We start from the raw sequence: 57,070 nt of genomic DNA, 5'->3' as shown, positions 1-57,070 counted from the left end.
GTCCGCAAGCACGCGGGCATCGCTCCGGACGGTGCCACCAGCACGCGTGCCTTCGTCATCTCCGACGCCATCGACGACCCGGCCCAACCGCTGCCCTGCGCACGGCGCATCAGCGTCCTCCTCACGCCGGCACACTCGGCACCCGCTGCTCGCCTCGCCGGCCTTGCGGGGTGGAGGCAGTCGCGGGACCATGCACCCACCGGCCGCCGCGCGCGCCCTCTCATCTCGTCACAGAAGACGGCGCAGGCCTCCCAGCCCGGTGAGCCGAGTGAGGACTCGGCCCATGAACCGCGCCGACAAGGGGAGAAGCATGGCGCCTTACGTTCTTCTGAAGTCCATCAAGTGCCACGAGACGACCTCCGGAACAGGTGCGGACGACGTCATTGTCTGGTTCGAAGGCGAGCAGATGTTCCGCTCGGAGATGAAGGGCGGGCGCCATCGGAACATCAACCAGCTCAGGAACTTCACCAGCCCGGCGAAGGTCTGGGTGAACGAAGTCGACGCGGACACGGATGACCTCATCGGCTCCTTCCATGTCACCAGTGCTCAGATCGGCCATGGCGAGCAGGTGGAGACGATGACGGGCGACGGTTCGCACTACGACCTCTGGTACGAGGTCGGAGGAAGCCCCTGAGCCGGGATCCACGCCCTCGTCGGATCACCCGGCGAGGGCTTCGCACCGCCCGCGGCCGTTGTCGAGCGCGTCTTCTCGCCAGTCCGCTGCGGACGGAACGGTGCGGTGACGTGCGGTGATGCCGGGATGGTCCGTCGGGTCGCGAGCACTGTCAGTGGTGGGTGGCAGCATCGGACGTATGACGGACACCACAGCATTCGACTGGCGGTCCTTCCTGCTCCGATGGAGTGGGGAGTGGGCAGATTCCCTGTCGGATGGTGAGGCGCGGAGCGAGGGCGACGAGGCCGCCCGGCGGGCGCGGTGGCTGGGGTTCCCGCCCGCGTCCGAGGAGCGGATCGCAGCCATGGAGGAGCGTCTGGGCCGACGGATGCCCCCGTCGTACCGGGAGTTCCTCAGGGTCAGCGACGGGTGGCGGCACGCGGGTGAGTTCGTATGGCTGCTGGCGGGGACCGAGAACGCGCACTGGCACAACAACGAGTCGGGACTCGCGGACGTGTTCGAGGAGTACCTGGACGAGGACGCCGGGCCCGAGGAGCGGCGGGAGGCGGACATCTGGCGGCGCGGGCTGCAGGTCGACGTCGAGTCCGACATCACCCACGTCCTCCTGGATCCCGAGGACGTGGACGAGGACGGTGAGTGGGCCGTGTACACGTGGGCGAGCTGGCGCGCCGCGCCTCCCGAACGGCACGCGAACTTTCTTGAGTTCATGCGGGACATGCACCGGGAGTTCCACAGCCTGCGGGCGCACCGGAGCGACGGAGAGCCGGTGTTCGCCAACGACACGACGCGAAAGCTGGACGCCCTGGTGGAAGAGGCGCGGCTGGAGGCGCTGCGCGGCGGCTGGGAGCGGGCCGTCAAGGCGCTGGACGAGGCCAAGGAGTACGGCAGACCGCGGGCCGCCGGGCTGGGCGACCAGATACGCCGCCTGCTCGGACAGACCTACATGGTGTACTTCGACGGACTGGTGACGGACCCGCGGTACGCCCCCGAGCTGCTGCCACCGCTGGTCGCCGAACACGCGGAGCACTCGCACCGGGACGACTCCACGCTGACGTTCCATCTGCGGGGCGCCGACGACGACCTGGTGTCACTGGCTTACGCGACGCTGGACGAGGTGAGGAACGGCCGGTACCGGTACACCGCGTCAGGACCGTTCGGGGAGGCGGTCGAGCGGGCGCGGGAGCTGGCGCGGTGGGGAGACACCGACGAGGCGTGGCGGACGCTGAAGGACGCTGTGCCCCTGTGGGACCCGTTGGGACCGGACCACCTGGTGCCGCTGGGGTGGGTGGCCGACCCCGTGCTCGGGCCGCTGCTGACACCGGAGCGGGGCCGCGAGCTGCTGTCCACTCCAAGGGGCGGGCAGGCGAGTGAGACGCCGAGGCCGGCGGCCGGGCTCGATCCGGGCGGCTTGGCATGGCTTGCGGAGCCGGACCCGGGCAACAATCGAACGTCCTACCGTTTCGTCCTGGTGGAGGGAGTGGAGCCGAAGGAGCTGCCCGGACGTCTGGCGGACGGGGACAGGGACGGGGACGGGGACGGCACCGTGCTGAACGAACCCATGACCTTCTGGGAGGCGCGCCACAGATCGCTGCGCAACCGAAGAGAGTTCTCGTCCTACGACGACAAGGCCCTCATGGCGGTCGGCCGGGCCGGCACCGGTTGGAGCTTCGCCTTCGACGGCGATCCGGCCCCGTTCGACCAGCGGCGGTTCGTCTCCCCGGCCGCGGCCGCCAGCGAACGTACTCGCGCGGTGGTGGTGTGGAGCGGTCTGAGGGCAGGGCACGGCGAACAGTTCTTCCACCTGTCGGTGGCGGAGGGCGGTGTCGAGCAGTTCGCATTCACGTACGCGGGCGGAGAGGTCCGGTCAAGCGGGGAGATACCACGGGTGCTGGATCCGAGCCGGTTCTTCGGTGACCTGACGGACGACGTCGCGACGGAACGGTCGCTGCTGGAAGCGGTGGCCGGGGAGTTCGGTGCCTGTCTGCCGCGTCATGCCATCGTGAACGGGCGGCTGCACACGTTCGCCACCCGCTCGTGGACGCGGCCGCCCGGGGACGGAGAGACGTACACGGTGATCCGGATCCATTGAGGAACCGCGCCACGCCTGGCGAACGGCAAGCGGCGAACGGCGAACGGGCGGGGCAACGGCGGGCCGGGAAGCATGCAGAGACCGGCCAGGCCACGCAGCATTCTGACGCGACAGCCACCGACGGCACGATCGTGGGGAAGGGCTGCCCGTGTCCGCGTGAAGGTCCTGGGCGAGGCCGTCGGCACCCGGAACGCGGTCAACGGCGAGGCGGCCCGCGAGGGCCGCCGTACCGGGTCCGCAACGGGGCTGAGGGGAGGTACCGGGCGTGCGAGGCAGGCCCGTCGGGCGAGCAGGTGACGCACAGGCGGCGGCCCGGTGTGACGGCGACGCTGCAGTCACTGTCCGAGACTTCACCGGCCAAGCCGCCCGCACGCCCGCACGCACGCCCGCCCGCACGCCCGCCCTGCCGTCATCCCAAGCGGACCCTGGCCGTCTCCGGCAGATCCAGATGCTCGCCCCGGAACCGCGTCCGCAGCGCGCGGTCATGCGTGACCAGGACGAGGGCGCCCGGGTAGTCGGCCAGCGCCGCCTCCAGTTCCTCGACCAGCGCCGGGGACAGGTGGTTCGTCGGCTCGTCGAGCAGCAGGAGGTCGACGGGCTGCGACACCAGCCGGGCCAGGTCCACGCGGCGGCGCTGACCGTACGACAGGTCGCCGATGCGCAGCCGGAGCTCCGCCGGGCGGAAGAGGCCGAGAGCCAGCAGAGCGTCCGCGTGCTCGTCGGCGGTGCCCACGCGGCCCAGCGCGAACGCCTCGGTCACCGTCAGGCCCGGCGGCCACGGCGTCTCGTCCTGGCACAGGTGGCCCACTCGGCCCGGCACCCGCACCGAGCCTTCGTCGGGCCGCAACTCACCTGCGAGCAGCTTCAACAGCGTGGTCTTGCCCGCGCCGTTGGGGCCGGTGACCAGCAGCCGTCCGGAGGTGCCGAGGGTGAGGGATTCCAGACGGAGGCGGTCTCCTACGCGTACGTCCGACAGCTGTACCGCGGGGAGCTCGGCCGCTGACGCGTCTGCGCCATCGCCCGCCGTCCCGATGCGCGCGGTGAAGGCCACCGGCTGCGGTGGCGGCGCCACCGGGTTCGCCGTCAGCCGGTCGGCCCGCTCCCGGGCGTTGCGGATACGGGCCATCGTGCCGTGTGCCCGGCCTCGGGCCCGGAAGCCGCCGTGGCCGAAGTTGGCGAGCGGGGCCTTGCGCGGGATGCTGCCGAGGCGGACGGCATGGCGGGCGGCCAGCCGCTCGTTGCGGGCCAGTTCGGCCCGCCACTCCTCGTACTCCTGGAGCCGGCGGCAGTGTTCCGCGGCCTTGGCGGTGCGGTAGCCGGCGTAGCCGTCTCCGTACCGGGTGACCTTTCCCGCCTCGGCCTCCAGGACCGTGGAGGTCAGGCGCTCCAGGAAGACGCGGTCGTGGGTGACCGCGAGCACCGTGCCGCGGTGGTCCCGCAACTGTGCCTCCAGCCACTCCACGGCCTGGTCGTCCAGGTCGTTCGTCGGCTCGTCCAGGAGCAGCAGCTCCGGGCGGCCGGCGAGGACGGCGGCCAGGGCCAGCCGGGAGCGCTCGCCGCCGGAGAGGGTGCCGAGTCGTCGCTCGCGGGGGAGGTCGGGCAGGCCCAGATGGTGCAGGGCGAGGTCGATACGGTGGTCGGCGTCGTAGCCACCGCGCACCTCGTAGCGTACGAGGAGGGCGGCGTACGCGGTGAGTGCGGCCGGGTCCGCGCTGTCGCCGAGGGCCTGCTCGGCCCGGCGCAGCTCCGCTTCCAGTACGCGCAGGTCCGCGAGGGCCAGGTCAACGGCGTCCTGGACGGTGGCGGTCGGGGGCAGGGGGATGGTCTGCGGCAGGTAACCGATGCCGTCGGTGGCTGTGACGGTCAACTCGCCGCTGTCCGGGCGTTCCTGACCCGCGATGAGCCGCAGGAGGGTGGACTTGCCAGAGCCGTTGTCACCGATGAGCCCGGCCTTCTCTCCCGGCTTGAGAGTGAACGAGACCTGGTCGAGGACGGTGCGGCCGAGATAGCCCTTGGTGACCTGGTGAAGGGTGAGTTGTGAGGTGCGCATGAGCGGGTCCCTCCTGGCCGCGGGCTTCGGCCCGGGCCGGATCGGGTGGATGAGAGGGCACGACGGGGTGCGGCGACGGCGGAGCGGTGCTCCACGCCGTCGGCACCGGCTTTCTCAGAGGGAACCCATGCGGAGAACGGTACGACATGACGGACGGCTTGGCAAGACGATACGTCTCGTTGCGGAACGGTTTGATGGTCCGTTGGGGCCTTGAGGCAGTTGGGGCCGAGCGGCATGGGAAGCCCAACGGCCTCCAGCCTCCGGTGACACCGCGCAGACCTTGCACTGAAGCGGGGCGGCTACCGCGCCCAGCCGGCGGTGTCATGAGAGCGGGCGGGGGCTGCCGCACTCCCGGCGGGGCGCGGACACGATGGCGGCGGCCTTCGCCGAGTTTCGAACGGCGACCGCGCGGTTGCCTGCGGACGTCAGCACTGTCGGCCAACCCGATGTCGGTGGGTACAGCCAGTACGGCTCGAAGCGCCCGCCGCCTGTTGTCGCCGCCGCCACCGCCACCGCAGGCGCCGTTACACCGTCGGACATGACTGGCTCACCGTCGTGCCACTCCCCCAGCCTGCGGGCAGCTGCTCGGCCGCATGATCGATCGGCGGGGCCTGTGTACGGTGCTGCTGTTCCGACGGCTGATCACCGCACATGGGTCGCGTCGGTCACCCCGCGAACATGGCGAGTACGGCAATCATGCCGACGCCCAGCCACTCCCGGCGCGAATGCCCGCGAACATCGCGGAGCCGACCCCCACGCCACCGCACCGCACCGCACCGCACCCACGGTCAAAAGGTGATCCGCTGATCGATGCTGTTGAGACCTGGGCAGGGCAGCCCGCTCGACGGAGGCATCCCTTCACCGCTCAGTGCGGTGGCGTCGGCGGGTCGAGGGGTTCCCTGGCACACAGGCTGATGACGTCCTCACCTGACCGGACGAACTGGTCCGCCCCGGCCTCGGCCGTCGCGAATACATCCATCCGCTCAGACCGAACGCGACGCTCGTGATCCCGGCACAGGCCCACCCCACGGCAAGGAATCCGTGGGCGGTGAACAAGGGGGCGAGCGCGGCGGCTCCCACGGCCACGGCGAGGTTGGTGGCCAGGCTGTAGAAGGCGAGGATGGTCCCGCGGTGGTGCTGGGAGCATGCGCTCAGCAATGTGCTGAGCAGTGTGACGACCACGCTCTGCAGGACACCCCACAGGAAGAGGCAGACCGCCAGCGGCGCTGTCCAGTGGATGAGGAGCGGAACACCCACCAGGGCCGGGACCAGGCCCGCCAGCGAGGCGGCAAGCACGCGCTCCTTGCCCAGTTTGTCGGCCCACCTGCCCGTCACGAAACTCGTCGCGAACCCCAGCCCGTAGAGGAGGATCATGACGCCGGTCAGCGAACTCCCGGAACCGTACCGGTACTCCAGAGCGGTGCCGAGGAACGTGTACATCCCGTACCAGCCGAACATGACCAGGAAGGTCGCCAGCACATACACCGGCACCCTCGGTGCCACGAAGGCTTGGGCGGCCGACCGTGTCCAACCCGCCGACAGCTCAGGAGTCCGCTCCGAGACGGAGCGCCCCCGGGCGCCGCTCCGCCCCTCGCCGCGCACCAAGAACATCGCCCCCAGTACGAGGACACCGAGAAGCGACAGCAGAGCGAACACCCAACGCCAGCCCGCCCATTGCCCGACCAGAGACCCCATCGGCACGCCCAGCACGAGCGCGAGCGACCAGCTCGACACGAGGACACCCATGGCCTTGGCACGGTGCTCGTACGTGATCTGATCACCGACGAAGGCGTAGGCAGTGGGTACGAAGGCACCCGCCGCCAGGCCGGCCAACGCTCTCCCCGTGAAGAACACGCCCGTCCCGGTGGCGAACGCGCACAGAACGGTTCCCAGGATGAACACCGCCATCCCGATCTGCAGGCTGAGCCGGCGCGACACCCGGTCCCCGAGGGGCGCGAAAGCCAGCGCGCCGATCGCCGTGGCCCCGCCGTAGACGCTGACCGACAGCGCCATGACGCCCACCGAGGCGTCGAACGACTCGGCCATCCGCACGAGCAGCGGCGAAACGACCAGCTCCTCCGACCCGACCGCGAAGATCCCCGCCATCAGCGCAAGGACCGTCAGTACGGGGAACCCGGCCGAACTCTCCTCACTGCCCAGTTGGTCCGACATTCCGACCAGCCCTTCCTCGACGCAGGTGAATCAGCCGGCCGCAACCGCCGCAGACAGTGAGTGCCGCGCCCACCAGGACGACGGATGCGACCTTTCACCGGATCAGATCTACCCTCCCCAGCATCTCAACTGCCATTCTCCGCCCGCGACTTGCCGCCCGGTGAGGTGACCACAACCGTGATCCGCCGTCCTGATCCGCTGTGCCGCATGGTGACCGCTCGGCCGGTCAGGTCGCCAAGGACTTCGATCTCACCGGGACCGCAGTGCGTCTGCCGGTGAGCCAGTCCGACGTCGACGCGGATGTGCGCCTGGTTTCCCGCCGGCAACGGCGTGCGGGTCGCGAGGGAGCGTCCGGAGCTGCGGAACCGGCCACCGCCGCGGCTGATGTCCCATCCGGTCGCCGCGCGGCTGCGGGCCGTGCGCACGGCGGCGGGGAGCGCCCAGCCGAGTGCCGCACCAAAGCGGATGAAAGGGTCAGGCCCGGGCAGAAGAAGTGGATGGCTGACCTTTCGCAGTTGCTGCAGCAGGGCATGCGCCGTCGTCACCTGAACGCGCAGGCGCTTGCCGAGCGGACCGGTATCCGCACCCCCCGCATTCGCGTGTTCGCCCAGGACGGCGCCCACGGCCCCGTCCATCCCACCCAGGCGGAGCTGGCCGAACTCGCCGCCGCCCTGGCTCTGCCCCTGCCCGACGTCCTCGATGCCGCCCGCACTCCCCGGTAGCCCCGTCGGCCTGACGCCGCCCCGTCGCCGCGAGGGCCCGCTGCCTCTCGGTACGCGCGACAGGTGACTCCGGCGCGGGCGGGGCGCCGGCAGGGCGCCTCCCTGGCACCACGGCACCCCGGCGCTCCCGCCGCTCGTCATGGCGGCGGAGCGGGGGCCCGGGTCGTGATGGGCGCCGGGGCAGGCCGGCTCGTGATGCGCGCCGTGCGCGGGCCTTGAGTGGCCGGCCGTCACCTCAGACGGGAGTGGTGGACGTCACGGCTGGAGGCGTCGGACAGGGTGATGCGGGCCGTGATGCGCTTGCCGGTCGGCTCCCGCCGAACAGAGAGGTCCTCGGTCACCGCTTTGACGATCTCCAGGCCGTGCCGGCCGATCCTGCGGGGATCGGCGGACCAGGCGTGCGGAACGGTGGGATCGCGGTCCCATACGACGGCCTCCACCGCGGTGCCGACGGTCCGCAGTTCCATCTGCACAGGGCCGGGAGCGTACTTGTGGGCGTTGGTGACCAGTTCGCTCACGACGAGCTGGGTCAGATCCATCGCGCGCGCGGACACTTCCAGTCCGTGCTCGACCTGGACGCGAGTGAGAAATGCGGCCGCGTGGTGACGGGCCTGGGCGATACAGCCCTCCTCACCGTCCAGAGCGACCATGTCCGCTGTGTCCACTGAATCCGCCTTTGTTCCCCGTTCACGGACTGACCAGGTACCCGGTGTCATGCTTCGTATCCCGTCGGCGGAAGCATCAGCACACGCTCTCCGCATACCGGGCCCGAGTCCGCGCCAACGAATCCAGCCGGGGACACGGCGACAAACCCGCACGGAGCGCCCAGCCCCGTCGGCTGTCGATCGACTCACCACGTCGATGACATCCCTGTCGTGGCCCTGACCCGATGCGGCGAGACCGACCACAGCGTCCGCGGTCAGCTCCACCAGGCGCTGCCCACACCCGAAGGTGATGTGCCGCCACGGACAGCGATCGACCTCAGCGCCGTGACGTTCGTGGACTCCGTCGGCGTCAACACCGTCACGGCGGGCGTCGCGGGCCGGGCAGAGTCCCATCCAGACGCCGTTCAGCCGGCCGCACCGCAGCGCACCCACACCCGCACTCACACCCACACCCACACCCACACCGATGGCACCACCGGATCCCACGCGCACCCGTACGCAGATCTCCAGTCCGCCGCCACCGCTCGGCAGGCCTCCGGCAGGAGCCGTTTTCGGCCGGATGCCGTCTGTCGCGGATGGGTTACCCCCGGTAGCGTGTGCGGCCTTCACCGCCTTCTGGGGGGTCTCGTGAACGGTCTCCGTGCGGCCATCGTCTGCCTCGTGATCGCTTGTGCCGCGGTGGTGTCGCCGGCCGCGGCTGTGACATCGGGCTGGTCGGCGCTGCCGGTGCCGGCGGCGGCTCCGTCGGTGACCGTGTCCGACCTCGCCGCCCGCGGACCCCGCGAGGCGTGGGCGACCGGGCACGAGAGCACTGCCGATGGGCTACGGCCGATGTTGTACCGGTGGGACGGCACGGCGTGGAGCCGGGACACCACCTTCCCCGGCGCCGGGGAGTCGGGCTCGCTCGGCAAGGTGCAGTTCGTCGGCGAGGAGGTGTGGATCTTCCACCACCGCGGAGAGGCGGGAGAGATCCTGCGCTGGTCGGCGGGAGGGTGGAGTACCGTCCCGATGCCGCAGACCCTGTGGGTCTATCAGGACTTCGCCGCGGTACCAGGGGCCGCGTGGGTCGTCGGCCAGGACGACACCTCACTGAAGGTGTTGCACTACGACGGTTCCGGCTGGACCACACAGTCCACCCCGGACGGCGTGCACTTCGTGATGGGGATCACCGCGCGTACCGCCACCGACGCCTGGGCCTGGGCGGACACCAGCACCGGGGCCACAGTCCTGCGCTGGAACGGCACGGCGTGGCGGGACGCGAAGGTGTCGCTGCCGTCGAACAGCAACGTGCACACGATCATGCTCGAACCGTCCGGCCGGGTCACGATCGGCGGCAGCCAGTACACCGACGGCGGGGGCCGCACCTACCTGATGACCTGGAACGGGCACGCCTGGCGCACCGCCTACCCACCGCTGGGCGACACCTACACCGAGGGCATGGTGCGCGGCCCGGACGGCGCGTTGTGGCTGCCGGTGCGCAGCGACCGCGCGTTCCAGTCGAGGTACGCGCGAGTGGACGGCTCGCGCACCACCTTCTCCTACGGCCCGGAGCGCACGAACGCGATCGACGTCAAAGCGCGTGAACTGGCGAGGGCCGGGTTGTCGCTGATGTCCTTCGGGACCGTCGAGATCTACGGCACGAAACCGAACCTGATGAGCGAGCGGCTGGGAGGCTGACATGGCACGCAGACTTCTCGTCGCAGCGCTCGCTGTCGCCATGACCATCATGACCATCATGACCCCGGCCGCGGCGGACACACTGTCCTGGCACCATGTCGCGGTCCCGGCACAGGTACGCCCTCAGGCCGTGCTGAACGAGGCCGTGGCGTTCGGGCCGGACCGGGCATGGGCGGTGGGTGCCGACGCCGTCGGTCGCGAGGCGCCGGGCTTCCCGCTGCTGCTGCGCTGGGACGGAACCGCGTGGCAGCGCCAGAGTCTGCCCGGGGCCGGCTGGCAGGGGCAGCTGCTGTCCGTCGCCGCGACCTCGCCGACCGCGGCTTGGGCGGTGGGCCGCGACTCGGCGGGCGGCGCCCGCGTGCTCCGCTTCGACGGCATCACCTGGTCCGAGAGCAGGCCGCCGCGCGGTGTCGTGCTGGCGAAAGCCGTCGCAGGCGGCGGTGAGACCTGGCTGATCGGTTCGCGGGGCGGCGCACAGGCATTGCTGCGCTGGGACGGGCGCGGTTGGCAGGACGTCCCGGTGCCGCCGGGATCCGTGCACGGCCTGCACGTCCTGGCGGCCGACGACGTCTGGGCCGCGGGCTCCACCGATTCGACTGCGGCCGTGTCGCACTGGAACGGGCAGACATGGCAGCAGACGATCGTGGACGGGTATCCGCGATCGTCCGTGGGCAGTGTGCTGGCAGTCTCGCCGACGGAGGTGTGGGCGGGTGGCACGTCCGGGTTCGTCGGCGGCCCGGTGGGCAAGCCGATTCCGCCCCTGCTCGCCCGCTGGGACGGGCAGGCGTGGAGCCAGGTGGCCATGCCCGCCGTCTTCGGCTCGGTCACCTCACTGGCACCCACCGAGTCCGGCGCGCTGGCCTGGGTCGCGGTGGCCCGCTCGCTGAAGTGGGGCCCGCCGGGCAGTTATCCGCCGTGGGTCTCCGGGCCGGATCTCCTTGCCTGGAACGGGCAGTCGTTCACCGAGTACAGCGAACCGACGGTGGCCGGGGAGGGTGACTCCTCGATGCTGCGGCTGGCGCCGGTGCCGGGCACGGACACCGTATGGTCGGTCGGCCGCGCCGACGGCCCCGAGGGCACCTTCGCCCCACGCATCCTGCGATTCGGCTGAGAAGACGAACGGGGCTCTGTCCGAAGTGGACAGAGCCCCGTTTCGTGCGTGAAACCGCGGCCCCACAGCGCCTTGTGCAGCGCCTCGCGCAGCGCCGCGTCTCGACGGCCCGTCGGCGGTCGCGCGACCGTCGTGTCAGTAGCCGACGTGGAAGGTGGCGTCGGCCTTCTCCGTGGCGGTGGAGATCGGGTCGATGCGCAGGACGTAGTCAGTGTGCCGGATGTAGCGGGTCGGGAAGTTGTACGAGCGGAAGGACGACCAGGAGGTGTCGGCCAGGCCGGCGGTCTTGTAGAACGTGGCGTCCGCGGCGAACGTCGAGGTTCCGTCGTTCTCTTCCAGCCGCAGGTTGTAGCTGAAGTGCCGCAAGTAGCGGGTGGGGTAGTTCACCGACTGGAAGGACACACCCGCGCTGTCGGCCAGGCCGGGCACGAGCTTCCACTGCGAGTCGGGGTACGGGTCGAACGGGTAGGTGTCGATACGGCCGACGGAGTTGGCGTGGCGGACGTAGCGGGCCGGGTAGTTGTAGGACTTCAGCCGGTTCCAGGCGGGAGAGCCCCACTTCGCCACGAGGTTGTTGTACTCGGTCGTGGTGATCGTCTCGATGGCACAGTGCTTGGAGTTCAGCGGCTGGGTGTAGGCGCGCTGGTCCAGCGCGGTCCAGGTGCCGGCGGCCAGGTCGTTGCTCTGCCAGGCGTAGAAGACGCCGTTGGGAGTGTAGGTGTCGCCCCACAGGTACCAGGTGCTGGACGTCAGGGACTTCACCAGGGTCGGGGCCTCGGTGCCGCCGTGCGAGACCGGCGTGCTGAAGGGCGTGAAGCTGCCCGGGGCGAGGGTGGTGGACCGTGCGCCGACCAGGGTCTGGTCCTTCTTGTAGTAAAGGTAGTTGACGCCGTTCACGCCTACGGCGAGATTGCCGTCGATGATGTCGTAGCCGGGATCGAAGAAGACCTGCGCGGACGTCACCGTCTGGAAGTCGGTGGTGTAGTTCACCATGAGCACGTTGTGGCCGCTGGAGTTGACGGACGAGTAGATGATCCCGTACTGGCCGCGGCCGGCGTCCCAGAACGCCTCCGGTGCCCAGCTGTGGGTGACCATGTCGTGCAGTCTCAGTCGGCGGTAGCCCGTGAAGGTGCGCAGGTCCGCGGAGTCCCAGACGTGGATGTACTGGCTGTTGTAGCTCCAGTCGGTGCCTTTGAGGTCGGTGGCGAGTACGACGAAGGTGCCGTCCTGCTTGCGCATGATGAACGGGTCGCGCAGACCGCCCGCGCCCGCTGTCGGCGTGACGACGGGGTTGTTCTGGTTCAGCGGCATCCAGCGCAGGCCGTCGGTGCTGACAGCCAGGTGCAGGCCGTAGTCGGCCTCCAGCATGGTCGTGGACTCGGTGAAGTAGCCCATGACGTAGGCCGAGTCCGCGGCGTAGGCGGGCAGTGCGCCGACGGTCAGTGTTCCGGTCAGGGCCAGCGGTACGGTCGCGGACATGCCGAGGAACAGCCGGCGCGATGGGTGGGAGCCGGGGCCGGGTGTTGCGCTCATCTGCTCTCCAGGTGCGTGCGGGGGCGGGACAGTGGCCGCGCCGAGCGGGGAGGAACAGGGGGACAGACCTCGACGCACGCTCACTGATGACCGGTATTTCGAACGGAGTTCGGTGAACCGATCAGAAGGTAGAGGTGAGGCGAGTGCGCGTCAACGGTTCTGGCGTTCCTCACCCTGCCGGTTGCCGAACGCGGATGTCATCCGGTGCTCCGGCCTGCGGCAACGCGAGACAGGTGAGATCGGTGAAGTCAGCCCTCGGCGTTTTCTCCAGGACTGGAGGGTGTGCGAGAAGCGGCCCAGTCGGTCCCGGAGGGCGCCGTGCGGGACCTTACCGACGCGCCGGCGCCGTTACGGCCTGGTCGGCCATGATCTCGGCGGCAAGCAGCAGGAGAACGGGCCGGACGACATCGGCTCGGCCCGATCGAACTGTTGCTGTGACCCAAGTCCCGGCTCCCCCGCACGGATCCCCGGACGCGCCCAGGGCAGCCGTTGTGGCGCACGTCGGGCCGGTGCGACCATACAGGTCGCGAGCGAAGGGACACCGACGTGAAGCAGGACGACCAACGGCCGCCCGCCGCAGTGCTGTTCGACGCGCTGGGCCCCGACTACGAGAAGGCGTTCGCCCATGCCCGCGCGCACCGAGCCGCCTTGGAGTGGCTGATCGAGCGGCTGCCGCCCGCCGCGCGGACACTGGACGTGGGCAGTGGCACCGGCAGGCCCACCGCGGCGGCGCTCATCGAGGCGGGGCACTCGGTGCTGGGCGTCGACGTCTCCCCCGTCATGGTCGAACTCGCCGCCCGTCAGGTGCCCGAGGCCCGGTTCCACTGCGGCGACATCCGGGATCTCCCGCTTGAGGCGGACTCGTTCGACGCCGTGTGCGTGTTCTTCTCGCTGCTGCAGATGTCCCGGGCCGAGCAGTCGGCTCTGACGCGGCGCCTGGCACTGGCCCTGAGGCCCGGCGGCCATCTGGTGCTGGCCACCGTGCCCGTGGACGTGGAAGACGCCGACGTGGTCTTCATGGGCCTGCCGGTCCGCGCCACGAGCTTCACCGAGGAGGACGTCATCGGCATGGTGAGGGCGGCGGGACTGACAGTGCTGTCCCGGCACAGCACCGTCTTCACCCCGGACTACCCCGACGCCGGCCCCGAGCCCCACCTCTTCCTGTACTGCCGCCGCGACGAGACCGGCCGCTGACATTCAGGCGCTTTCTCCTGTTTTCCACTGCTGTCCACCAGAAGGTCACTGCCCTCGGCCTGATGGAGGATGCCGGTCTTCATATGGGTCCTTCCAAAGGTTGCACCACCGCCCTGAGAACGGCGCGATGTGATGAATGTGCGGGCGGAGGCTGACCGCAGCCGCGTATATCCGCCGGGCCCCTGGGCGCCCCCGGCAGCCGGCTCGGAGAGGCTGGCCGGCCGGTGGTGGTGGTGATGAGGGTGTCGCAGGAAAGAGTGTGTCGAGCACAAAACGGAGGCCGCCTCCGGGCGTACCGCACCCCCAAACCTGCCGAAGGGCCCCTGGACAGGCTCGCCGCGGCTGCTTCTCGCCGTCGAGCCCGGCGATCCGGCTGTCGCGGCGGAGTCGGTGTTCACCTTCGGCGCCCGCGACGCTGCCGACCGGTGGCGCCACCCCGCACGTTGCACCACGCCCGAACCCGCCTCTCCCCGCCGACACCTGCCACCACCCGACGTGAACACCGCACCGACGCCGGCCCGGCCCGGCGCGGCGGCACCAGCCGACGCGCGACGCCAGGGACCACGCCCCTGCCCCCGGCCGCACCGCCGTTCCGGCGCTCTCTCATTCCCGCAGGGACCTCCGCGTCTCCGCGTCGGCAGATACAGCAGCACGAGGCGCATGCCGACAGCATTGAGGGGTACGCCGTCGAACGTCAGCACCTACCTCCTCATTGGAGGCACCATGTCTTTGCGGTCGTGGATCCGTGAGCACCTGGCAAGCAAGGGAACTGAGTCATCCTCCATGAACGCGGCCACCGCAGAGGTTGCTTCAGGCAGGCCGCAGGACGCGGGCGGTAAGCCGGAGACCGACGCCGCGGACCAGCACAGCACGACAGGCACCACGCCCAACGAGACGTTCGTGGGCCGAGTCGCCGGTGACGACCCCGGTTCCCTGGAAACCGGCGCCGAAAAGCGCGCTGAATAGCGCGGCAGGACGGCGGTTCACCGACCTCGGACGACGGACCACCGAGCAGCTGTACAGGGCGCCTGCGCCCGGAATGAGCATCGAGCAGAACCGGCGCCGGCCGGCCAGGCTGCGCACCGAAGGGCTCATCGAGCGGGTGACGCCGCTCCAGGCCGAGTGACTGCCCGCCTGATGTCCCGCTGGCTACCGGATGCGGGTCCCGACGGCGTGGCCGCAGCTCCTCGGTGCGGGCCTACGCTGCTCACACGGATGAGATGAGCGGTCAGGCGGCGCCGAACTCGTGTGCGGGGCCGCCGCGCCACTCCACCCACTGCGGGTCGTCCAGGACGGCCTCGGGGTCGGTGATGCCGGCGCTTTCGAGGTACACGACCAGGTCATGGTCGCTGTAGGCGGTGCCGAGGATCTCGTCCCGGCCGTGGCTGTGCACGGTGACTCTCCGGCCGCCGGTGTCGGAGGACTGGTGCACGATGATCGGCGCGCTGGTCACGTCTCCCAGCGTGCCCCCGGCCGGGTCGTTCGGCGAGTCGGCGGGGCCCGTCGCCGCATGTCGTTGCGTGTGGGCCGAGCACCAGCAGCGCGTTCTGCGCGTCGGCGGGACGGGTCCGGGCACCCGTGCCACGCCGTGCCTCGAAGCAGGACGCAGGGGCCGTCCAGGACAGAGTGCGGCGCACCAGGGAACCTTCCGGCGTTCATGCTCCACTGGCCGGCCATCGACCGGGACGGCGTCACGGAACATGTGGAGGAGAGCGACGATCTCCTGAGCCAGGAACGCTTCCGGGATCTCGTCACCCGACTGGTCCGCGCCGACGAGGACCAGGCCGTCGCCGTGCGCCGCTGAGCTCCTGCCGGCCTCGGTCGGAGCCGACTCGCACGGATGGTTCGGAGCCGACTCGCACGGATGGCGAGGGTGCCGCCGGGGCCTTCAGGGCAGCCCCGGCGCCCCTGTCCCTCACACTCCCCAGGCCGCCCCGCGCTCCAGGCCACGGATGTCGATCCCGTGCTGTGGGCGCTCCCCCGGGCCGACGGGGACCGTCCCGGCACCGGCTCGTCGCCCGGAGTCCGAGGGCGGCAGGTGTTCTGGTGGGACCGGCAGGGGATGTGATTAAGGTTGGGGATGCTTGGGACGAAGGCACGTCCGCAGTGTGCTGCACGGCCGGCCTCGCATGCGCGAGACGTTTGAGCGTCACACGTGCGGACACGAGTGCGGAGCTGAGTAAGGGAGGCCGTTCCGTGCGCCAGGAGCCGTCGAGCCCGCCCCGGCCCGATACCGTCCGTCCTGTCCGGACGTCGTCTGTGCGCGAGCGTGACATCGAGCTGCGCAATCGCCGGCTGGCGCGCGCGGCTGTCGTGCCCGCGCAGCAGATACTGCTCGGACGCTACCGGCTGGCTTCCGAAGAAGCGGCTTTCGAGCTGCTGCGCCAGGCCTCCCAACGGTTCAATATCAAGCTGCACACGCTGGCGGACGCCGCGGCACGCATCCCCGGCCCCGACGCGGGCGCCAAGCTGTGGTTCCCTGGCCGGGCCCGCTACAGCCCGCCGCCACTGCCGGGCCTGGCCGTGGACGAAGCGAGCCGCACCAGCCAGGGGGCGGTTCTGACTGCCGCTATGCGGCGCATGCTGCACGTCACCGAGGCCGGCATGGGCAACGTACAGCTGGCCGAAGGCGGGATGCTCCGCCTGGAGAAGCACACCGGACTGGACCGGGAGTTCACCGACTTCTTCGCCTTCGTGCAGGATGAGACCACATCCTGTGCGCAGGCCGCCGCGCAGCGCCAGCAGGTCACCGTGAAGGACGTGGCGGTCGCCGACGTCTTCGACGAAGACTCCCGCCGCACGATCCTGCACGCAGGCAGCCGTGCCGCCCACAGCCTCCCGCTGACCAGCCGCGCCGGGACAGTGCTGGGGATGATCTCCTCACACCACGAAAGGCCCCTGACGGACTTCACCCGCGCCCAGCTCGCCGCCCTGGACACCATCGGGACTCAGGTGGGCCAGTGGCTGCTCTGGCACCGGCACACCGTGGTGCTGGACGCCCTCGAACACCTCCACGCCACCGCCACACACTGATTCAGTCACCCGCAGGCAGCGGGCGTGAGGCTCCTGCGGCCAGGTGTCCGAGCCCGGCTACCACCGAGGCTCGGGACAGCAGCGAGAGAGACAGCAGCACAGGGCCATGGGGGTGTCGGCTGCCGGCTGCCGGCACCCGGGTGCTGCGATGCGCCCCGCCGAGCCGGGTCCGCTTTCGGCCCTCGGGCTGAAGTTCAAGTTGGGGTTCTTCACGATCCCGGAGCGCCAGGCCGTTGCGCTGTGTTGGACTCGTACTTTGTGGGCAGACGCCCCGCGTAACGGTCACGGCTCAGGAAGCGGGCGGATCGCATGGATCAGGCTGCCCAAAAAGAGGAGCAGCTGCAGGACGAGGGGCTGATCAAGGTCTCCGAAGCCTATGAGGGCAGCTCCGGCGACATCGCCCAGGCGCGCGAGTTGGCCCGCACCTTTCTGGAGCGTGTGCGGGCCGGCCATGGTCTTCCGGTGTCCGGCCGGGTGAGGGACACGGTCCAGCTGGTGGTCAGCGAGTTGTTGACGAACACCTGCAAATACGCGCCCGGCCCCTGCCTCCTTGAGGTCGAGGTGACCGGCGGCCGGATCGAGATCACGGTCTGGGACAGTGACCCGACGTTGCCGGTGGCCAAAGCCGCTGACCCGGGCCGGGTGGGCCAGCACGGTCTGGAGATCGTGCTGGCCGTGTGCCAGAGCTTCGAGGTGCACCGGGAGCCCGTTGGCAAGCGCGTGACCGCTGCCGTCATGTTCGCGGACGACCTGGGCGGAGACCTCGCGGAATATGACCCATGAACATGATCGCGCCCGCCCCGACCTCTCCCCCGTCTCGACCTCCCCCCGCCTGACCTCGCTCGACCTCGCTGCCGTGCTGACTGCGGCCTGCTGTTACTGCGGCCTGCGGCGCCACCGCCCGCCCGGCGCGTTCACCAGGGCACAGGACCGACCACCACGACATCGGCCTGGGCTGCGTGGATCGATGCCTCGCAGGCGGCTGAACCGCCCCTGGGGAGCGCCTGACAAGGCGCTCCCCGCGCGAACAAGCACCTCACCCGCGGGACTTCATGGCTGCTTCGCCAGTTCCCCCAACCACGCATGCCCTGGGTGCACGCGCTCCAGCCATCCCCTCAACGCGTCTCTGCGTGCCCGGTCCAACAGCGGCAACACGCCCTCGAAATCCGCTTGATCCTTGGGCCGTACCGCTTTCGCTTTGAACAGCAGCACCAACTCCGGCATGAGGTAAGGGATTCCGTCCGGCGTTCGCTCGATGATCGCGTCGTACGGCAGCCTCAGACGCTCGTCCCGTCGGCAGATCCACGTGTCACCCTCGTGCGGCTCGCGGAAGACGTCGAACAGGAACTGGCCGCTTGCGGGGTCCCGGAGCCACGTCTGGTACGTGGCCGCCAGCACCTCGGTGCCCGCCTCCTCCCAGATCCGCCCCTGGCCCACGGCGTCCCACACGTATGCGGGGAAGCGGTCCCGGATCTGCGGGAATCCCGCCGCGGGCACAGCGATCTCCAGATCGCCGTGCGGCCGTGACCGGCCTCGGCGGAACAGGTCCAGCGCCCATCCCGCCGCGACGTACCAGGGCACGGCGACGCCAGCCAGCCGCTGCGCCACCTGCTCCGGCCGCCAGGCGCCCGACCAGCGGGGTTCCACAGTGCCCGCGTCGACCACCACACCACCGGACAGAAGGGAATACGTCATCGTCACAGGTTATCGATCCGCCGTACCCGGCCCGGCCGGGTACGGCACACAGAGCACCGGGCGTTCCCTCACCTTCCCTTCCGCCGGACTCGGCGCCGAGGTCGGGACGCCTACCTCAGGGGGCACCGCTCCAGCAGTGTCGCGGGATCCGCTCCGGCCGGACGCCGAACGGTGTGGCCGGCCGGCGGAAGGGCCTTCCCTGCCAGCCACCGTTCCAGGGCGGTGAAGGCCGAGCGGTGGCACGGGACCATCGGGCGCAGCTTGTCCGGGAAGGCGTCGACGAGCGAGTCCGTGTGCGTGCCGTCCTCGATGCGGTAGTAGCGCAGCAGCGGGCCGCGCCCGGCTTCGCGCACCATACGGGCGTAGACGTCGGAGTCCTGACTGATGGGCAGCAGCACGTCGAGAGTGCCCTGCAAGGTGATCAGTGGCTTGCCGATGTGTCCGGTGAGGGCGATGCGGTCGACAGCACGGTGGACCGAGGGCGGCCGGGTGGCGTGGTCGTAGTCGGCATCACAGCCCGGGGTGCCCGAGGCACAGAACGCTGTACCCGCCTCGGTCGTCCCGTCGAAGTCGGGGTCCAGTTCCTCGCGGTAGACGCGCTGGGTCAGGTCCCAGTAGACGGAGTGGTGGTACGGCCACAGGAACTCGGAGCCCGCAGGGTAGCCGGCCCGGTGCATGGCCTCCAGAGCGTCTTCGGCACCGGGGCCGCCCGCGGCGTACTCGGGATAGTGGCGCAGGGCGGGTGGCAGGAAGGTGAGCGGGTGGGGGCCGCCGGAGCGCCACAGGGTGCCTTCCCAGTCCACTCCGCCGTCGTAGAGCTCAGGGTGGTTCTCCAACTGCCAGCGCACCAGGTAGCCGCCGTTGGACATGCCTGTGGCGATGGTGCGGGCGGGGGGCCGGTGGTAGCGCTCCGCGACGACGGCGCGGGCGGCCCGCGTGAGCTGCGTCAGGCGCGTGTTCCACTCGGCGATGGCGTCTGCGGGTCTGCGGCCGTCGCGGTGGAAGGCGAGACCGGTGTTGCCCTTGTCGGTGGCGGCGAAGGCGTAGCCGCGCGCGAGCACCCAGTCGGAGATCGCACGGTCGTTGGCGTACTGCTCGCGGTTGCCCGGTGTTCCCGACACCACCAGGCCGCCGTTCCAGCGGTCGGGCAGCCGGATGACGAACTGCGCGTCGTGGTGCCAGCCGTGGTTGGTGTTGGTGGCCGACGAGTCGGGGAAGTAGCCGTCGATCTGGATCCCCCGGACACCGCTCGGTGTGGGCAGGTCCTTGGGGCTGAGTCCCGCGAAGTCCGCCGGATCGGTGTGGCCGGAGGCCACCGTTCCGGCGGTGGTCAGCTCGACCAGGCAGTCGGCCTGCTGGTGGACCGCGCCCGGTACGCGCGGCAGGGCGCGTCCGGCGCAGTGACCGCCCGCCGGCTTCCGCGCGCCGGTGGACGGCGCCGCCGCGGCCGACGCGGCGACGAGGGAACAGGCGGCCGCGAGTGACAGCGCGCCGAGGACCGAACGCCTCCGGGGCCGTCTGCGCGAGGGGGTGGTGGCCGTGCCGGGTGGGAACATCCGATGCCTCCAGGTCGTGGCGGACAGGCCGGAGATTAGGGGAACGCTCACCGCACCGGACATGTGTGGGCCCGCCATGATGGCGCCCCTGACAGGGGCGCCGGACACCATGGCGGACCGTTGTAGCCGCGCCGATGCGACGGCTACGAGGTGCGAGGGTGCGGGGTGTGAGGGTGCGGGGTGTGAGGGTGCGGGGTCCCGGGGTGCGGGGTGTGAGGGTGCGGGGTGTGAGGGTGCGGGGTCCCGGGGTGCGGTCAGGGGCAGCCGTTGTCGGCGAGGGTGTAGTAGCCGGTGGGCGACTCCTCGAGGGTGTGAGTGACGAAGGTTGTAGTTCGGCACGCCGGATGCCACGATCTGCCGGCCGCCTGCTCGCCGCCTGCCCGAGCCCGAGCCGCCGGCTCCGCGCCGTCGGGATGCCCACGGGCAACCTGGGGCGGCCGCACCGTCCACGACCAGGGCGTCGGCACGACCGCATGGGCTACGGCCGGGCCTCGGGCCTCCGACGGCAACCCGGAAGACACCACACGATGTCGAGCCGGCCCTCCGCGCGGGTGGTGCACGCAAGGGCCGGCTCGAACGCGTCCGGGCACCGCTCGCCTCCTCGGACGGACGCGGCTGCCCGGGGGCTCGCACTGCGGGTTCGAACTCGTCGGACGGACGCGGCTGCCCGTGGGGTCGCACTGCGGGTTCCCTCAGCAGGCGTCGGTGCCGCGTCCCACGGCGGCGGACCGTCAGACCTGTGCCCGCCGGAACACCCCCGCGCACGAACGCCGAGAAGTGCTCCGACCGGGCCGTCCATCAGAGCGACGATCAGCCGCCGCTCTTACGCCGGAACGTCCGCTGGCTCGCGGCCGGACCGTGCGCGCCTCGGATCTTCGACGCGTCCGCACGCGTGGCACCCTCCACCTGCTGGCTGCGCTTACGCGCCAGAGCCTCACGGAACTTGCGCTTGAGGTCGTTGTCGTCCTCCTCATCGGGCGTGAGGGGAGAGTTCTCGGGCTCGACCGGCTCCGGACCTTCGAGCGGTGAAGACTCGCCAGTCATGATGACCTCCTGGGCTCAGACAGTAAGAAAGCACAGCCTGTCACGCCAACACCCCTAATCCGAACCAGCACCATGATCGCCGGCAACGATGTGCAGTCGCCCCCCGCGCGGCATTCCCTTCCGCGCGCTCAGAACGGTGCAGCATCGCGCCGGCCCGGAACCGCACACCGGCTTCCGCTCCGCCGGTTCGGACGCCGAGCTCAGAGCCCGGCGACCTTCGCACTCGCCGACAACTCGTAGACCAGCGTGACCGTGCGCCTGCCACCGGGTGGAAGGGGGACGTTCCAGCGGACGACGCCTTCCGCGTCGACGACGTCGGGCGGCGGGGAACAGGCCTCCTCGCGGAGCCGTATCCCGACCGCCGCGATCTCGGAGACGGGGATCCGCTCCCGCAGGACGACCATCCGTCGGTCCTGTTCCCCGGGGGCGGAGAACCGGGACACGTGCAGGTGAACCGTGCGGGTGACCACGGTCCGCTGGGTGATTCCGGTGGTGTCGCGGGACTCCTCGGCACGCCGGACGACCCGGTAGTCGTCGCAGCTGCCGAAGGCGAGCTCGACGGGGGCACCGGGTACGGTGAAGTCCAGCGTGCCGCGGCCGCTGAAGCCGCTGCCGCGGACCAGGTCCACGGGACCGGCGAGCAGTGCGTGACCGGACGCGTTGTCGCACCGCACCACCTGCGTGACCAACGGGGACAGCTCGGGTGAACAGGCGTACTCGCTGCTCACGGCCGTACGGAAAACGGAGAGCGGCACCCGGTGAGCGCGGCCGTCCGCCGGCACGGAGACGGGCGCGGACGCGTGCAGCACGCGCGCCTCGCCGCCGTCGTCCACGCCCGGGAGGCCGAGGACCGGGGCCGGGCCGAGCTCCGCGATCTCCTGCTCGCGCACCTCGACGTCGACGCTGCGCCGCTCGGCCGCTGAGCGCTCCGTGAGCGTCAGCCGGTCCTCCCCCAGCCTCGGTGGCTCGGTGGCCATCGCCGACCTGGCCGTCGAGAACGTCAGTCGTACGTCCGACCAGTCCTCGCCGGTGCGCTGCCAGACCATCGCGTCGGTCTCCAGTGTCAGCGAGTCGCCGTCGAGCACGGCCCGGTAGGCGGGCCGCCACAGCGCGCACGGGGTGAGGTGAGTGAGGCGCAGCCCGGCCTGCCCGGCGGTTTCGGCCCGCACGGTCAGCTCGATGTGGCCGACCAGCTCGGCGGGTTCCTCCTCCGAGAGGTCCATGGCTTGCTGAGCGTCGCTGAGTTCGACGGCGAGGGCGGCCAGCCGGGCCTCGACGGTGCGCAGTCGCTCGCCGTAGGAGTCGCGCTGGTCGCCCACGCGGTCCAGTTCGCGCGCCCAGCGGGGGCCGTCCGTCTCGCCGAAGCCGGCGCCTTCGCCGATCTCGCGCAGCAGATCGGCGGCGAGACGGCTCAGCAGGTCGAGGCGGGCCCGCAGACGGTCGCGCCGCTGCTCCAGGGCGAACCGCTCCTCTTCGAGTGCGTGCACGCGCAGGCGCAGGGCGGAGTCGTCGGTGGACGGCAGCGGCCCGCGCGGCGTCCAGCCGCGGACGATCCGCGCGTCGAGCACGGTCGCGGGGTGATCGGCGGCCAGCTCGGCGTGGAGGGTCCGGTCGACGGCCAGCCCACTGACCGGCCCGAGCCGCAGGCGCTGGACTCCGGCTTCCAGGTCCAGCACGGTGGCACGCTCGATGTGAGCGCGGTCCTCCAGGCAGGTGACGGCGGTGACGGGGAGAGGTATCGGCTTCAGGGCCGTGGACATGGTGTGTCAGCTCCTGCGGTTGCCGCCGACGAGGGCCTTGCCGGCCGGGATGCGGATCTCGTAGCCCCCGTGGAGGGCGGCGGTGCCGCCGGCGGACAGGCTCACCCGCCAGACGCGGGTGCCCGGGGCATGGTGATCGTGTTCCGCGTCCTCCCCGGGTGCTGTCCAGTCGGCCCGTTCCTCGATCCTGACGTCCGGATCGGAGGTGACCGGAATCCGCTCGCGGATCTCGACGGTGACGGGCTTCGCGAGCCGGTTGGCCACATCCACGTGGACTTGGTGGTCGAGCACGGTGATGTGGTTGCGCAGGCCGGAGGTCGACTCGGTCAGGTTCGTGCGGCGGGTGACCTGGATGCCCTCGGCGGGCCCGAGGCCCATCCGCCGGACGCCTCCGGGGGCGAGGGTGGGCAGTGCGGCGGTCAGCAGGTGGTCGTCATCGACGGTGACCTCCACCGGGCCGGCCAGCAGCGCCTGGTCGGTGGCGTTGGACAGCAGCAGTGTGGCGTACACGGTCTGCTCCACGGACGGCACACAGAGGTACTCGGTGTGCAGCTCCACCGGGATCTCGGTCACGGTGACGGTGTGCCAGGTACCGTCCGAGGGGATGTCGGCGCGGGCGACGGCATCGAAGCGGTGGTCGAAGGAGCCTGCCGACTCGCGGGGCCGCACGGCGTGCGGGGGCAGGGGCAGTTGGGCCACTGATGCGGCGCGGCGGCGGTGTTCGGCCGCCACCGGGTCGAAGGGTGCCTCCGGGAACAGCCTGCCCCGGCGACCGCCCTGCTCGTCGGGGCCGCTCAAAACGAGAGCGGCGTAGTCGAGTTCGGCGCCGCTCGGCTGTGGTGGGCCGGTCACCGGTGCCGGATGTGGAAACGGTGAAGGCGGTGGAGGCGGTGGAGGCGCACCGGCCGCCGCTGGGGCGGCCACCGGACCGGCCTTCGGTGCCGCAGACGGTGGCGGCACGGCCGCGCCCGGAGCGGCGGGAGCCATGACGGCGGGCGCCGGGAAGGAGCCGCCGCCGGCACGCGGCATACTGCCGGTTCGCGACGGGACCGGCTGGGTGAGGCCGGGCATCGGGCCGTCGAAGGCCTGGGGGGCCTGGGGGGGCTGGAGGGTCTGCTGGGTCCGGGGGGCCTCGGGGAAAGCGCTGCCTGCGACGCCGGAGCCCTCGGCCGCGGCAGGCGGCCCGCCGTAGCTCTGCGGTGTCGGCGGCGGCACGAGGGGACCGGACGGCAGCCCGGCCACGGCGCTTCCGAGAACGGCCGTACCCGCGACGGCCGAGGCGGGGCCTGCCGCGTCGTACCCGGCGAACAGGTCGGCGAGCCCGGCCGGGGGCTCACGCCAGCCGGAGGGCGCGGGGGCGGCCTGACGGCGCCCGATCCGCAGCGAGCGGAGTTTCGGCAGGTCGGTACGGCGCCGCAGATCGGCGGTGGCCAGGGCGATGCGCACACCGGTCCAGTCCTCTCCGGTGCGCTGCGCGACCGAGGCGCGCAGCACCAGGCGGCCGCTGCGTTCGCCCTGCCGGTGGGTGAGACGGTAGGCCGGCACCCAGACGGCGCCCGGCACCATGTACTCGAGCTCCAACTCCGCCTCACCGGTGCCGTCGAGGGTCAGCACCGCGTTGACCGTCGTGCGTACGTGCGCTGAGGGCGCGTCGGTGGAGGCGCGGAGCACCTTGTCCGCCGCGACGGCCAGGTCGTGCTCGACGAGGCGCAGCTCCTCCTCCAGCCCGACCAGACGGGCGTGCAGTGCCGTCAGTCGTTCGTCGACGAAATCAGCGAGTCCGAGCCACGCGTCGACCGGGGTGACGCGGTGCGGATCCTCACGCCTGCGGGTCGGCGGCACCGGGTGCAGCGCCGTGACCTCCCTGATCAGGTTCAGCTGCCGGTCCCGGCGCCCTCGCGCCGCCGCGTGCTGGTCCCGCAGCCGCTCGGCCTCGCGCCGCAATGCGTCGGCCGTGCCGGTGTCGAGCGGCTCGGCGTCGGTCTCCACCCGCACCTCGGTGCTCCGCACGCCGGACGCGCCGATGACGCGGACCCGCAGCGAGCCCGGGTCCATCGCGCGGGGCAGTCCTGTCACCCGTACCCGGCCGTTCGGCGGCACGGTGCCCCGGGCCATGCGGCTGCAGAGCGCACCCTGCGCGTACACCACGACCGCGTCGAGGGTCGATGCCCAACGTGGCGTTGTCCCGGCCTTCATCTGATCCGTCCCCCGTGTCCGTGCGAAGTGAAGCCTACGCCGGGGCCGTTCGGCACAGCACACGACGTCACGTGGGACATCATGACCGACTCCCGCGCCTTCGCGCCGCTGGCAGCGGAGTGCGGGGGTCAGGTGGGGGCGCCCGGGACGGGACTGCCGTCGAGCAGGGACAGTTCGACGCCGTGCCGTGGTCGTTCGTCGCTCGGACTCCTGGCAGGGCGGCTCCCCCGCTCGCCCTGAGCCGGGGCGGGGATGTTTCTTCACCGTGGACCCTCGCGCGGTCCACTCCTCGGTGAAGGTCGGCTGGTCACGGGTGACGCCGTCCGAGCCATCCTCCAGGGCTGTTGTTCGGCAGTCGCGCCCTCCTGTCCGAGCCACCCGGCAGTCCGCTGCTCCTCGCTGTTCTTCCGAGGAAAGGGTCGTTGGCGCTGCCGCCATGCGCGGGGTTTGAGCACCCACGAGCCCGTCAGCCGTCGGTGCGGCCAGGTAGGTTGCCGGACGTGGATGACGGAATCGAGTGGATACATGAAGCCCTCCATGGGTGGGGCTTCCATCTGGTCGCACTCAGGGACGCCGAGGTCGAGGACCTGGCGACGATGCTGGGCGCTGAGCCCGGAACTGTCATGGACGCGTCCGCCTTCAACGCCATAGTGGCAGCGGCAGGCAGCACCGTGAGGCTGCCGGACCTCGCTCGCCTGGGCACCTGTGAGCGGTGGGCCTTCGCGTTCGAGACCGGCGAGGGCGTCTTCCGGCGCGACCGGGACCATCTGCGCCACCTGTGGGAGGGCCGGACCTACGCGCACGTCACCGACACCATCGTGGATCCACCGACGGTCGTCGCCTTCGTGGACGGCGCGTGGGACTGGCAGTACCGCGAGGGCGAGGTCCACGACCAGGTCCGAGCCGATCACCCGCTCACCGTGCGCATGACCACCGAGATCGCGCTCGGCAGCGCCGTTCCCGACCCGGACTTCCCGGACGACCCCGACGAGTGAGGGCTGCACGTCCCGGACATGGCCGCTGTGTACCGACTGTTCGGGGAGCACTTCGGGCTGGCCCTCCCGCGCGAGGTCATCGGTGAGCCGTACTCCGAGAACAGCGGGTTGCAGGGGGTGTTCACCGCACCACGCACCCTGCCGGACGGCCGGCCGAACCCCAAGTACGACCGCATCCGCCACGGGACCCGTCCGCACGAACGGCCCGGTCACGGACCGTAGCAGGGGCCGGTGGGCTGTCACGCCGATCGACGAGACGGCCCGCGTCCGGACTCGGCCCGGGCTGCTGGCCGTTCGGCCGCACGGACAGAGGACATCCGCCCTGCCCGGACCGGGCTCGGGCGAGACGGCCGCGAGATCGCCGGCGGCCCCTGGATCGGCGGTGGCGGTCCGGGTCGCGATCGCCGGCCGGGCCGGCCGGCCGATGCCCGCGTGCTCCGGAAGATGGCCTAGTCAGCCGGTGAACCCTGACCCGGCTGCCCCGCTGCGCGCGATGGGTCGGCCAGGACTGCGTCGGGGTGGTCGGCGCAGTAGTCCCGTACCACCGATGCGAAGCCCGGGTCGGGGTCCAGCCCGAGCGCGGCGGCGCGCGTGTTGTCGAAGGCGGAGGGCCACGAGCCCACGATGGCCTCGACGGCAGGGTCGGGTCTGATCGTCACCAGGTCGGCGACGGCGTCACCGGCCACCTGCCGGAGCGTGGCCAGCATCTCGGCGACCGAGATGGTGAGCGCCGGAAGGTTGACCGGCAGTCCGCCGACGAGCTGGCCCCTCCTCACCCCGCGCTCCGCTTCGGCGATGCGGAGGATCGCCTCGACGGTGCGTCGCGGCGAGGCCAGAGCCACCCGCAGACCGGGACGTACGGGACAGATGGCCGGGAGGCCCGCGAGGGGCTCGCGGATGATGCCGGACAGGAAGCCGGAGGCGGCCGCGTTGGGCTTGCCGGGCCGCACCGACACGGTCATCAGGCGGGCGACCCGTCCGTCGACGAAACCGCGCCGGGTGCAGTCCGCGATCAATTGCTCGCAGACTAGTTTCTGGGTCCCGTAGCTGGATCGCGGTGTGGGCAGGGTCGACTCGCTGACCGCGGGCGGGAGGGGGAGCGCCGGGTCGGAGCCGTAGACCGCGACGCTGCTGGGGAAGAGCAGGCGCGGCGTCGGCCCGCCGGCGGCCGACTGTGCGCGGGCGGCTTCGAGGAGTGCGCGGGTGGTGTCCACGTTGGCGCGCATGCCGAGGTCGAAGTCGGCCTCGCACTCGGCCGAGACGGCTGCGGCGAGATGGATCACCACGTCCACCGGCTCTGCGAACGCTTCGTCGAGATGGCCGGTCAGATCGCCCCGCACGATCACCACGAGCGGGTCGGACGCCGATCGCGTCCCGACCGGCACGACCCGGTCGGCGAGCACCAGCCGATCGATCGGCGCGCCTAGAAACGTCCGCCTCTTGAGCAGTGCGCTGGTGACCTGTCGGCCCAGGAAGCCGAAGCCACCGGTGATGACGATCCTCATGCGGCGTCCCTCCGTAGTCGGATCGGAGTGCATCATGCCCACGGACGGCTCCGGGAACCGGCGGACTGAACGTCTGGCCGGCTCCCCCGCCCCGCTGCTGCGGCACTTCCGCCGTCGGCAGCGAGCCGCCCTCCGGTCATCGCACTGGTACGCCCGGCCCCCGCCGCTGTCCGGAACGCATCGTGGCCTGACAGTCGTCCCAGTGGACCGTGCGGTCGCACCAGCGTTCCAGGAGCGTGCGGTCGTGGCCGACCGCGAGCAGGCCCGCGCCGGTGGTGCGGCGGTAGTCCTCGACCACTGAGACCAGGGCGGCGGTGGTGGAGGCGTCGAGCATCGCGGTCATCTCGTCGCAGATCAGCCAGCGCGGGCGCAGCACGAGGGCGCGGGCCAGGCAGGCCCGTTGGAGTTGGCCGTCGCTGACTTCGTGGGGACGGCGGCCCAGCAGGTCGGGGGTCAGTCCGACGGCTGCGGTGAGTTCGGCAACGCGTGCGGGGATGTCCTCACGGCGGCCGGTGGCCCGCAGCGGTTCGGCGATCAGGTCGGTGAGCCGCAGCCGGGGGTCCGCGGAGAGTCTGGGCTGCTGGAAGACGACACCGAAGGCGGTGCGCAGCTCCCGCGGGGCGCGGTGGCGCCAGCGCCGCACTGGCTCGCCGTCGAGCAGCAGGGTCCCGGAGTCCGGGCGGTGCAGCAGGGCCGCGACACGGGCGAGGGTGGACTTGCCGCAGCCGCTGGGACCGAGCAGCCCGACGGCCTCACCGGCTGGGACGGTCAGCGAGACGTCCCGCACCACGGGGGCTCGCCGGTCGTATCCGGCGGTGATGGCGCGCAGTTCAAGCACGGACGTCCTCCGGTGCGGTCGAAGCGGAACCAGTGTCCAGGGGGGCGACCTGCGGAGCGTGCGGGTGATGGCAGACGACACTGCCGGACATCGGCGGCAACGCGCCGCACGCGTCGGTGGCCCGGTCACATCTCTCCGCGAAGGCACAGCCGTCGGGGAGGTCTCCCAGTTCGGGCGGCATGCCCGCGATGGGGGTGAAGGCGCGCTCGGGGAGGGCCTGGAGGAGGCCCCGGCTGTAGGGGTGACGGGGGCCGGGGACGCCGAAGAAGGCGCCGGCGTCGGCCAGTTCGACGATACGGCCCGCGTACATGACGGCGATCCGGTCGGCGACGCGTTCTGCCGCCGCCAGGTCGTGCGTGATGACCAGCAGGGCCCGTCCGGTCCCGTTCGGGCCGTCGGGGGTGTCGACGTGGCGTCGTAGTTCGTCGACCGTACGGTCCACCAGGTCGCGGTCGAGTCCGGTGGTCGGTTCGTCGGCGAGCAGCAGGGGCGCGTCGCCGACGAGGGCGAGGGCGGTGGCCGCGCGCTGGGCGAGACCGCCGGAGAGTTCGTGCGGGTGGCGGTCGAGATGGTCTGCGGGGAACGCGGCGCGTTCGGCGGCCGCCTCGGCCGCCGCCCGCCGGGGCGCGCGTCCCCGCACCCCCGTCAGTTCTGTGACCACTTCCTCCAGTTGGGAGCGGATGGTGCGTACGGGGGTGAGGTGCCCGGCCGGGCTCTGCGGGATGAGGCCGATCAGGCGGCCCCGGACCGTGTGGGCGAGGGTGCGTTCGTCGGCCGAGAGCAGGTCGAGGTCGCCGAGGCGGGCCTGGCCCGCGGTCTGCGCGTTCGCGGGGAGCAGGCCGAGGAGAGCGGAGGCGAGGACGGACTTGCCGCAGCCGCTCTCCCCGATCAGGGCCAGGCATTCGCCGGCCGCCACGTCGAAGTGCGCGTCGGTGACGGCGGCGATGCGGCGCCCGCCCGGCATGAGGAAGCGCACCGACAGCCCGCGTACGGACAGGACGGGGGTTCGCTCGGTGGGTGGCTCGGTCACAGCATCAGCTCCGATCGGCGGCGGGGGTTGATCCGCTCCCGCCAGGCTCCGGCCAGGCCGGCGATGGCGAGGGTCGGGACGATGAGGAACAGGCCGGGGAAGAGGGTCGGCCACCACTGCCCGGCGAGCAGGGAGCCCCGGGCGCTCTGGATGAGGGTGCCCAGGCTCGCCGTGTGGGTGGGCAGTCCGAGCCCGAGGAAGGACAGGGCTGATTCGTGCCACATGGCGTGCGGCACCATCAGCACGGCGGCGAGCGCGGCCTGAGGCAGCACACCGGGCAGCAGGTGCCGTACGGCCACCCTCCATCGGGACGCGCCGCCGCAGACGGCGGCGTCGATGTACGGGCGTGAGCGCAGGGACAGGATCTCGGCGCGGACGATCCGGGCGGTCGACAGCCAGTGGGTGAGCGCCACCGAGACCACCACCGGCCAGACGCCGGGCCGGAACATCGCGACGATGAAGATGCCGAGCAGCAGGTGGGGTACGGAGGAGACCGTGTCGACCACACGCATGACAGCCCGGTCGACCCAGCCGCCCAGTGACCCGGCGGTGGCCCCGACGGCGGTGCCGATGACGGTCGCCGTGAGGGCTGCCGCGACGCCGACGAGGAGGGAGACCCGCAGTCCGTACACGCAGCGCAGCAGCAGGTCCCGGCCGACGTCGTCGGTGCCGAAGGGGTGGGCCCAGGACGGTGGTCGCAGTTTGGCTGCCAGGTCGACGGCCTGCTGGTCGAGCTGGACCAGTGGCGGGACGAGCAGCACGGCGAGGACGGTGACGGCGATCAGAGCGGCGGAGGTGCGCAGCCGGAGGGTGTGGGTGGAGCGGCGGTGCGTGCCGTGCGAGCGCCATGGGGACGCGGTGGTGGTGTCCATTGCCGTCTCAGCCATGGGAGTCACATGTCATTGAGCTTCACCCTTGGGTCGAAGAGTCCGTAGAGCAGGTCCGCGAGCAGGTTTCCGACGAGGACGGCGACGGCTGCGAGGCTGGTCAGGGCGGCGAGCAGCGGGAAGTCGACGGCGGTGGCCGCTTCCACGGTGGCCGCCGCGATGCCCGGCCAGCTGAAGACGCTCTCCACCAGCAGTGCGCCGGTGATGAGTTCGGGAACGCGGGAGCCGGTCAGTGTGAGGACCGGCAGCAGTCCCGACCGCAGGGCGTGGCCGAGCAGGACCGTGCGCTCGCCCAGTCCCCGGGCGCGGGCGCCCCGCACGGGGTCCTCCGCCAGCGCGTCACCGACGCCCTGGCGGACGTAGAGGGTGAACCAGGGCAGCTGCGAGACGGCGAGTACGCCGGCGGGCAGCACGAGGTGGCGCGCCACCTCTTTCGCGGTGACCTGCTCGCTGGCGGTGTCGGTGAGGCCGCCCGCCGGGAGTACGCCCAACTGGAGGGCGAACAGCCAGATGGCGAGCAGGGCGATCCAGAAGACCGGTGCGGCCTCCAGGGTGTAGGCGAGGGAGGTCACGGCGCGGTCGAGCATCGATCCGGGGCGCCGGGCGGCGAGTACGCCGAGCACTGTGCCGACCAGCAGCGCGGCGCCGAACGCGACGGCGCACAGCAGCGTCGACCAGACCAGGCGTTCACCGATCACCTGGGCGACCGGTTGCCGCAGCACGCTGGACTGGCCCAGGTCGCCGGTGAGTGCGGAGGTCAGCCACTCCCACCAGCGCACGGCGAAGGGCTCGTCCGCACCGAGGTTGGCCCGCAGTCGGTCCAGGGTCTCCTGGTCGGAGCCGAGCGCGGCCGTGCCGGCGTACGCCTTCACGGGATCGAACGGGGAGGCGGCGGCGATCGCGAACACACCGAAGGTGACGACGAGGAGCACGGGGACGGCGGACAGGGCCCGGCGCCCCGTCAGGCGTGCCATCGCCTTCCACGGGAGGGGTGTCATTTCTTCGGCTGCCAGTCCTCGATGTTCCACCAGGGGCCGCTGGCGAAGCCGTGCTCGTGCGGCTCGACCTGGGTGGTCAGCCCGTCCCAGCGGTCGGCGAGCACATACAGGTGGTCGATGTGGGTGAGGAAGGTGTAGCCCGGGTCCTTCACCAGTTCGCGCTGGAGGGTGTCGTAGGCGGCCTTGCGCGCGGCCGGGTCCTGGCTGCGGCGGCCGGTGTCGAGGGCTTCGTCCACCGCCGGGTTGGCGTAGCGGCCCATGTTGTTGAAGCCGTCGCCGGCGAGAGAGGAGTGCAGCATGGTGTAGAGGCCGAAGTCGGGGTCGCCGGTGCTGCCGAAGCCCGCGAGGACCGCGTCGTTCTTCATCCGCGGCTCGATGACCTCCCAGGTGGCGCTCTCGACCTTCACGTCGATGCCGGCCTTCTTGGCGTCGGAGGCGTAGGCGAGCGCGTGGTCCTGGCGGACCTTGTCGCCGGACGGGTAGAGCAGGGTGAACGCGGCCCGCTGACGGCCGCGTACGCGGATGCCGTCCTCGCCGGGCTTCCACCCCGCTTCGTCCAGGATCCGCTGGGCCTTGCCGAGGTCCTGGGAGCGTTCGATGCCCTTGGCGAACCAGGGGTCGTCGCTGGGCAGCGGCCCGTACGCCGGGCGGCCCGCCCCGTCGAGGATCGTGTCGACCATGGCCTCGCGGTCCACGGCGGCGTCGAGGGCCCGGCGGATCGCGCGGTCGCCGGTGATCTTGTTCGCCGTGGGCAGGGTGACGGTGCGGTAGTCGTAGGACGTGGCCTCGTAGGTCCGCCTGCCGCTGTCGTTCTTGAAGGTGGCGGCGAGGTTGGGCGGCAGGATCGCGCCGTCGAGGTCGCCGGAGCGCAGCCGGGTGGCCCGTACGTCATCGTCCCGTATGACCGCCATGGTGAACTTCTTCACCTTCGGTACGCCGCCCCAGTAGTGAGGGTTGGCCTTGAAGGTGAGCTTCTCGCCCTTGGACCATCCGGCGAGGAGGTACGGGCCGGTGCCGACCGGCTTGGTGTTGAAGGAGCCGGTGTTGGGGTCCTGCTTGCCGGCGACGTGCTCGGGCACGATCGGCAGGACCGTACGCCCGGCGAAGGCCGCGTAGGGGTACTTCAGCGTGAAGACGACCTTGTCGTCACCGCTCGCTCGCACCTCCTTGACGGAGTCCAGTTCGCTCCGGGAGGTGTTGTTGGTCTTGGCGTCGAGGACGGTCCGGTAGGTGAACACCACATCGGCGGAGGTCAGCGGCTCACCGTCGCTGAACTTCACCCCCTCGCGCAGGGTGAAGGTGTACGTGCGGCCCCCCTCACCCACCTCGGGAAGTGCCGTCGCGAGAGCGGGTCTCAGCTTCAGGTCGGCGTCCCGGGCGAGCAGGCCGTCGAAGATCTTGGAGTTGCCGTCCTTGCCGTAGCCGAGCAGCGGACTGAGGGTGTCCGGCTCCGAGGCCACCCCGATCACGACCGAGTCGGCGCTCCCCCCGCCGCCCGCACCGCCACTGGGGGCCGAGCACGCGGCGGCCCCAGTGGCCACCGCCGCCAGGACGGCGGCGCCTCGTATCCGTCGGGTCCTCATCAGCCTCACACCTTTGTTGCAGTTGACGTGTTGTTGCATATTACGTGCAACTGAGGGGCTGTTCAGGCCCGTCACGCATCAGTCCGCGCCCGCTGCGGCACCGGACCGGGCGGCGTCCGGCCGCGACCGCACGCTCTCAGGGAACGCGAAACTGCCCGGAACGCGGTGCGTTCCGGGCAGCCTGTGCGGGCGGTGGCGTCGGCTTGTGGGGAGGGCGCAGGCTCAGCCGTCTCAGGCCGCGGCCGTGGGGTTCGCGGGTTCGGCGGCGCGGCGGTACTCGGAGTTGAGGCGCTGGGCTTCTTCGAGCTGGTCTTCGAGGATGACGATCCGGCAGGCGGCCTCGACGGGGGTGCCGTGGTCGACGAGTTCCCGGGCGCGGGCGGCGATGCGCAGCTGGTAGCGGGAGTAGCGGCGGTGGCCGCCCTTGGATCGGAGCGGGGTGATGAGGCGGGCCTCGCCGATGGCGCGCAGGAAGCCCTGGGTGGTGCCGAGCATCTCGGCGGCCCGGCCCATCGTGTAGGCGGGATAGTCGTCGTCTTCGAGACGGCTGTACGAGTCGCCTGCTGTCATCTGCACCTCTCTGTGCGACGCGTGGAGGGCCCTGGCGCCGTGTGGCACCAGGGCCCCGAAGAAACTGCTACACCATCTGTCAGCGAAACCATATCCACACAACCGCTCAATGTCTACTTCAGCCAGCACAGATTTTTGCGCGTTAGAGAATGAGGGTTCCAGAGAGGGAGGGTTCGCCACCACGGTGAAGCAGGACGCCGACCGCTCATGGGGGGGCGGCGCCGACTCACGTTCCCGCCAGGTCGTCGGGCAGGGCGATGCGGGCGGTGACGCGTTTGCCGACCGGTTCGCGCTGCACCTCGGAGCCCTGGGCGACGGCCATGACGATCTCCAGGCCGCGCTGCCCTGTGCCTCACATGTCCCCCTGCGATCCGCGTAATGAGCCGCACATCCGTTCGCCGTGGCATCCGGGCAGGTTCGCCGTAGTATCGGGGCAGGCTGTCGGCGTAGATCGTGTCAGAGCCCGAACCCCCACCAGCGAGTTCAGTAGAGGAAACGGTGACAGACCCGCACAGAGCAGCCCGGCCAGACCACCTGTCGGTCGACCACACCACCGTCGACGGCATCCGGGTGGTCACCCTGCGCGGCGAGATCGACCACGACGTCAAGGACATGCTCAGCGAGGTCCTGCTGTCCCGTGACGGCGCGACGCCACCGCGGATCGTGGTGGATCTCGCCGGCGTGACCTTCATGGATTCCAGCGGCATCAATGTCTTCGTCGCCGTCCACCAGGCCGCGAGCGAGGCTCAGGGGTGGCTGCGTATGGCCGCCGCCCAGGCGTCGGTGCTCCGGCTCCTCGAACTCGTCGGACTGGACGAGGTCATCCCCTGCCATCCCACCGTCGAGCAGGCCCTGACGGCCTGACCCAGGCCGCGCCCGGCGAGCGACGGCGTGCCACCCGGACTCCGCGTCCGGGGCGTCCTCCTTCGCGGGAGCACCGCCGCACGGCCGCCTCCGGCTCCCGCCCACCGGCCCCGGCAGGGCTGCGGCTGCTGCTGCCCCAGCGCCCGGCTCGGGGATCACCGCGGCGCCCGCTCTCGTTCACGGCGGTTTGCCGAATCGGCAAACAAGCTCGTTGCCTGGGCGTGGTCTCCCACAGGATCGGCGTAGAGCCCCGCCACGGCGGAAGGGAGCCGTTCCGGGGCGGGCGCAGAAGACTGGCACAGAAGACCGACGGCCCTGGAGGAGACGCATGTCGCAGCACATCGCGGAGATCACACACCGGTTGGTGTCCTCGCCGGGAGGCCGGATCCACCTCGCGGAGCAGGGAACCGGACCATTGGTGCTACTCGTCCACGGCTTCCCGGAGTCCTGGTACTCCTGGCGGCACCAGCTGCCAGTACTCGCGGCGGCGGGATACCGGGCGGTCGCCATCGACGTCCGCGGCTACGGCCGCTCCTCCAAACCGGCCACGACGAGTGCGTACCGGATGCTCGACCTCGTCGAAGACACCGTCGCGGTGGTACACGCTCTGGGCGAGGAGACGGCGGTGATCATCGGTCACGACTGGGGCGCGACCACCGCCGCGAACTCCGCCCTGCTCAGGCCGGAGGTGTTCCGGGCAGTGGGTCTGCTGAGCGTTCCCTACACCCCGCGCGGCGGGCCGCGTCCCAGCGACGTCTTCGCTCAGATGGGCTGGGACGAGGAGTTCTACGTCTCGTACTTCCAGGAGCCCGGTCGCGCCGAGGCCGAGATCGAACCCGATGTACGCGGCTGGCTCGCGGGGTTCTACGCGGCACTGTCCGCTGACACCATGCCCGCACCCGGCGCTCCCGATCCGCACTTCGTCACCAGGACCGGGAGGCTGCGTGACCGGTTCCCCGTCGGCCGGCTGCCCGCCTGGCTCAGCGAGCGCGACCTCGACGTCTATGCCGGCGAGTTCGAACGGACCGGCATGACCGGAGCGCTCAACCGCTACCGGAACATGGACCGCGACTGGGAAGACCTCGCCGCCCTCGACAGCGCCCCCGTCACCCAGCCCTCGGTGTTCATCGGCGGCAGCCTGGACGCTTCCACGACATGGCTCGCCGACGCGATCAAGGCGTACCCGGTCACGCTGCCGGGACTGGTCTCCTCCCACATCCTCGACGGCTGCGGCCACTGGATCCAGCAGGAACGCCCCGACGAGGTCAGTCGGCTCCTGACGGACTGGCTCGCCGGCCTGGACGCCTGACGCACTCGCGGCTGAGCCGCGGTACCGGGCGACAGGCGGCCCGACCGGCCTCGGGAAGCCTCGCGCCAGGCGAACGGCTGCCTACCGAGTCACCGGGATACCGAGTCACCGGGATACTCGCGCTTCGTCGGCGGCGGCGGTGAGCGTCTCGCGTCCGTGGTGGGCCGCCTGACCGTCGCGTCGGGCAGGCCCCGGACGGTGTCCTCCGCATCCCTCCCGGCAGGCCGGCTGCCGCTGCGGGCGGCCTCCCACACACGGCCGAGGGCGGCGCGCACGGTCTGGGCGGCGGTCTCGGTCAGGCCGTCGCCGGTACCCTGCGGCGGGCGCCGGCCACTGGCGCGGGCTGCCACGGCGCGGGCCTGCCGGGCGACGGTGTCCTCGAGTGTCTCCAGCAGTTCCTCGTCCTGGCGCCGCAGCGAGGCGAGCAGGGCGGCGGTGGCCAGGTCGGGGACATGTTCGGCGATGCCCTGCCCGGCCCGGCAGGCCGCCAGCGCCCGGGCGATGACCGCGTACTCCTCTTCGGCGTTCTTCAGCAGTTCGCGCTCGTCGGGCGGCCGTCCGCCGCGCAGCAGCCCTGTCACCATCATCGTTCCGATGGTCAGCGGCAGCCTGGTCACCCGCACGGCGCCGCGTGCAAGGAACCGAGCGATGTCGACGGTGTCGTCCAGAAGGTCGCGGGGCCGTAGATCGCGTATGTGCTGTTCGATGCGCCGGAGGGTGTCCTGGACATCGGTGAGGTGGATCTCCATCGTCTGCCGGTCACGGCCTGGTGGTGTGACGGCCACGTCCGCGCGCAAGCGGTCGGCGACTGCCCGGTGGGCGTCGCGGACGTCCTCCAACGCCGGCAGGAGCGCCTCCGTCATCACTGCCATGGATGCTCCCCGGGATCAGGCGGCCGGTCGTGGTGCCGCACGTGTCGAAACGGCTGCGCCGACCCGGGAGCAGTGGCCGGCCCCTCACCAAGGACCGGGCCCTTCCCCGCGCACCGGACAACCGTCATCATCCTGCGGGACCCGCACCGGGATCGCCTGGCGAGCCGGCACGCCCGCCAGGAGGACGACCTGGTTCATCGGCTCAACGGTGCGGGTCTGCCACGCCAGTCGGCCACACGTGACGATTGCCCCATCCGGGTAGCCCGCGACGGTCGAAGCCGCGTGTGCGTGCCGCCCGGCTCGGGTCCGGGCGTCGGCCTCGCACCAATGAGGTTCCGCGGGGCGCGGGCCGCGGGTCCGCAGCATCGCCGACCGTGCCCGCCGTGACCGTCGGCTTCGCCGGCGAGGCGAAGGCGACGGCTCCTGCCAGGCCGGCCATGTCTGCGTGTGGGACGACGGCGACAACGAGATCAGCGGTGCCGGCAACGCCTCGGATGGAGAGCTCATCGCCCGCGACTTCTGCTGAGACCGCGCGCATCTGGGCGGGTTGCCCCGGAGGCATCGAGTGTGTCCGCGCGGGCCTCGGTGACGGATTCGCGCAGCAGTCGGGACAGGCGGCGGTCGGCGTCCGGTGCGGTCCGCAGAACACGGAGGGCGTGTTCGAGGTGGTGATGGCCGGGGCCGTGCCACCACAGAGCGTCGGCGACGCGGGCCGGCGAGGCGGGCGTACGCGCCCGGGTGAGCCTGCGGGCCCGGTCGCGGCAGGCCGCGCTGTGCCGTGCCAGGCGTCGGGACGCGGGCCGCAGGCGGCGGGCGGCGTCCACGACTGTGCCGATCAGCCGGGGCGCGTAGGCGCGGTCGGCCGGGTATGCGTCGGCGAGATCGGCGGCCAGCGGCCACAGGGCCTGGCGGGCGGGGTCGCCGACGCTGTCGTTGACCGCGCGGGCGAGGGCGGCGAGCACCGGGTGGGTGCGGGGCGGGCTGTCGGTGAAGCGGCCGGTGGCCAGCAGGGCGGCGTACTCCATCAGGCAGGCGCCGTCGTCAGGATGCAGGTGGGCGAAGCGGGCGGGCACCGGAAGGCCGCCCGGCGGCCCGGCATCGCGTGGTCCGGTCGGACGGGGAGTGGGCGCGCTGGGCATGGTCGGCCTCCTGCGGGGGTCACAGGCCGGTGACGGCGTGCAGGACGAGGTAGATCGCCGCCGCGGGCAGCCCGGCCCCGGGGAAGGTGAGGATCCAGGCGGTGAGGATCGAGCGGGCTACTTGCCAGCGTACGGCTGAGACGCGCTGGGTGGCACCGGCGCCCAGGATGGCGGCGGTGATGGTCTGGGTGGTGGAGATCGGGGCTTTGACGAGGAACGCGGTGGTGTAGAGGACGGCCGCGGCCGCTGTCTCGGCGGCGAAGCCGCGCGGCGGGTCGAGGTGGACGATGCGCCGGCCGAGGGTGGTGATGATGCGGCGCCCGCCGCTGTAGGTGCCGGCCGCCATGGCCGCGGCCACGGCGGCGATCACCCAGACGGGGACGGAGAAGTCGTCCTGCCAGCCCGCCGTGACCAGCGCGAGCACGATCACGCCCATGGTCTTCTGCGCGTCCTGCAGCCCGTGGCCCAGGCCCATGGCGGCGGCGGAGACGGTCTGCGCCATGCGGAAGCGTCGGGTCGTACGGCGGGGCGGGGCGTGGCGGAACGTCCACAGGATGAGCGTGTGCAGGCCGTAGCCGAGGACGATGCCGACCAGTGGCGACAGCAGCATGGGCAGCAGGACCTTGTCCACGATGCCGGACCAGTGCACGGTGGCGGAGGCCGCCAGGGCGGCACCGACCAGTCCGCCGATCAGGGCGTGGGAGGAGGAGGTCGGCAGTCCACGCCACCAGGTGAAGATGTTCCAGCAGATCGCGCCGATGAGCGCGCACATCACCAGCAGCAAACCCGAGAGTTCCTCGGGCGCGCTGATGATGCCGCTGCCGACCGTCTTGGCGACCTCGGTGCCCAGGAACGCGCCGCAGAAGTTCATGACGGCGGCCATCGCCAGCGCCACCCGGGGGCTGAGGGCTCTGGTGGAGATCGAGGTGGCGATGGCGTTCGCGGCGTCGTGGAAGCCGTTGGTGAAGTCGAAGGTCAGTCCCACGACGATGATCAGCACCACCAGCGTGAGCTCCATGGCCGGATCACCTCTCGCCGCGCACAGGGCCAGGGCGCCGGAGGGACCGCGCACGCCCTCGTACGTTTCCATCGTGCCGCGAAACCCGCCGACGGACTCGCGCACCCGCCGCACACGGCACTGTCACCGCGTGCGGTGCGCGGCGGGAGCGGCGGGCCGCCTGTGCGTCCTGGGGTCGCCCGGTGCCGCGACATGTCGCAGACTCCTGTATGAGGGTCCGCGTACAGGCGTACGGCCGCGGAGAGGGTGACCGACATGCTCGAGGTCCCGCTCTGGCTGTGGGCGGCGTTCGCCGCGACGGTGGTGGTGTCGCTGACGGTGGACCTGCTGGCCCATCGCACGGCGCACGTCATCGGTTTCAAGGAGGCCGCTGCCTGGAGTGCCCTGTGGGTGGGGCTGGCCCTGGTCTTCGGCGCCGTCGTCTTCCTCGTTCTCGGTACGACGGCCGGCACCGAGTACACCACCGCGTGGCTGCTGGAGAAGAGCCTGTCGGTGGACAACCTCTTCGTCTTCGCCGTGATCTTCGCCTACTTCAAGGTGCCCCGCGCCTACCAGCACAGGGTCCTGTTCTTCGGGGTCATGGGCGCGCTGGTCTTCCGCGGGATCTTCCTCGCCGCCGGCGTCGCCGTCGTCAGCCGCTTCACCGCGGTGCTGTTCGTCTTCGCCGCGGTGCTCTTCTACAGCACCTACAAGCTCCTCAAGGACGAGGAGGACAGCTTCGACCCGGGCAAGAGCTTCGCCCTGCGGATACTCCGCAAGATCATCCCGGTGCGGGACGAATACGCCGGGATGAAGTTCTTCGTCAAGGAGTCCGGCAAGCGCGTGGCCACCCCGCTTCTCGCGGTGGTCGCCGCGATCGAGGCCGCGGACCTGATCTTCGCCGTCGACAGCGTCCCCGCCGTCCTCGCCGTCAGTGACGACGCCTTCATCGTCTACACCAGCAACGCGTTCGCCATTCTGGGCCTGCGCGCCCTGTACTTCATGCTCGCCGGGCTGCTGGACCGCTTCCACTACCTGAACAAGGGCCTGGCGATCATCCTGGCCTTCATCGGCGTCAAGCTCATCTTCCAGGCCTCCCACAAGCTCATCAACCCCGCCATCCCGGAGATCCCCTCACCGGTCAGCCTCGTCGTCATCGTCGTGGTCCTGGCCGCGTCCGTCGTCTTCAGCCTGCGGCGACCGCCTCCGCCGCATCCCCCCGCGGAGGACGATGTTGGCGCTGCCGGACCGGACCCGGTCGCCGGGGAGACCGCGCCTGCACCCGCCCGGCGCCCGGGTGAGGAACGGGAGGAGCCGGACGGCCCTCCCCCACCGACGCGCTGATCACATCCGATCACCGGGGACACAGGTGTCCACTTCTTCGCATTTACGGCTTATCGTTAAAGAATGAGCAAAGCCCAGCATGAGACCGATCCCCAAGGGACGCTTGTCTGCCCGGCCTGCAAGCAGCCCGTGGGCCTGACCATCACGAAGCGCCACAAGACGCTCGGAGTCGTGGTGCCTGTGTGGGGCCCTGGCCCCTGCCACAACGCCGACTGCGCGCAACACGCGGAGCGACCAGAACACACCCAGCACCGCCACTGACCCGGCCGAGAACGCGTCAGCTCTCGAAGCGGTAGCCCACGCCGGGCTCGGTGATGAGGTGGCGCGGGCGGGAGGGGTCGGCCTCCAGCTTGCGGCGCAGCCGGGCCATGTGCACGCGCAGGTGGTTGGTCCTGTCGCTGTGGGAGGCGCCCCACACCTCCTGGAGCAGGTGCTGCCGCGTGACGAGGCGGCCGGGGTCGCAGATCAGGATCTCCAGGAGATGCCATTCGGTGGGGGTGAGGCGTACGTCGCGTCCGGCGCGGGTGGCCTTCCCGGCGACCAGGTCGACGGTGAAGTCGTCCGTGGTGACCTGGGTCGTCCCGGGGACGAGCGGCACGGTCTCCGCCCGGCGGACGGCGGCCCGAAGCCGGGCGAGGAGTTCGTCCATGCTGAACGGCTTGGTGAGGTAGTCGTCGGCCCCGGCCTCGAGCGCGGCGGCCTTCTCGTCGGACGCCCGGCGCGCGGAGAGCACGAGGATGGGCACGCGGGTCCAGCCGCGCAGGGCCGCGATGACGTCCACGCCGTCCATGTCCGGCAGGCCCAGGTCGAGGAGGACGACGTCCGGTGGGCGCGCGGCGGCGAGACGCAGTGCGGTGGCGCCGTCGGGCGCGGGGTCGACACCGTACCGGCGCGCCCGCAGGTTGATCACCAGTGCCCTGACGAGCCGGGGATCGTCCTCCACCACCAGTACCCGCGTCATCGGTGTGCGCCTTTCCTTCCGTACGAAGGGCTGGAGGAAGCGGACCCGGCCCGCTGGCGCGGGGAGTCGGCCGGATCTTCCCGGCCGCCGGCTCCCGCTCGGTTCGTCTCGGGCCGTCAGTTCCTGGCCACGAGTTCCCTGAGCGCGATGTTGAGTTCGAGGACGTTGACGGTGGGCTCGCCCATGAAGCCGAGCATCCGGCCGTCCGTGTGCGCCTCCACGAGCCGGTGGACCTGGGCGACGGGCAGGCCGTTCCGTTCGGCGACCCGGTGGACCTGGAGGTCGGCGTAGGCCGGCGAGATGTCCGGGTCCAGTCCCGAGCCGGAGGAGGTGACCGCGTCGGCGGGGACGTCGGACGGCTCCACCTCGTAGTCCGGGGTCGAGTTGTCCTTGATGACGGCGGCCTTGGCGTCCTTGACCCACTTGATCAGGACGGCGTTGTCACCGGAACGGTTCGTCGCGCCGGACAGGATGAGCTGGTACCGGGTGTTGACGCTGTTGGTGCCCAGGCCGTTCTGCGGGCGCCCCTGGAACCACTTCAGGTCCGGCTCCGGCGTTTCCTGGCCCTTCCCGAGCGGCAGGTTGTACGCCTGGCCGATGAGCGAGGAGCCGACCACCTCGCCCTCCGAGGTGATCTCCGAGCCGTTCGCCTTGGCGGGGAACAGTCCCTGGGCGACGCCGGTGACGGCCAGCGGGTAGAGGATGCCCGTCACCACGGTGAGTACGGCGAGGGCGCGCAGGCCGGCCCAGAGCAACCGGGCGGTGTTCGTGACGGAGTGGTTGTTCATGGCGGTCAGCCGATCCCGGGGATGAGGGAGATGAGCAGGTCGATGATCTTGATGCCGATGAAGGGGGCTATCAGCCCGCCCAGGCCGTAGATCCCGAGGTTGCGGCGCAGCAGCTTGTCCGCGCTGACCGGGCGGTATCGCACACCACGCAGGGCGAGCGGTACCAGCGCGATGATGATCAGTGCGTTGAAGACGACCGCGGAGAGGATCGCGGAGTCGGGCGACGCCAGCCTCATGACGTTCAGCCTGTCCAGGCCCGGATAGACGGCGGCGAACAGCGCGGGAATGATCGCGAAGTACTTGGCGACGTCGTTGGCGATCGAGAACGTCGTCAACGCGCCCCGGGTGATGAGGAGTTGCTTGCCGATCTCGACGATCTCGATGAGCTTGGTCGGGTTGGAGTCGAGGTCGACCATGTTGCCGGCCTCCTTGGCGGCCGACGTGCCGGTGTTCATCGCCACGCCGACATCGGCCTGGGCGAGCGCGGGCGCGTCGTTGGTGCCGTCGCCGGTCATCGCGACGAGCCTGCCGCCCGCCTGCTCGCGCTTGATCAGCGCCATCTTGTCCTCGGGGGTGGCCTCCGCGAGGAAGTCGTCGACACCCGCCTCCTGCGCTATCGCCCTGGCGGTCAGGGGGTTGTCACCCGTGATCATGACGGTCCGGATGCCCATCCGGCGCAGCTCGTCGAACCGCTCCCGCATGCCCGGCTTGACGACGTCCTTGAGGTGGATGACGCCCAGCACCCGGGCGCCTTCGGTGTCTTCGACGGCCACGAGCAGCGGCGTTCCGCCCGCCTTCGAGATCCGGTCGGCCAGGGAGCCGGCCTCAGCTGACACCTCGCCGCCCTGTTCCCCGACCCAGGTGAGGACCGAACCGGCGGCACCCTTGCGGATCGCCCGCCCGTCGGCGTTCACGCCCGACATGCGGGTCTGGGCGGTGAAGGCGATCCACTCCGCGCCGGACAGTTCGCCCTGGTGCCGCTCGCGCAGTCCGTACCTCTCCTTCGCCAGGACGACGACGGAACGGCCCTCGGGCGTCTCGTCGGCCAGCGAGGACAACTGGGCGGCGTCCGCCAACTCGGCCTCGGTGGTGCCCCGTACGGGGACGAACTCGGCGGCCTGCCGGTTGCCGAGGGTGATGGTGCCGGTCTTGTCGAGCAGCAGGGTCGACACATCACCGGCGGCCTCGACCGCCCTGCCCGACATGGCCAGGACGTTGCGCTGCACCAGCCGGTCCATCCCGGCGATGCCGATCGCGGAGAGCAAGGCGCCGATCGTGGTCGGGATCAGACAGACCAGGAGGGCCACCAGCACGACCATGGTGAGGTGGGTGCCGGCGTGGTCCGCGAGCGGTGGCAGGGTGGCGACCGCGAGCAGGAAGACGACGGTCAGCGAGGCGAGCAGGATGTTCAGCGCGATCTCGTTGGGCGTCTTCTGACGGGCGGCGCCCTCGACCAGGCTGATCATGCGGTCGATGAAGGTCTCGCCGGGCTTTGTCGTGATCTTGATGACGATGCGGTCGGACAGCACCTTCGTACCGCCGGTGACGGCGCTGCGGTCACCGCCGGACTCCCGGATGACCGGGGCCGACTCACCGGTGATCGCCGACTCGTCCACGGACGCCACGCCTTCGACGACGTCACCGTCGCCGGGGACGATCTCGCCCGCCTCGCAGACGACGAGGTCGCCGACGCGCAGCCCGGTGCCGGGCACCTGCTCCTCGCGGTCGCCCACGAGACGCCGGGCCACCGTGTCGGTCCTGGCTCTGCGCAGGGTGTCGGCCTGGGCCTTGCCGCGGCCCTCGGCGACTGCCTCCGCCAGGTTGGCGAAGATCACGGTGAGCCAGAGCCAGGCACTGATCGTCCAGCCGAACCAGTCGCCCGGGTCCTTGAACGAGAAGACCGTCGTCAGGACGGAGCCGATCAGCACCACGAACATGACGGGCGACTTGACCATCACGCGCGGGTCGGTCTTGCGCAGAGCGTCCGGCAGTGACCTGACCAGCTGCCCGGGATCGAAGAGGCCCGCGCCGGCACAGCCGTCGCCGGGCTGGTGGCCGGTCGGTGCGTCCTGGTGGGGAGCGAGCGTCGGAGTCGAGGGGGACATGACGTCCTGCTTCTGTGCGTCGTGTGTTCTGATGTCACTGGTCATGACGCCAGCCCTTCAGCGAGCGGGCCCAGCGCCAGCGCCGGGAAGTAGGTCAGACCGGTGATGACGAGAATCGCGCCCACCAACAACCCGGTGAACAGCGGCTTTTCGGTGCGCAGCGTGCCCGCGGTGGCCGGCACCGGCTTCTGCTCGGCCAGCGAACCGGCCAGCGCCAGCACGAACACCATCGGCAGGAACCGCCCGAGCAGCATGGCGATGCCGATCGTGGTGTTGAACCACTGCGTGTCCGCGTTCAGGCCGGCGAAGGCCGAGCCGTTGTTGTTGGCGCCCGAGGTGTACGCGTACAGGATCTCGGAGAATCCGTGCGCGCCGGTGTTCAGCATGGAGTGCGGCGGGGTGGGCAGCGCCATCGCGGCGGCGGTGAAGACGAGCACCAGCGCCGGGGTGATGAGGATGTAGCAGGCCGCGAACTTGATCTCGCGGGTGCCGATCTTCTTGCCCAGGTACTCAGGGGTGCGGCCGACCATCAGGCCGGCGATGAACACGGCGATGACCGCCATGATCAGCATGCCGTACAGGCCGGAGCCGGTGCCGCCGGGCGCGATCTCGCCGAGCTGCATGCCCAGCAGGTTCAGTCCGCCGCCCAGGCCGGTGTTGGACGAGTGGAAGGAGTCCACCGCGCCGGTCGAGGTGAGCGTCGTGGAGATCGAGAAGATCGACGAGGCGCCGATGCCGAAGCGGGTCTCCTTGCCCTCCATCGCGCCGCCGGCGATCTCGAACGCCGGACCGTGGTGGGCGAACTCGGTCCACCACATCAGGCAGATGAAACCGACCCAGATGGTCACCATCGTGGCGAGGATCGCGTAGCCCTGGCGCGGTGAGCCGACCATCCGGCCGAAGGTCCGCGTCAGGGAGAACGGGATCAGCAGGAGCAGGAAGATCTCGAAGAGGTTCGAGAACGCGTTGGGGTTCTCGAAGGGATGCGCGCTGTTGGCGTTGAAGTAGCCGCCGCCGTTCGTCCCCACCTCCTTGATGGCCTCCTGCGAGGCGACCGCTCCGCCGTTCCACTCCTGCGCACCGCCCGTGAACTGCCCGACCGAGTGAATGCCGGAGAAGTTCTGGATCACGCCGCAGGCCACGAGGACGATCGCCGCGATCACCGCGATCGGCAGCAGGACGCGGACGGTGCCGCGCACCAGGTCGGCCCAGAAGTTGCCCAGTTCCCCGGTCCGCGATCGGGCGAATCCGCGTACGAGGGCCACCGCGACGGCCATTCCCACCGCGGCGGACAGGAAGTTCTGCACCGCCAGACCGCAGGTCTGCACCACATGGCCCATGGCCTGCTCGCCGTAGTACGACTGCCAGTTGGTGTTCGACACGAAGGACGCGGCGGTGTTGAACGCCTGGTCCGGGTCGATCGAGGAGAAGCCCAGCGAGCCGGGCAGGCCGCTCTGCGTCCGCTGGAGCAGGTAGAGGAAGAGAACACTCACCGCGGAGAAGGCGAGGACACCACGCAGATAGGCGGGCCAGCGCATCCCGGTGTCCGGGTCGGCGCCGATGCCCTTGTAGATCCACTTCTCCACGCGCAGGTGCTTGCCACAGGAGTAGACCCGGGCCATGTGGTCGCCGAGCGGACGGTAGGCCAGTGCCAGCGCCGCGATCAGCGCGAGCAGCTGGAGCACACCGGCGAGGACAGGGCTCATCGGTGCTCAGAACCTCTCCGGGAAGACCAGGGCGAGGACGAGATAGCCCAGCAGGGCGACGGCCACGATCAGGCCGACGACGTTCTCGGCGGTCACAGCTTCGTCACCCCCTTGGCGACGAGAGCCACCAACGCGAACACCGCGATCGTGGTGAGGACGAAGGCCAGGTCGGCCATCGCGAGCTCCTAGATGAGGTTCCAGTCGAACGGACGAATGAAGCAAAGCGCCTCGCCGCCCGGACGGGGCCGCCGTTGACGCCTCCTTGACGCCGTTCCCCACGCCCTTGACGGAACCCGTACGCCCGGCCCCTCCTCGGGCGGCCACCGGCGCTCCTCGCGGTGCGCGGCAATCACCGACGGCCCGCACCGTCGAGTGCGGGCCGTCAGGTGAGGCGGTCAGGTGAGACGGTCAGGTGATCGTTGTCCCTGTCCGGCTCGCCAGCGCTCTCAGCAGCCGGTTCCGGCCGCGGTCGGGAACCGTCCACAGCGGATGGCCGCGCACCCCCCAGGTCCCCAGGAGGGTGTTGGCGGCGAGGAACCCGCTGGTGGCGGCCCGCTCCATCAGGGCCACGGGCAGGTCGGTGCGCACCAGGTCGCCCGCGAGCACCAGACCGCTCTGCGGGGTCCGTACGCCGGGCCGGTCCGGGTACCCGCCGACCGGGAACAGGGGGCAGTCCCGGCGCCACTCGTGCCGCTCGTCCAGGATGCGCGCGGCCCGGGTCTCCGGGTAGACGCGCCGGAGCTGCTCGACCAGACGTGCGGTCTCGATGTCGCGGTCGGCCTGCTCGGCCAGCGCGTATCCGTGCAGTTCGACCACGGACCCGCCCGTACGCGCCGCCCAGCGGGCGGCCTCGCCCTCCCAGCGCTCCAGGACGCTGATGTTGTCGAGCGAGCCGTATCCGGCCGTGCCCAGGAATCCGGGCCGGTCCGGGGAGACCGGGCGGTCCAGCCAGAGGCGGGAGACGAGGAAGGGCGGGGCGCCGCGCAGCCGGCCGACGCGGTCCCGCCAGGCGGCGTCGCCCAGCTGCGGGGAGCGGCTCACCAGGGCGTTCAGGCCCGGGGCGTCGAGGGCCAGGACGACGGTGTCGTGGCGCGTCTCCTCCCGGTCCGTGGCCACCGTGAAGGCGCCGTCCCGGGTGGGCGCGACACTGTCGACGGCTGTGGAGGTGCGGAGTGTGACGCCGTGGTCGCGCAGGTACGTGCCGAGGGGATCCCACAGCGCCGTCGGGAAGGGTTCGCGGGGAACGTCGAAGAGCAGCCCTTCGGAGGAGCCGAGGAAGTAGATGTGGAACATCACGACCATCTCGGCGGCCGACAGGTTCCGGGGGTCGGCGAAGAAACTGCGGGAGAACACCTCGAAGGCCAGGTGCCGTGCCGCCTTCGGGAAGCGCAGCGAGTGCAGGAAGTCGTGGGCGCTGACGTCGTCGAGCCGGTCGTAGACCTCCGGCACCCGGACGTCGAGCAGCGGGAGGGCGGCGAGGGGACTCATGCGGACCAGGTCCCGGGGCCGGAAGGACGGGCTGAGCGCGACGAATCCCAGGGCGCTCAGCGGCGGGGTGCGCGGGACTCTGCGGAAACTGTCGTGCAGTCCGTCGCTGTGGCGCAGCGGGTAGTCGGGCAGGCCGGTGAGGCGCTCCAGACGGGGATCGGTGCGGCGCAGCAGGCCGCGGAGGTTGTAGTACTGGCGGAAGAAGGCGTGGAAGCCGCGGCTCATGGTGGCCGTGGAGCCGTCGTTCAGGTCGACCGTCCAACCGCCGACGCGACCGCCGAGGTAGGCCTCGCGTTCGTAGAGCGTGACATCGACGCCTCGCTCGGCCAGTGCGGTCGCGGCGGCGAGACCGGCGATGCCGGCGCCCACGACGGCGGTGCCGCGCCGGGTCCCGCTCACCCGGGGCGCGCCGGGCGGCGCGGGCAGGTAGACGGCGCGACGGTCCCGGGCCCGGCGGACGGCGTCCCCCGTCCGGCCCGTCAACGCGCCACCCGGGCGGACGAGCCGGCGCGGCGGCCGACGACGGTGTGGGTGACGCCGGTCTGCCAGCCGGGCAGCGGCAGCGCCCGCACCTGGTCGAAGCCGGACGCGCGGACACGTCGGGCGAAGCGGTCCACCGTGTCGAAGTCGACGACGCTGCGCCACAGATGGCGGTACAGCTCGCCGTCACCGAGTGCGGTGGCGACGGGCAGCACCAGTCCTCGGCACACCGCCGACCAGACCGCGCGGTGGCCCCGGCGGCCGCTGAGGGTGTACTCGTGCACGGCGAGCCGTCCGTGCGGCGCGAGCAGGTCGTGGACGGTGGCGAGGACGGCGTCGGGGTCCGCCACGTTGCGGAAGAGGTAGGCGGCGAACACCGCGTCGAAGGGCCCTTCGACCCCCGCCTGCGGGAGAACCTCCGCCGGAGCGCACACGAACCTGACGCCCGGCGGCCAGGACTTGGCCCGGGCGCGCTCCAGCATGCCGGCGGAGGCGTCCACGGCCGTGATGTCGGCGTCGGGCAGTACGGCGCACAGGGCGGCGGTGGACGCGCCCGTGCCGCAGCCGAGGTCCAGCACGCGCAGGCCGCGGCCGGCGCGGGACAGGCCGAGCCGGCGGACTGAGCGGCGCAGGTGGGCGTGGTAGCCGGGGTTGGCGGCCACCAGCGTGTCGTAGCTGTGCGCCGCATGGTCGAACGCGGCGGCCAGGTCCGCGTCACGCAGCAGGGTCATGCTGTCTCCAGGTGCGGGATGGTGGGTTCCGGGGGCGGGTGAGGGCAGGGGCGTGGCCGGGGCGGATCCGGACGCCGGTGGCTTCCGGCAGCGGGTGCCGAGGGCGTCCAGGCGCGGCGGCCGACGGGATCGCGCAGGGGCCCGGCAGGGCCGGCGGCGGGTGACGGGGACGCCCGCGTCCGCGGTCACGACGTGCGGATCGCCGCGCACGGCCGGTCAGGGTCCGTCGAAGGGGCATCGGGGCAGCCGGGAGACTTCGACGGCGGCACGGAGCATGGGCAGGACGGGCGTGCGCAGGCCGATGCCGAGTTCCTCGTGCAGCCGGGTTCCGCCGTCGAGGAAGCGCAGCAGGCGGACCATGGGGATCCGCGCGAACAGGCGGGAGAAGAAGGCGGCGCCGTCCACCAGGCCGCTGTCGAGGGCGTGCAGCAGAACGGCGTCCATGGCGCGCGACCGCGCCGGGTGGGGCTGCGGCGGCACCGGCCGTCGGCCCCGCCGCAGGGCGTCCGCGACGGCCGCGGTCTGCCGTTGCACGCCGGCGAAGGTGTAGCCCGTCGAGGGCCGGGTGGCTCCTCCCGCCGCGCCGATACGGAAGACCGACGGCGCCGTCTCCCGCGCGAACGGGGCGTCGGTCATGGGGATCACACCGGTCTCGGTCCCGACGACCTCGAACTCGCCCAGGCCGAGCACGGTCGAGGCGTAGTGCCGCAACGCCGCCTCGTACCCGTTCCGGGGCAGCACCGCGGGGGAGAACTCGGTGTACTCCACCAGGGCCTCCCGTGAGCCGGTGGGCAGGACGTAACCGAACGACAGGCCCCTGCGGGGCTGAGCCGTGCGGAAGTCCATCAGCTCCACCCGGGCCGGGTCGAACACCGGACGGCCGGTCCGCACGAACCACCCGTGGAAGTGCTGCAGCAGGGTCGTCCGGGCGGCGGGGAGGCTGCCCAGGGGGCGGGAGTCGAACACCCAGCGGGCCCGCACGGACAGGGGGCGACCGTCCGCCGTACGGCCCGCGATCCGAGCGCCCTGCGGCAGTCCCTCCACGCTCTCGACGGTCGCTTCCAGCCGCCGCACCCCGCGCCCCTGCGCGAGGTCGTGGGTGACGAGGCGCTCGAAGTCCTCCGAACGGATCATCTTGTAGCGCAGCGGGGAGATGTCGTCCTCGATGGCCCCTCCGGTGGGCCGGTGGACGCGCAGGCACCGCCACGAGGAGGTGACGGCGGCGTCGTAGCGGCCCCGGCCGGCCTCCCAGAAGCACCAGGTCCGCCGGGGCGGACGCAGCGGTCCCGGCGGGGCGTCCAGCAGGACGGTGGACAGCCTGCGGTCCCCCGGCGCGGGACAGGACAGCCGGTGGGCCAGGGACAGCCCCGCGGCGCCCGCTCCGATGATGGCGACGTCCGCCTCTAGCACGACCGCTCCCTCCTCCCGAGGCGTCACAGCGCCTGCCGGACCATTCCCTGTGGGGTACCCGTTCGGATGCGGACGAGCGCGGACCGGTGCGGCGGCCGGAAGCCGGTCACCGACCCCGGAGGGGCTCAGGTCTTTGTAGCCCATCGTTTCCCGCGCCGCGCTCACGCAACGCTCACGTGCACGCGAGGGGCCCAACGGCGGGGCTGGTTGGTTTGTCGTGCGGCCGTCACGGCTACAGCTGTGCTGGGCCCGGTGATCACCACGGAGCGACCGCACCTCTTTCACCGTGTTGATTCGACGCAGCCTCACCGACTCGCATCGAACGTGCGTCGAATGGCGTCACCTTCCCGCCGTCGCTCAGAGTTGATGGCAGTCGCAAACTCGTGGGAGAGACAGGTCCGGCAATGGCACTCACGGACAGGCACGGCACGTTCGCGCGAACACATCGACGCGGACGCCGTTCACCTCTTCCCCGCTTTTCGTGTCGCGCCGCATCCGTCACCGAGGTCCGCGCCGAACCGATGACACGACCTCCTGCTCCGATCGTGAGGATCTCGATGAGGGGAACCGGCATGAGCCCGACCGCGGCCGAGGAACACCGCGCGGACCGCCGTCCGCGCGACCACCTCACCCCCGGGCACGGCTCCCCCGCCCGCCCCCACGCCACCCCGCCCGCCGCTCACCCGGCCGGCCGGGACGACCCGCGCGCCGTGGACGCGAACGTGGCCGGTGCCGTACGCGGTGTGCTCACCGAGCTGCTCGCGGAGCGGGTGGCCGCGGCCGAGACCGTCGACCCCCTCTTCGCCCAGGACCTGGCCGCCCGCGTCGCCCGCTTCACCCAGCACGGCGGCAAACTCAGCCGTCCCCGCCTCGTGTGGTGGGCGCTGCGCGCCTGCGGCGGCGAGCCCCCGGCGACGCGAGCCGCCCTGCGCGTCGGAGCCGCCCTGGAACTCATCCAGACCTGCGCCCTCGTCCACGACGACGTGATGGACGCCGCGGCGCAGCGCCGCGGCCGTCCCGCGCTGCACGTCGACGTGGCGGCCCAGTACGCCGAGCACGTCGACGTGGCGGCCCAGTACGCCGATGGCGTCGGCCGCGCCGATGCCGTCCCCGGACCGCGCGAGACGCGCCTCGGCCGGGCGGCCGCGATCCTGGCCGGTGACCTGGCGCTGGCCTGGGCGGACGACGTGCTGGCGGAGACCGGGCTGCCGCCGCACACCGCACGCCGGGTACGGCAGCTGTGGAGCGCCATGCGGATGGAGATGGTCGCCGGGCAGTACCTGGACGTCCACGGCGAGGCCACCTCGGCGCGCTCCCTCGTCCGCGCGATCCGCGCCGCCTGCCTCAAGAGCGCCCTGTACTCGGTGGAACGCCCGCTCGCACTGGGCGCCGCCCTGGCCGAAGCGGACGCCGCCACCACCCGGGCGCTGTGCTCGGCGGGACGCTGCGTCGGCCTGGCCTTCCAACTGCGGGACGACCTCCTCGACGTCTTCGGCGACCCTCACGACACCGGCAAGCCGTCCGGCGGTGACCTGCGCACCGGCAAGCCCACCTACCTCGCCGCCGTCGCCCAGGCGCGGGCCGAGACGGCCGACGACCAGGACGCCCTCGCCGTGCTGCGCGGCACGCTGGGCCGGCCCGACGCCTCCGAGGCCGAACTGGCCGCCGTACGCGATGTGTTCACGGCCACCGGGGCACGCGCGACCGTGCAGTCCAAGATCGACCGGCTGGTGGCCCAGGGGCTGCGGCACCTGGACGCCGCCACGCTCGACCCGCACGGCCGGCAACGGCTGCGCGCGCTGCTGCGCTCCGCCGCCGGCGCCCCGGCGGCGGACGCGGGCGGTGCCACCGCGAACGGCGTGGTCCCCGTGTCGCTGCTGCTCACCGCCTCGGACCAGGAGGCTCCCCGATGATCCGCACCGTTTCCGGGCGCACCGATCATGTCGTGGTCGTCGGCGCGGGTCTGTCCGGGCTGGCGGCCGCGCTGCACCTCCTCGGCGCCGGACGCCGGGTCACCGTGGTCGAGCGCGACGCGTCGCCCGGCGGGCGCGCCGGACACCTGGAGCGACACGGCTACCGCATCGACACCGGCCCCACCGTGCTGACGATGCCGCACCTCGCCGACGAAGCGTTCGCCGCCGTCGGGGACAGCCTGCGCGCCCGTGTCGACCTCGTGCCGCTGCACCCGGCCTACCGGGCCCGGTTCGCCGACGGCAGCACCCTCGACGTCCACACCGGCGCCGAGGCGATGGAGGCGGAGGTCGAACGGTTCTCCGGGGCACGGGAGGCGGCGGGATACCGCAGGCTGCGCGACTGGCTCGAAAAGCTCTACCGGGCGCAGATGCGCCGCTTCATCGACGTCAACTTCGACTCTCCCTTCCAGCTGCTCACCCCCGATCTGGCCCGGCTGGCGGCACTCGGCGGATTCGGCCGCCTGGACGCCCGTATCGGCGGCTTCCTGCGCGACGAACGACTGCGGCGGGTCTTCTCCTTCCAGGCCCTGTACGCGGGAGTGCCGCCGGCCCGGGCCCTGGCCGCCTACGCCGTCATCGCCTACATGGACACCGTGTCCGGGGTGTACTTCCCGCGCGGCGGCATGCACGCCCTGCCCCGGGCGATGGCGGACGCCGCCGCGGCGGCCGGAGCCGAGCTGCGCTTCGAGGAGCCGGTCACCCGTCTGGAGCGCTCCGGCGACCGCGTCACGGCCGTCGTCACCGCACGCGGCCGGATCGCCTGCGACGCCGTGGTCCTCACCCCCGACCTGCCCGTCGCCTACCGCCTGCTCGGCCACACCCCGAAACGTCCCGTACGGCTGCGGTTCTCGCCTTCCGCCGTGGTGCTGCACGCCGGAACGGACCGCACCTGGCCCTGGCTCGCGCATCACACCCTTTCCTTCGGCGCGGCCTGGCGGCAAACGTTCCACGAACTCACCAAGACCGGCCGGCTCATGAGCGACCCCTCCCTCCTCATCACCCGCCCGACCAGCACCGACCCGAGCCTCGCCCCGCCCGGACGGCACCTGCACTACATCCTGGCCCCCTGCCCGAACACCGTTCTGGGCCCCAGCGCGGCCGAGTGGGGCGACCTGGCCCCGGGCTACCGCGACAGTCTGCTGGCGGAGCTGGACCGACGCGGCCTCGACGGCATCGCCGCCGCCGTGCAGGAGCAGTGCCTGGTCACGCCGGCCGACTGGCAGGCACAGGGGCACGCCGCGGGGACCCCGTTCTCCGCCGCGCACACCTTCGCGCAGACCGGCCCGTTCCGGCCGCGCAACCTGGTCGGCGGTACGGCCAACGCGGTCCTCGCCGGGTGCGGCACCACGCCCGGCGTCGGCGTGCCGACCGTGCTGCTGTCCGGGAAACTGGCCGCAGCCCGGATCACGGGCGCCGGCCGCTCCTCCCGTCCCGGACCCCGGCCGCGGCCCGTTGCGCGCAACGCCGAGGAGAGGAAGCCCGCGTGACCGACCGCGAACTCGACGCAGCCGGCGTCACCGATCCCGCGCTGCGACAGGCGTACGCACACTGCAGACGGCTCAACGCCCGGCACGGCAGGACGTACTTCCTCGCCACCCGGCTGCTGCCGGTGGAACGCAGGCCCGCCGTGCACGCCCTGTACGGCTTCGCCCGCTGGGCCGACGACATCGTCGACGCGCTCGACACGGCGGTCACGGCCGACGACCGCTCGGCCCGGCTGCTGCGTCTGCGACGGGAACTGGAGACGGGGCTCCGGGAGGGGAACAGCGACGAGCCGGTGGTCCGCGCCCTGGCCGACACGGCACACCGGTACGCCATCGACCACCGGTACTTCGCCGACTTCATGACCTCGATGCGCGCCGACCTGGACGTCACCGGCTACGCCACCTACGCCGACCTGCGCACCTACACCTACGGCTCGGCGGAGGTGATCGGCCTGCAGATGCTGCCGGTGCTCGGCACGGTCGTCCCCCGCGACGAGGCGGCCCCGCACGCCGCGGCCCTCGGCGTGGCGTTCCAGCTGACGAACTTCCTGCGGGACGTCGGTGAGGACCTCGACCGCGGCCGCGTCTACCTGCCCGCCGACCTGCTGGCGGCGCACGACGTGGACCGCCCGCTGCTGCGCTGGAGCCGCGACACCGGACGGCCTGACCGGCGCGTCGTCGCCGCGCTGCGGGAGTTCGAGCAGCTGACGCGCCGGCTCTACCACGAAGCGGCACCCGGTATCGCCCTGCTCGAACCGGTGTCCCGTCCCTGCATCCGCACGGCGTTCATCCTGTACGGAGGAATCCTGGACGCGGTCGCCGAGGACGGCTACCGCTCGGTCCACCGTCGCGCCGCCGTCCCACGGCGTCGCCGTGCCGCCGTCGCCCTCGACGGTCTCACCCGGGTGCTCGCGGCCAGGCTGCGCGCACACGCGGCGGGGAACCGGCGGATGCCCGCCGCGCGCGTACGGACCGAGTCCGCGCCGACACCGGAGAAGGTCGCATGAAACCCCGTCGACGGTCCGCGCCGGGCCGTGGTCCTTTCTCGCCGTCCGGCCGTGCTCCTCTGTGGCCGGCGGGCGGTGTTCCTCTGTCACTGCGCCGGCGGCCGGTGCGCTGGGAACGACAGCAGCCGACCTGGCGCCAGGCGCGGCCCGCGGTGATCGCCGAAGCCCTGAAACGTGCGCAGACCCGTCCGTCCGGCAACTGGTTCGTGGTGGGCGCGACGCGTGACGTCCGCGACGACCGGCCGCTGTCCGGCACCGTCGCCGACCGCGAGATCGTGGTGTGGCGCACCGCCGACGGGCGGCTCGCGGCGGGTCCCGGTGCCTGTCCGCACCTGGGCGCGCCGCTCGCCGACAGCCCGGTGCGCTGCGGAACGCTCGTCTGCCACTGGCACGGCCTGGCCCTGAACGGGGCACCGGCCGCCGGCTGGGAGCCGCTGCCCGTGCACGACGACGGCGTCCTCGTCTGGGTGCGCCTGGACGAGGCCGGCGGCGAAGCGCCCCTGCCAGCCCCCGTCGTCCCACCCCGCCCGGAGCCGTCGCGGTCGGTCGCGGCCGTCTACACCGGGGTGGGGATCTGCGAGCCCGAGGACATCGTGGCCAACCGGCTGGATCCCTGGCACGGAGCCTGGTTCCACCCGTACTCCTTCGTCGACCTGACGGTCGTCGGCACCCCGGACGCGGTCACCGACGGCTTCACCGTCGACGTCTCCTTCAAGGTCGCCGGGCGGCTGGTCGTGCCCGTCCGGGCGGTCTTCACCACCCCCGGACCACGAACGGTGGTCATGCGCATCACCGAGGGCGAGGGCCGGGGTTCCGTCGTCGAGACGCACGCCACCCCGCTCGGCCCGGACGCCCTGGGCCGCCCCCGCACGGCCGTCGTCGAAGCGGTCGTGGCCTCGTCGGACCGGCCCGGCTTCACCGCGGTCCGCGGAGCGGCCCCGGTACTGCGCCGGTTCATGGCCGCAGCGGCCGGACGGCTGTGGCGCGACGACCTGGCCTACGCGGAACGCCGCTGGCTGCTGCGCTCCACCGGGCGGTTCCCCGGCTGAGCGGGACGCGGGGCGCGGGGCGCGTCGAAGGGGCGCGTGAACGGGCGCGGGTATGGGCCGGGACCGAGGCCACGCGTACCCGGAGCCCCGAACGGCGGCGCGCCGGTACCCAGGGCTCGTTCGCATCCGCCGGACCCCGTCATGCGGAAGAGAGCGCAGGTGAAGCGTCATGAGAGAGCGGCAGGTGAAACGTCATGACCGGTACGACGACCACCGCCGGTCGCATGACCGGAACGGCGGCACCCGTGGCGGACATCGAGCGTGCCCTTCCTCTGGGCCACCCGCCGGCCGAGCGCGTCGGCCACCTCGCGGACGCCGGGCACAGCCACGGCGAGCGCCCACGGTGAGCGTACGGAGGACATCACCGGCGGGCACCGCGCCCGTGGCCGTCCGCCCCCTCCCCACGCGCCGGGGCCGCGCCGGTCCCGCTCTGCCCTCGCCGGGGGCCGCGTGGACGTGAGGAGCGGGCATGACGCGGACGCCGTGCCGGAGGCGGGGGTCACCACCGGCTTCCTGGCGAGGCGGCTGGGCGTGTCGCCCACGACGCTGCGGTCCTGGGATCGCCGGTACGGTCTCGGCCCGGCGCACCGGGCCGACGGACGCCACCGCCGGTGGTCCCCCGGCGACATCGCCATGGTCTTCGAGATGTGCCGGCTGACGGCGGCGGGCGTCCCTCCGGCAGAAGCGGCCCGGGCGGCCAAGGAGCACGCGGGCAGGCGCGCCGACCGCGGCGTGCCGACGTCCGCCTCCCCACTTCCGCGCGGTGCCGTGGCGGACGTACCGGCCCACCGGACGACGGCGCGCGGCACGCGATCCGGCAGTGGCCTTCCCCTCGGCGAGGCACGCCAGGAGTGCAAGGGCCTCGCGCGCGCCGCCGTCCGGCTGGACGCCGCGTCGGTGCGGGAGCAGCTCACCACCGCGATCCGCACGTACGGACTGGTCGTGGCGTGGGAGGAGGTCCTGGCTCCGACGCTTCGGGCCGTCGGCCGCAAGTGGCAGTCGGCCGGCGACCGGTACGTGGAGGTCGAGCACCTGCTGTCCTGGCACGTCTCCACCGCGCTGCGCCACGCCTACGTGAGCGCCGTGCCGGCGCGGTCCGACCCGGGCCGACCGGCCGTCCTGCTGGCCTGTCTGCCCGACGAGCAGCACACGCTGCCCCTCGACGCGTTGAGCGCGGTCCTGGCGGAGCGCGGCACGCCCACGCTGATGCTCGGCAGCGCCGTCCCGGCGGAAGCTCTCATCGCCGCGATGCAGCGCGTCGGTCCCGGCGCCGTCGTGCTGTGGTCCCAGTCCCGTTCCACGGCGAGCCTGCCGCTCGCACGCCACGTCGCCGCCGCCCACTGGGGGATCCGCGGCGCCCGCACGCACAGCCGGGTCCTGCTCAGCGGTCCCGGATGGGGACCCTGCCAGGATTCCGGCCTGCTGCGCCCGCACGGTCTGCGGGACGCCTTGCGCATGCTGGACCCCCTGGACGGACGGGACAAGCCGGAGGGCTGACCGCCGTCCCGGTCACTCGGGCAAGCGGGAGATCTTCACGCAGCGCGGTCCGCATCGACAGGTGCGCTACGACAACGGCCCCGCCCATGCCTGGTCGTTTTCCGGTGGGGCAGCCGCGACGCCGGACATCACGTGGTGGACGCCCCGCAGCACACACTCGCCGCCCAGTGGGTCAACGAGTTGGCCGAGGCCGCGGACGGGCGTACAGCACGAAGGACCCGCCCGGTTGAGCAGGCGGCTGACGCCGAATACGGGTCGGCGCCGCGCGGGGGGGGGGCCCCCCCCCCGCCCCCCCCCGGTTCGCAAGAACCCCGGCGGAAAAAAAACCA

General features: G+C 71.8%; 49 protein-coding genes. 21 read left to right on the top strand and 28 right to left on the bottom strand.

What is annotated here, in order from left to right:
• The first annotated feature begins 283 nt into the window (after positions 1–283).
• Both ACWD0J_RS02700 and ACWD0J_RS02695 read left to right on the top strand, forming a co-directional pair.
• Positions 284–634: a hypothetical protein gene (locus ACWD0J_RS02700; protein ID WP_451493898.1), complete on the top strand. Its 351-nt coding sequence runs from the start codon at positions 284–286 to the stop codon at positions 632–634.
• A gap of 178 nt (positions 635–812) precedes the next feature.
• Positions 813–2,723: an SMI1/KNR4 family protein gene (locus ACWD0J_RS02695; RefSeq protein ID WP_451493897.1), complete on the top strand. Its 1,911-nt coding sequence runs from the start codon at positions 813–815 to the stop codon at positions 2,721–2,723.
• Between the two features lie 409 nt (positions 2,724–3,132).
• Here ACWD0J_RS02695 and ACWD0J_RS02690 read toward each other — a convergent pair whose 3' ends face one another.
• Complete coding sequence (locus tag ACWD0J_RS02690; RefSeq protein ID WP_451493896.1) at positions 3,133–4,773, bottom strand: TlrC/CarA/OleB/SrmB family ABC-F type ribosomal protection protein; 1,641 nt, start codon at positions 4,771–4,773, stop codon at positions 3,133–3,135.
• An 858-nt stretch (positions 4,774–5,631) separates the two neighbouring features.
• Positions 5,632–6,945, bottom strand: a complete 1,314-nt coding sequence (locus tag ACWD0J_RS02685) for an MFS transporter (protein WP_451493895.1) — start codon at positions 6,943–6,945, stop codon at positions 5,632–5,634.
• 497 nt (positions 6,946–7,442) lie between these two features.
• On the opposite strand from ACWD0J_RS02685, the gene ACWD0J_RS02680 reads away from it, so the two are divergent.
• Positions 7,443–7,667 carry an XRE family transcriptional regulator gene (locus ACWD0J_RS02680; RefSeq protein ID WP_451493894.1) on the top strand — a complete coding sequence of 75 codons (225 nt, stop codon included), beginning with the start codon at positions 7,443–7,445 and terminating at the stop codon, positions 7,665–7,667.
• A gap of 230 nt (positions 7,668–7,897) precedes the next feature.
• On the opposite strand, the gene ACWD0J_RS02675 is transcribed toward ACWD0J_RS02680, so the two are convergent.
• Complete coding sequence (locus tag ACWD0J_RS02675; protein WP_451493968.1) at positions 7,898–8,317, bottom strand: ATP-binding protein; 420 nt, start codon at positions 8,315–8,317, stop codon at positions 7,898–7,900.
• 642 nt (positions 8,318–8,959) lie between these two features.
• Here ACWD0J_RS02675 and ACWD0J_RS02670 point away from each other — a divergent pair.
• Both ACWD0J_RS02670 and ACWD0J_RS02665 read left to right on the top strand, forming a co-directional pair.
• Positions 8,960–10,009, top strand: coding sequence for a hypothetical protein (locus tag ACWD0J_RS02670; RefSeq protein WP_451493893.1), 1,050 nt, complete (start codon positions 8,960–8,962; stop codon positions 10,007–10,009).
• A 1-nt stretch (position 10,010) separates the two neighbouring features.
• Entirely contained in the window at positions 10,011–11,120 is a 1,110-nt protein-coding gene (locus ACWD0J_RS02665) for a hypothetical protein (protein ID WP_451493892.1), read from the top strand.
• 135 nt (positions 11,121–11,255) lie between these two features.
• Here the strand turns inward: ACWD0J_RS02665 and ACWD0J_RS02660 are convergent, their stop codons facing one another.
• The gene (locus ACWD0J_RS02660; protein WP_451493891.1) at positions 11,256–12,653 is read right to left on the bottom strand and encodes a glycoside hydrolase family 43 protein; all 1,398 of its coding nucleotides are present in this window, start codon (positions 12,651–12,653) and stop codon (positions 11,256–11,258) included.
• Positions 12,654–13,199: 546 nt separating this feature from the next.
• On the opposite strand from ACWD0J_RS02660, the gene ACWD0J_RS02655 reads away from it, so the two are divergent.
• On the top strand, positions 13,200–13,847 hold the full coding sequence (locus tag ACWD0J_RS02655; RefSeq protein ID WP_451493890.1) for a class I SAM-dependent methyltransferase: 648 nt from the start codon (positions 13,200–13,202) through the stop codon (positions 13,845–13,847).
• 783 nt (positions 13,848–14,630) lie between these two features.
• Positions 14,631–14,813 (top strand): hypothetical protein, encoded by a 183-nt coding sequence (locus ACWD0J_RS02650; protein WP_451493889.1) that lies wholly within the window; start codon positions 14,631–14,633, stop codon positions 14,811–14,813.
• A 262-nt stretch (positions 14,814–15,075) separates the two neighbouring features.
• Here ACWD0J_RS02650 and ACWD0J_RS02645 read toward each other — a convergent pair whose 3' ends face one another.
• Complete coding sequence (locus ACWD0J_RS02645) at positions 15,076–15,300, bottom strand: hypothetical protein (RefSeq protein ID WP_451493888.1); 225 nt, start codon at positions 15,298–15,300, stop codon at positions 15,076–15,078.
• 204 nt (positions 15,301–15,504) lie between these two features.
• Between ACWD0J_RS02645 and ACWD0J_RS02640 the strand changes: the two genes are divergently transcribed.
• The 3 genes from ACWD0J_RS02640 (at position 15,505) to ACWD0J_RS02630 (ending at position 17,663) form a co-directional block, all read left to right on the top strand.
• Complete coding sequence (locus tag ACWD0J_RS02640) at positions 15,505–15,651, top strand: hypothetical protein (RefSeq protein ID WP_451493887.1); 147 nt, start codon at positions 15,505–15,507, stop codon at positions 15,649–15,651.
• Positions 15,652–16,106: 455 nt separating this feature from the next.
• Positions 16,107–16,880, top strand: coding sequence for an ANTAR domain-containing protein (locus ACWD0J_RS02635; protein WP_451493886.1), 774 nt, complete (start codon positions 16,107–16,109; stop codon positions 16,878–16,880).
• Positions 16,881–17,189: 309 nt separating this feature from the next.
• Positions 17,190–17,663, top strand: a complete 474-nt coding sequence (locus ACWD0J_RS02630) for an ATP-binding protein (protein ID WP_451493885.1) — start codon at positions 17,190–17,192, stop codon at positions 17,661–17,663.
• 267 nt (positions 17,664–17,930) lie between these two features.
• Here the strand turns inward: ACWD0J_RS02630 and ACWD0J_RS02625 are convergent, their stop codons facing one another.
• From ACWD0J_RS02625 to ACWD0J_RS02605, 5 genes are all read right to left on the bottom strand, one after another.
• Positions 17,931–18,575, bottom strand: a complete 645-nt coding sequence (locus tag ACWD0J_RS02625; RefSeq protein ID WP_451493884.1) for a hypothetical protein — start codon at positions 18,573–18,575, stop codon at positions 17,931–17,933.
• 110 nt (positions 18,576–18,685) lie between these two features.
• Positions 18,686–20,131 (bottom strand): 3-hydroxybutyrate oligomer hydrolase family protein, encoded by a 1,446-nt coding sequence (locus ACWD0J_RS02620; protein WP_451493883.1) that lies wholly within the window; start codon positions 20,129–20,131, stop codon positions 18,686–18,688.
• Positions 20,132–20,941: 810 nt separating this feature from the next.
• A complete protein-coding gene (locus ACWD0J_RS02615) occupies positions 20,942–21,175 on the bottom strand; it encodes a DUF5302 domain-containing protein (RefSeq protein ID WP_451493882.1) in 234 nt (77 codons plus the stop codon).
• Positions 21,176–21,375: 200 nt separating this feature from the next.
• Positions 21,376–22,935: a DUF4139 domain-containing protein gene (locus ACWD0J_RS02610; RefSeq protein WP_451493881.1), complete on the bottom strand. Its 1,560-nt coding sequence runs from the start codon at positions 22,933–22,935 to the stop codon at positions 21,376–21,378.
• 6 nt (positions 22,936–22,941) lie between these two features.
• Positions 22,942–25,131, bottom strand: a complete 2,190-nt coding sequence (locus ACWD0J_RS02605; RefSeq protein WP_451493880.1) for a DUF4139 domain-containing protein — start codon at positions 25,129–25,131, stop codon at positions 22,942–22,944.
• A gap of 500 nt (positions 25,132–25,631) precedes the next feature.
• Between ACWD0J_RS02605 and ACWD0J_RS02600 the strand changes: the two genes are divergently transcribed.
• Both ACWD0J_RS02600 and ACWD0J_RS02595 read left to right on the top strand, forming a co-directional pair.
• Positions 25,632–26,126, top strand: coding sequence for a hypothetical protein (locus ACWD0J_RS02600; RefSeq protein ID WP_451493879.1), 495 nt, complete (start codon positions 25,632–25,634; stop codon positions 26,124–26,126).
• An 18-nt stretch (positions 26,127–26,144) separates the two neighbouring features.
• Entirely contained in the window at positions 26,145–26,348 is a 204-nt protein-coding gene (locus tag ACWD0J_RS02595) for a hypothetical protein (RefSeq protein ID WP_451493878.1), read from the top strand.
• 227 nt (positions 26,349–26,575) lie between these two features.
• On the opposite strand, the gene denD is transcribed toward ACWD0J_RS02595, so the two are convergent.
• The 7 genes from denD to ACWD0J_RS02560 form a co-directional block, all read right to left on the bottom strand.
• Entirely contained in the window at positions 26,576–27,631 is a 1,056-nt protein-coding gene (gene denD / locus ACWD0J_RS02590) for a D-erythronate dehydrogenase (protein WP_451493877.1), read from the bottom strand.
• Positions 27,632–27,767: 136 nt separating this feature from the next.
• Positions 27,768–28,469: an ABC transporter ATP-binding protein gene (locus ACWD0J_RS02585; RefSeq protein ID WP_451493876.1), complete on the bottom strand. Its 702-nt coding sequence runs from the start codon at positions 28,467–28,469 to the stop codon at positions 27,768–27,770.
• Positions 28,462–29,433: an ABC transporter ATP-binding protein gene (locus ACWD0J_RS02580; RefSeq protein ID WP_451493967.1), complete on the bottom strand. Its 972-nt coding sequence runs from the start codon at positions 29,431–29,433 to the stop codon at positions 28,462–28,464. The genes ACWD0J_RS02585 and ACWD0J_RS02580 overlap by 8 nt, the downstream gene beginning before the upstream one ends.
• Positions 29,434–29,495: 62 nt before the next feature.
• Positions 29,496–30,386, bottom strand: coding sequence for an ABC transporter permease (locus ACWD0J_RS02575; protein ID WP_451493875.1), 891 nt, complete (start codon positions 30,384–30,386; stop codon positions 29,496–29,498).
• Positions 30,387–30,391: 5 nt separating this feature from the next.
• Entirely contained in the window at positions 30,392–31,360 is a 969-nt protein-coding gene (locus tag ACWD0J_RS02570) for an ABC transporter permease (protein ID WP_451493874.1), read from the bottom strand.
• Between the two features lie 20 nt (positions 31,361–31,380).
• Positions 31,381–32,967: an ABC transporter substrate-binding protein gene (locus tag ACWD0J_RS02565; RefSeq protein WP_451493873.1), complete on the bottom strand. Its 1,587-nt coding sequence runs from the start codon at positions 32,965–32,967 to the stop codon at positions 31,381–31,383.
• A gap of 231 nt (positions 32,968–33,198) precedes the next feature.
• Positions 33,199–33,537, bottom strand: a complete 339-nt coding sequence (locus ACWD0J_RS02560; protein WP_451493872.1) for a MerR family transcriptional regulator — start codon at positions 33,535–33,537, stop codon at positions 33,199–33,201.
• 498 nt (positions 33,538–34,035) lie between these two features.
• Between ACWD0J_RS02560 and ACWD0J_RS02555 the strand changes: the two genes are divergently transcribed.
• Both ACWD0J_RS02555 and ACWD0J_RS02550 read left to right on the top strand, forming a co-directional pair.
• Positions 34,036–34,401 (top strand): STAS domain-containing protein, encoded by a 366-nt coding sequence (locus tag ACWD0J_RS02555; protein ID WP_451493871.1) that lies wholly within the window; start codon positions 34,036–34,038, stop codon positions 34,399–34,401.
• 328 nt (positions 34,402–34,729) lie between these two features.
• Complete coding sequence (locus ACWD0J_RS02550; RefSeq protein ID WP_451493870.1) at positions 34,730–35,710, top strand: alpha/beta fold hydrolase; 981 nt, start codon at positions 34,730–34,732, stop codon at positions 35,708–35,710.
• 89 nt (positions 35,711–35,799) lie between these two features.
• Here the strand turns inward: ACWD0J_RS02550 and ACWD0J_RS02545 are convergent, their stop codons facing one another.
• The 3 genes from ACWD0J_RS02545 to ACWD0J_RS02535 all read right to left on the bottom strand — a co-directional run bounded on the left by ACWD0J_RS02545 (position 35,800) and on the right by ACWD0J_RS02535 (position 38,739).
• Positions 35,800–36,582: a hypothetical protein gene (locus ACWD0J_RS02545; RefSeq protein WP_451493869.1), complete on the bottom strand. Its 783-nt coding sequence runs from the start codon at positions 36,580–36,582 to the stop codon at positions 35,800–35,802.
• A 503-nt stretch (positions 36,583–37,085) separates the two neighbouring features.
• A complete protein-coding gene (locus ACWD0J_RS02540) occupies positions 37,086–37,721 on the bottom strand; it encodes a hypothetical protein (RefSeq protein ID WP_451493868.1) in 636 nt (211 codons plus the stop codon).
• 19 nt (positions 37,722–37,740) lie between these two features.
• Entirely contained in the window at positions 37,741–38,739 is a 999-nt protein-coding gene (locus ACWD0J_RS02535) for an anion permease (protein WP_451493966.1), read from the bottom strand.
• Between the two features lie 255 nt (positions 38,740–38,994).
• Here ACWD0J_RS02535 and ACWD0J_RS02530 point away from each other — a divergent pair, with 255 nt between their 5' ends.
• On the top strand, positions 38,995–40,062 hold the full coding sequence (locus ACWD0J_RS02530) for a TerC family protein (RefSeq protein WP_451493867.1): 1,068 nt from the start codon (positions 38,995–38,997) through the stop codon (positions 40,060–40,062).
• A 277-nt stretch (positions 40,063–40,339) separates the two neighbouring features.
• Here ACWD0J_RS02530 and ACWD0J_RS02525 read toward each other — a convergent pair whose 3' ends face one another.
• The 8 genes from ACWD0J_RS02525 to ACWD0J_RS02490 form a co-directional block, all read right to left on the bottom strand.
• Positions 40,340–41,023 (bottom strand): response regulator, encoded by a 684-nt coding sequence (locus ACWD0J_RS02525; protein ID WP_451493866.1) that lies wholly within the window; start codon positions 41,021–41,023, stop codon positions 40,340–40,342.
• A gap of 116 nt (positions 41,024–41,139) precedes the next feature.
• Positions 41,140–41,811 carry a potassium-transporting ATPase subunit C gene (locus ACWD0J_RS02520; protein ID WP_451493865.1) on the bottom strand — a complete coding sequence of 224 codons (672 nt, stop codon included), beginning with the start codon at positions 41,809–41,811 and terminating at the stop codon, positions 41,140–41,142.
• A gap of 5 nt (positions 41,812–41,816) precedes the next feature.
• Complete coding sequence (gene kdpB / locus ACWD0J_RS02515) at positions 41,817–43,916, bottom strand: potassium-transporting ATPase subunit KdpB (protein ID WP_451493965.1); 2,100 nt, start codon at positions 43,914–43,916, stop codon at positions 41,817–41,819.
• A 41-nt stretch (positions 43,917–43,957) separates the two neighbouring features.
• Positions 43,958–45,622: a potassium-transporting ATPase subunit KdpA gene (gene kdpA, locus ACWD0J_RS02510; protein ID WP_451493864.1), complete on the bottom strand. Its 1,665-nt coding sequence runs from the start codon at positions 45,620–45,622 to the stop codon at positions 43,958–43,960.
• A gap of 6 nt (positions 45,623–45,628) precedes the next feature.
• Positions 45,629–45,718, bottom strand: coding sequence for a K(+)-transporting ATPase subunit F (gene kdpF, locus ACWD0J_RS02505; RefSeq protein WP_037896654.1), 90 nt, complete (start codon positions 45,716–45,718; stop codon positions 45,629–45,631).
• Positions 45,719–46,030: 312 nt separating this feature from the next.
• The gene (locus tag ACWD0J_RS02500; protein ID WP_451493863.1) at positions 46,031–47,593 is read right to left on the bottom strand and encodes an FAD-dependent oxidoreductase; all 1,563 of its coding nucleotides are present in this window, start codon (positions 47,591–47,593) and stop codon (positions 46,031–46,033) included.
• A complete protein-coding gene (locus tag ACWD0J_RS02495) occupies positions 47,590–48,321 on the bottom strand; it encodes a methyltransferase domain-containing protein (RefSeq protein ID WP_451493862.1) in 732 nt (243 codons plus the stop codon). Before ACWD0J_RS02495 ends, ACWD0J_RS02500 begins: the two co-directional genes overlap by 4 nt.
• A gap of 216 nt (positions 48,322–48,537) precedes the next feature.
• Complete coding sequence (locus tag ACWD0J_RS02490; RefSeq protein WP_451493861.1) at positions 48,538–49,731, bottom strand: lycopene cyclase family protein; 1,194 nt, start codon at positions 49,729–49,731, stop codon at positions 48,538–48,540.
• 572 nt (positions 49,732–50,303) lie between these two features.
• Here ACWD0J_RS02490 and ACWD0J_RS02485 point away from each other — a divergent pair.
• The 6 genes from ACWD0J_RS02485 (at position 50,304) to ACWD0J_RS02460 (ending at position 56,741) form a co-directional block, all read left to right on the top strand.
• The gene (locus ACWD0J_RS02485) at positions 50,304–51,644 is read left to right on the top strand and encodes a polyprenyl synthetase family protein (RefSeq protein ID WP_451493860.1); all 1,341 of its coding nucleotides are present in this window, start codon (positions 50,304–50,306) and stop codon (positions 51,642–51,644) included.
• The gene (gene crtI, locus ACWD0J_RS02480; RefSeq protein WP_451493859.1) at positions 51,641–53,191 is read left to right on the top strand and encodes a phytoene desaturase family protein; all 1,551 of its coding nucleotides are present in this window, start codon (positions 51,641–51,643) and stop codon (positions 53,189–53,191) included. Before ACWD0J_RS02485 ends, crtI begins: the two co-directional genes overlap by 4 nt.
• Positions 53,188–54,195, top strand: a complete 1,008-nt coding sequence (locus tag ACWD0J_RS02475) for a phytoene/squalene synthase family protein (RefSeq protein ID WP_451493858.1) — start codon at positions 53,188–53,190, stop codon at positions 54,193–54,195. The genes crtI and ACWD0J_RS02475 overlap by 4 nt, the downstream gene beginning before the upstream one ends.
• Positions 54,196–54,299: 104 nt before the next feature.
• Positions 54,300–55,244: a DUF5914 domain-containing protein gene (locus ACWD0J_RS02470; RefSeq protein ID WP_451493857.1), complete on the top strand. Its 945-nt coding sequence runs from the start codon at positions 54,300–54,302 to the stop codon at positions 55,242–55,244.
• A gap of 194 nt (positions 55,245–55,438) precedes the next feature.
• Positions 55,439–55,591 (top strand): hypothetical protein, encoded by a 153-nt coding sequence (locus tag ACWD0J_RS02465; protein WP_451493856.1) that lies wholly within the window; start codon positions 55,439–55,441, stop codon positions 55,589–55,591.
• Between the two features lie 103 nt (positions 55,592–55,694).
• Positions 55,695–56,741 carry a MerR family transcriptional regulator gene (locus ACWD0J_RS02460; RefSeq protein WP_451493855.1) on the top strand — a complete coding sequence of 349 codons (1,047 nt, stop codon included), beginning with the start codon at positions 55,695–55,697 and terminating at the stop codon, positions 56,739–56,741.
• The last annotated feature ends 329 nt before the right edge of the window (positions 56,742–57,070 follow it).

Source organism: Streptomyces sp. NPDC003011 (assembly GCF_053591515.1).
The sequence above is the reverse complement of the archived record's forward strand: the minus strand, read 5'-3'. Positions and strand labels throughout refer to the sequence as shown.

Excerpts from the sequence above, each read along its gene's own strand:
- ACWD0J_RS02640 (WP_451493887.1), top strand. The coding sequence starts at position 15,505 with ATGCTCCACTGGCCGGCCATCGACCGGGACGGCGTCACGGAACATGTG.
- ACWD0J_RS02615 (WP_451493882.1), bottom strand. The coding sequence starts at position 21,175 with ATGACTGGCGAGTCTTCACCGCTCGAAGGTCCGGAGCCGGTCGAGCCC.
- ACWD0J_RS02700 (WP_451493898.1), top strand. The coding sequence starts at position 284 with ATGAACCGCGCCGACAAGGGGAGAAGCATGGCGCCTTACGTTCTTCTG.
- ACWD0J_RS02535 (WP_451493966.1), bottom strand. The coding sequence starts at position 38,739 with ATGGAGCTCACGCTGGTGGTGCTGATCATCGTCGTGGGACTGACCTTC.
- ACWD0J_RS02525 (WP_451493866.1), bottom strand. The coding sequence starts at position 41,023 with ATGACGCGGGTACTGGTGGTGGAGGACGATCCCCGGCTCGTCAGGGCA.
- ACWD0J_RS02570 (WP_451493874.1), bottom strand. The coding sequence starts at position 31,360 with ATGGCACGCCTGACGGGGCGCCGGGCCCTGTCCGCCGTCCCCGTGCTC.
- ACWD0J_RS02520 (WP_451493865.1), bottom strand. The coding sequence starts at position 41,811 with ATGAACAACCACTCCGTCACGAACACCGCCCGGTTGCTCTGGGCCGGC.
- ACWD0J_RS02610 (WP_451493881.1), bottom strand. The coding sequence starts at position 22,935 with ATGTCCACGGCCCTGAAGCCGATACCTCTCCCCGTCACCGCCGTCACC.
- ACWD0J_RS02540 (WP_451493868.1), bottom strand. The coding sequence starts at position 37,721 with ATGCCCAGCGCGCCCACTCCCCGTCCGACCGGACCACGCGATGCCGGG.
- ACWD0J_RS02580 (WP_451493967.1), bottom strand. The coding sequence starts at position 29,433 with ATGCCGGGCGGGCGCCGCATCGCCGCCGTCACCGACGCGCACTTCGAC.
- ACWD0J_RS02680 (WP_451493894.1), top strand. The coding sequence starts at position 7,443 with ATGGCTGACCTTTCGCAGTTGCTGCAGCAGGGCATGCGCCGTCGTCAC.
- kdpA (WP_451493864.1), bottom strand. The coding sequence starts at position 45,622 with ATGAGCCCTGTCCTCGCCGGTGTGCTCCAGCTGCTCGCGCTGATCGCG.
- ACWD0J_RS02665 (WP_451493892.1), top strand. The coding sequence starts at position 10,011 with ATGGCACGCAGACTTCTCGTCGCAGCGCTCGCTGTCGCCATGACCATC.
- ACWD0J_RS02625 (WP_451493884.1), bottom strand. The coding sequence starts at position 18,575 with ATGACGTATTCCCTTCTGTCCGGTGGTGTGGTGGTCGACGCGGGCACT.
- ACWD0J_RS02660 (WP_451493891.1), bottom strand. The coding sequence starts at position 12,653 with ATGAGCGCAACACCCGGCCCCGGCTCCCACCCATCGCGCCGGCTGTTC.
- ACWD0J_RS02690 (WP_451493896.1), bottom strand. The coding sequence starts at position 4,773 with ATGCGCACCTCACAACTCACCCTTCACCAGGTCACCAAGGGCTATCTC.
- ACWD0J_RS02485 (WP_451493860.1), top strand. The coding sequence starts at position 50,304 with ATGAGCCCGACCGCGGCCGAGGAACACCGCGCGGACCGCCGTCCGCGC.
- ACWD0J_RS02545 (WP_451493869.1), bottom strand. The coding sequence starts at position 36,582 with ATGGCAGTGATGACGGAGGCGCTCCTGCCGGCGTTGGAGGACGTCCGC.
- ACWD0J_RS02560 (WP_451493872.1), bottom strand. The coding sequence starts at position 33,537 with ATGACAGCAGGCGACTCGTACAGCCGTCTCGAAGACGACGACTATCCC.
- ACWD0J_RS02550 (WP_451493870.1), top strand. The coding sequence starts at position 34,730 with ATGTCGCAGCACATCGCGGAGATCACACACCGGTTGGTGTCCTCGCCG.
- ACWD0J_RS02595 (WP_451493878.1), top strand. The coding sequence starts at position 26,145 with ATGGCCGCTGTGTACCGACTGTTCGGGGAGCACTTCGGGCTGGCCCTC.
- crtI (WP_451493859.1), top strand. The coding sequence starts at position 51,641 with ATGATCCGCACCGTTTCCGGGCGCACCGATCATGTCGTGGTCGTCGGC.
- ACWD0J_RS02675 (WP_451493968.1), bottom strand. The coding sequence starts at position 8,317 with ATGGTCGCTCTGGACGGTGAGGAGGGCTGTATCGCCCAGGCCCGTCAC.
- ACWD0J_RS02650 (WP_451493889.1), top strand. The coding sequence starts at position 14,631 with ATGAACGCGGCCACCGCAGAGGTTGCTTCAGGCAGGCCGCAGGACGCG.
- ACWD0J_RS02495 (WP_451493862.1), bottom strand. The coding sequence starts at position 48,321 with ATGACCCTGCTGCGTGACGCGGACCTGGCCGCCGCGTTCGACCATGCG.
- ACWD0J_RS02575 (WP_451493875.1), bottom strand. The coding sequence starts at position 30,386 with ATGGCTGAGACGGCAATGGACACCACCACCGCGTCCCCATGGCGCTCG.
- ACWD0J_RS02605 (WP_451493880.1), bottom strand. The coding sequence starts at position 25,131 with ATGAAGGCCGGGACAACGCCACGTTGGGCATCGACCCTCGACGCGGTC.
- ACWD0J_RS02530 (WP_451493867.1), top strand. The coding sequence starts at position 38,995 with ATGCTCGAGGTCCCGCTCTGGCTGTGGGCGGCGTTCGCCGCGACGGTG.
- ACWD0J_RS02685 (WP_451493895.1), bottom strand. The coding sequence starts at position 6,945 with ATGTCGGACCAACTGGGCAGTGAGGAGAGTTCGGCCGGGTTCCCCGTA.
- ACWD0J_RS02565 (WP_451493873.1), bottom strand. The coding sequence starts at position 32,967 with ATGAGGACCCGACGGATACGAGGCGCCGCCGTCCTGGCGGCGGTGGCC.
- ACWD0J_RS02630 (WP_451493885.1), top strand. The coding sequence starts at position 17,190 with ATGGATCAGGCTGCCCAAAAAGAGGAGCAGCTGCAGGACGAGGGGCTG.
- denD (WP_451493877.1), bottom strand. The coding sequence starts at position 27,631 with ATGAGGATCGTCATCACCGGTGGCTTCGGCTTCCTGGGCCGACAGGTC.
- ACWD0J_RS02695 (WP_451493897.1), top strand. The coding sequence starts at position 813 with ATGACGGACACCACAGCATTCGACTGGCGGTCCTTCCTGCTCCGATGG.
- kdpB (WP_451493965.1), bottom strand. The coding sequence starts at position 43,916 with ATGTCCCCCTCGACTCCGACGCTCGCTCCCCACCAGGACGCACCGACC.
- ACWD0J_RS02465 (WP_451493856.1), top strand. The coding sequence starts at position 55,439 with ATGACCGGTACGACGACCACCGCCGGTCGCATGACCGGAACGGCGGCA.
- ACWD0J_RS02620 (WP_451493883.1), bottom strand. The coding sequence starts at position 20,131 with ATGTTCCCACCCGGCACGGCCACCACCCCCTCGCGCAGACGGCCCCGG.